Raw genomic sequence first — 57,400 nt, forward strand, 5'->3', positions numbered from 1 at the left:
CCACGGCGGGCGGATCCGCCACAAGGACCGCAAGACGCGCCGCGACATCCCGCTGGACCCGCTGTGGGAGCGCACGCTCGGCATCGCCCAGATCGCCTCGATCGTCTGGACGGTCGCCGCGGTCGCGGTGCTCATCTTCGCGTTCATCGACTCCGTCGGCGCGCAGGCCTTCGAAGGCGACTTCTCCCAGCAGCTCGGCGTCTACATCACCCAGATCCCCTACGGGCAGCTGCGCCTGGCGATCGTGCTCATGGCCGCGACGCTCTCCACGCTCGTCTTCGCCACCCGCTCCTTCATGGGCATCGGGCTCATCACCGTCCTCGGCGTGCTCTCACTCGTGCCGCTGGCCCTCATGGGCCACTCGGCTGAGGCCTACGGGCATATGCAGGCGGTCAACAGCATCGGCCTGCACCTGCTGGCCGTCGTCGCCTGGCTCGGCGGGATCCTCGTCATGGCCGTGCTCGCACCGCTGCTGACGAAGCGCGATGACCTGGCCGTGCTCGTCTCCCGGTTCTCGACGATGGCACTCATCGCCTTTGCCATCATGGTCTACTCCGGGTTCGTCAATGCGCTGCTGCGCGTGCGCACCCTCGACGACTGGCAGACCCCGTACGGGCTCGTCGTCATCGGCAAAGTCGTCCTCACCATCATCCTCGGGGTCATCGGCTACTGGCACCGCACCTTCGTCATCAACCGGCTCAAAAGCGCTGCTGCCGCCCGCAGCGAGTTCTGGCGGCTGCTCGGCATCGAAACGCTCATCTTCGGTGCGGTCATGGCGCTGGGCGTCGTGCTCTCCCGCTCCCAGCCGCCGATCCCCGATGAACCGCCGCCGGCCCCGACCCCGGCGGAGATCCTCACCTCCGAACCGCTGCCGCCGGAGCCGACCTGGCTGTCGTACTTCACCGAATGGCGCGTCGACCCGCTGTGGACGGTCATCACCGTCGGCTTCGTCGTCGGCTACCTGCTGGCCGTGCGCGAGCTGCGCCGGCGCGGCGACACCTGGTCGACCGGGCGGACCATCAGCTGGGTGATCGGCATGGCCGGGCTGTTCTACATCACCTCCGGCGGCCCGATGGTCTACGGCCAGGTGCTGTTCTCCGGGCACATGATCCAGCACATGCTTCTCGTCATGGCGGTGCCCCTGCCGATGGTCCTCGGTGCGCCCATCACCCTGCTCATGCGCGCGACGAAGCCGCGCACCGACGGCTCCCGCGGTCCGCGCGAATGGATCCTGGGCGCCGTGCACTCCCGCTACCTGCGGTTCTGGGCCCACCCGATCGTCGCAGCGGTCAACTTCGCCGGCTCCATGGTGATCTTCTACTACAGCGGCATCATGTACCCGGCCCTGGATACCCACCTCGGCCACGAGCTCATGATGGTCCACTTCCTGGCCGCCGGCTACCTCTTCGCCCAGTCGCTCATCGGCATCGACCCCGGCGTCAACCGGCTGCCCTACCCGATGCGGCTGCTCATGCTGCTGGTGACGATGACCTTCCACGCCTTCTTCGGCGTCTCGATCATCTCCTCCGAGGCGCTCATCGAACCCGACTGGTTCGGCAATATGGGCCACGGCTGGTTCCCGGCGCTGGAGGACCAGGCGCTCGGCGGTGAGATCACCTGGGGCATCGGCGAGTTCCCGACGCTGGCCCTGGCGATCATCGTCGCCGTGCAGTGGTCGCGCTCCTCCGACCGCGAGGCCAAGCGCCGCGACCGCTCCGAGGACCGCAGCGGCGATGCCGAGCTCAAGGCCTACAACGAGATGCTCGCCAACCTGCAGCGCGGCCCGCGCAGCTGAATCGGACGCGCCAGGGCGCTCGCGCGGCCGGCGCGGAGTCGACATGGTGCTTGACCAAATGTGAAGCAGATCTCATGATTGGGTGAGTCTTAACCGCAGTGACGAACAGCCCACGCTGCTGTGGCGCCGTTCCTCCTCACGCAAGGAGCACCATCATGAGTGCAGCACCACCCCAGGACACCCCGAGCGTGCGCCGCAACCTCCAGCGCGTCGTCGCCGCCTCGATGGCCGGCACGATCGTCGAATGGTACGAGTTCTTCCTCTACGCCTCAGCGGCCACCCTGGTCTTCAACGTCATCCTGTTCCCAGCCTCGGACAACCCGCTCGACGCGATCATCGCCGCGTTCGCCACGTATGCGATCGGCTTCATCTTCCGCCCGCTCGGCGGTGTCGTGTTCGGCCACTTCGGCGACAAGTACGGGCGCAAGAAGCTGCTGCAGCTCTCCATCATCCTCGTCGGCGTCTCCACCTTCCTCATGGGCTGCCTGCCGACCTTCGACCAGTGGGGCTACGCGGCCCCGATCATCCTCGTGCTGCTGCGCGCGGCCCAGGGATTCGCCGTCGGCGGCGAATGGGGTGGAGCCGTCCTCCTCGTCGCCGAGCACTCACCGAACCACTCCCGCGGCTTCTGGGCCTCCTGGCCGCAGGCCGCTGTTCCGCTGGGCAACCTGCTGGCCACTGCGGTGCTCTTCGCCCTCTCGACCGCACTCAGCGATGAGGCCTTCATCTCGTGGGGCTGGCGGGTGGCCTTCTGGCTGTCGGCCGTCATCGTCTTCATCGGCTACTACATCCGCACCCGCGTCTCCGACGCCCCGATCTTCGAAGAGGCCCAGCAGGAGGTCCATGAAGAGGACGCCGGCTACGGCGTCATCGAGGTCTTCAAGCGCTACCCGCGCGGCGTCTTCACCGCCATGGGCCTGCGCTTCATCGAGAACGTCATGTACTACGTCGTCGTGACCTTCTCGATCACCTACCTCAGCCAGCAGGTCGGCATCGAACGCGGCGAGATCCTCGGACTGCTGCTCGGCGCCCACGTCATCCACGCGATCATCGTGCCGATGATCGGCCGGCTGTGCGACATCCTCGGCCGCAAGATCCCGTATCTGCTCGGCATCCTGGCCACCGCCACCTGGGGATTCTTCGCGTTCCCGATGTTCGACACCGGAGAGGGGCTGCCGATCTTCATCGCGATCGTCGTCGGGCTCATCTTCCACGGCTTCATGTACGCCGGCCAACCGGCGCTCATGGCCGAGATGTTCCCCACCCGCATGCGCTACTCGGGTGTGTCGCTGGGCTATCAGGTGACCGCGATCGTCGCCGGCTCCTTCGCCCCGATCATCGCCACCGCCCTGCTGCGGGCCTTCGACTCCAGCATCCCGATCTCGATCTACCTCGCCATCGGAGCCGGCATCAGCCTCATCGCCTGGTTCTTCACCCGTGAGACCAACGGCATGGACCTGGCGGAGATCGACCGGATCGACAACGAGCGTCGTGCCACAGAGCGGGCCGCCCGTGCCGGCGCGGCCGGCCGGAAGTAGGCTGAGCGCATGGAACACGATCCGAAGCAGAACCCTCAGCAGGAACTCTCCGGTCGCCGCGCGCTCGTCACCGGCGGCGGCTCGGGCCTCGGCAGGGCGATCGCCGCCCGGTTCGCCCAGATGGGCGCCGAGGTGACCGTCGCCGACGTCTCAGCCGAAGCCGCCGAGTCCGTTGCCGCGGAGATCGGCGGGAAGGCCTGGGTCGTCGACCTGTCCGATACGCAGGCGCTCGACGGACAGCCGATCGACACCGACATCCTCGTCAACAACGCCGGCATCCAGCGCATCCACCCGATCGAGGAGTTCCCGCTCTCCGAATGGCAGCTCATCCAGAAGCTCATGCTCGAATCGCCCTTCGTGCTGACGAAAGCCGTGCTGCCGGGAATGTATGAGCGCGGCTGGGGCCGCATCATCAACATCTCGTCTGTCCACGGGCTGCGCGCCTCCGCATTCAAGAGCGCCTATGTCGCAGCCAAGCACGGCCTCATGGGCCTGACGAAGGCGACCGCGCTGGAGGCCGGCAGACACGGGGTGACCTGCAATGCGATCAATCCCGGCTATGTCATGACCCCGCTGGTCGAACAGCAGATCGCCGATCAGGCCGCCTCGCGCGGGATCTCCGCGGATGCCGTCCTCGACGAGGTGTTCCTCGCCCACTCGGCGCTGCCGCACCTCGCCCAGCCCGAGGACGTCGCCGCGATCGCCGCGCTGCTCGCCGGCGAGGGCGGCAAGGCGATCACCGGAGCCGCACACTCCGTCGACGGCGGCTGGTCCGCGGCCTGACCTGCACGTCCGCACCTGAGACGACACGAGAAGAAGGAGACCTCATGGCGACGATTGGATGGATCGGCCTGGGCAATATGGGCCTGCCGATGACGAAGAACCTCATCACAGCCGGGCACAGCGTGCGCGGATACGACCTGAGCGAAAGTGCCCGCAGTGCGGCCGAAGCCAACGGTGTGACCGCCTGCACCACCATCGCCGAGGCGGTGGCCGGTGCCGATGCCGTGTTCGGCATGCTGCCCAACGGGACGATCTCGAAGGAGGTGTTCTGCGGAGCCGGCGGCGTGCTCGAGTTCGCCGAACCCACCGCACTGCTCATCGACTCCTCGACGATCGACGTCGCCTCGGCCCGGGAGATCCACGAGACGGCCCAGCAGGCCGGCTTCGCTTTCGTCGACGCCCCGGTCTCCGGCGGCATCTCCGGTGCCGCGGCGGCGACACTGACCTTCATGCTCGGCGGCGACCCAGCCGACACCGCCCGGGCGAAAGAGCTCGTCGAGCCGATGGCCGGCAACATCTTCGACTGCGGTGGGCCCGGCAACGGGCAGGCGGCGAAGATCGTCAACAACATGATGCTCACCGTCAGCCTGCAGGGCGCAGCCGAAGGTGCGGTGCTCGCCGACAAGCTCGGCCTCGACGCGCAGACGTTCTGGAACGTCGCCAGTGTCTCCTCCGGGGACTCGTGGCCGCTGCGCACCTGGTACCCGGTGCCCGGCATCGTCGAGACCGCCGCGTCCAACAACGGCTTCGAGGCGACCTTCTCCGCCGCGCTCGCCCACAAGGACGCAGGCCTGGCACAGGCGGCGGCCGCCGATGTCGGCGTCACGCTGCCGGGGGCGAAGGCGGCGTTCGAGAACCTGCAGAAGCTCATGGATGACGGCTACGCCGATATGGACTGCTCGCTCATCATCCGCAACATCGATCCGCAGGCACCCGGCGTCCCGCAGGACGCTGAGGGCTCCCGGAGCTGAGGCGGGCCCGGACAGAGGCGAGCGGAACCGTCCGCGGGGCAGGGGCGATGGCAGAGGGGACCCGGCCGACGAAGCCGGTGCGCAGCGTGCGCATCCGCGTGCTCACCTCGATGCTCATGTTCATGACCGCCGGTCTCGTCATCGCCGGCAGCGTGACGTATGCGATCCAGTTCTCCGTCCTCGAAGACCGCATCGACCAGGAGCTGCTGCAGGAGGTCGAGGAGCTCAAGCAGACGGCCGAACGGCGTCAGGCCGACCTGGGCGGCGTCGACACGCTGGAGGATCTGCTGCGCGCGGCCACCGTATCGGAGGTGCCGAGCCGGCATGAGAGCGTGTTGGCGATCGTCAACGGCAAACCCCGCTTCCGGCCGGTCGAGCAGGACTTCGACATGTCCGATCCGGGCGTGCTGCGCCAGATCGAGGACAGGTTCCGGCCGGGTCGCACGATCTTCACCACCCTGAAAGTCGGTGACAAGCCGGTGCGGGCGGTCATCGCCTCTGTCACGATCGCCGGTGATGACAACGAGGGCATCTACGTCGTCGGCAATGAGATCACCACGCAGCAGCACCAGATCTGGCGGGCGGCCACGACCTACGCCGGTGTGTCGGTGGCGATGCTCGTCGGGGCCGCGCTGGTCGGATACCTCGTGAGCGGGCGGCTGATGCGGCCGCTGGCGGACCTGCGCGAGGCCACCGAGCAGATCACCGTCTACGACCTCGGCCGCCGTGTGCCGGTGCCGCACACTCGTGACGATGTGCGCTCCCTGGCGGACAACTTCAACCGGATGCTCGACCGCATCGATGAGGGCTTCACCGAGCAGAAGCGGTTCATGTCCGATGTCTCCCACGAGCTGCGCACCCCGCTGACGATCATCCGCGGCACCCTGGAGACCACCGACCCGAACGATCCCGAGGATGTGCGGGAGGGCAACGCGATCGCCCTGGACGAACTCGACCGGATGAATGGGCTCGTCGGCGACCTGTCCACCCTGGCGCACTCCTCGCGCCCGGACTTCGTCACCCTGGCACCGGTCGATTTCGGTGCGTTCGGCGGCAAGGCCCTCGCACGGATCGAACACCTCGGCGAACGCAACTGGCAGCTCGACTCGGACGTCAGCATCACGACGCTCTCAGATGAGAACCGCCTCATGCAGGCGATCGTGCAGATGGCGGCCAATGCTGTGCGCTACTCCGAGGACGGCACGACGGTGACGCTGCGGCTGCGCGAGCACAGCGAGCACATCTGCATCAGCATCGCCGATGAGGGCATCGGCATCGCCGCCGAGGATCAGCCGCGCATCTTCGAGCGCTTCAACCGCGCCGCCTCGGCAGCCGGGAAGGCCGGCTCGGGGCTGGGCCTGTCGATCGTGCGGGCGATCGCCGTCGGCCACGGCGGCGATGTCTCCGTGCGCTCGCAGCCTGGGATCGGCTCGACCTTCACCATCGTCATCCCGATCATCGCGCAGCGGCCGGAGGATCCAGCGGCCGCAGAAGCCCGCGCTGATGCCCCGTCCACCCCTGCCACTGAGTCCGGAGACACCCTATGAGGATCCTCATCGCCGAAGACGAGCCGCGCATCTCACGCTTCGTCGCCCGTGGCCTGACGGCCAACGGCTATTCCCCGACCGTTGTCGAAGACGGCATCGCCGCCCTCGACTATGCGACCAGCGGGGAGTTCGACCTGCTCGTCCTCGATGTCGGGCTGCCGCGCATGGACGGTTTCACGGTGCTGCGCACCCTGCGGTCGATGGGCCACGACATCCCGATCGTCGTCGTGACCGCACGCGACTCCCTCGACGACACGCTGCACGGGCTGGAAGGCGGGGCTGATGACTATCTGACCAAACCGTTCCGGTTCGAAGAGCTGCTGGCCCGGATCAGGCTGCGCGCCCGTGAACGCCACAGCGAACCGGCCCCCGAATCCAGCGACACCCTCACGCTGGGTGACTTCGCACTCGACCTGCGCACCCGCATCGCGACCTGCGGCAGCGGGGACGAGCGCACCGAGCTGGAGCTCTCAAGCCGCGAATTCGCGCTGGCGGTGATGTTCCTGGAGCACCCGAACCAGGTGCTCTCCCGCGAACAGCTGCTCACCCATGTGTGGGGCTACGACTATGACGGCGCCTCGAATGTCGTTGACGTCTATCTGCGCTACCTGCGCAAGAAGCTCGGTGCCGAGCGCTTCGTCACCGTCCGGGGCATCGGCTACAAGCTCGTCGACCCGGCTGCCTGATCCGGCAGTGGTGAAACGTCATCGTGCAGATGAGAGAGCTCTCATCTGCGCTTCACACCCGTCTCACATTCTTCGGTCAGACTGTGCGCATGAAACGATTCGGGACGATCGGCATTCTCGCTGCAGCCGGCCTGGCCGCAGCCTCGCTTGCGCTGCTTCCGTCATCAGCAGACATCGACCGTGACCAGCCGGGCATCAGCGTCGGCGAAACCCCTGTAGGCTCTGACCGTCCAGGCCCCGATGCGCCCCCTGAGGCCGCGAACCCCGAAGACGGCGACGCCGAGGCAGAAGGCCCAGCAGCTCTCGATCCAGCCGAGCAGGCCGCCCGCAGGGCAGCGGAGGAGAGCGGCAGTGCAGCCGTTGACGCCAAGCGCGTCCCGGCACCTGCCAGCCGCCCGCGCGGCGGAGCCGACAGCGGCACCGATTCCGGAGGCGGAGGAGGTTCCGGCTCAGGATCCGGCTCCGGTTCCGGCTCCGGCCGTGGGGTGTGCGAGTGGGATGACGACGGCTGGGAGTGCGACGGCGGTGGAGACGACGACGGCGACGACGATTGAGCTGGGCTGAGGGAAGGATCCCGCAGCCCAGCTCCTTTCATCACCGCTCCTCTCATCGCCGCGCGTCTCATCACGACGCGTCTGCCTGCTTGCCGAGCGCTCACCCCGCAGCGGTGAGGTCGACGGTGCGCGCACCCACCGCCTCGGCGACGGCAGGTGAGCCGGCGAAGAGCACCACACCGGGGTAATCAGCGAGCACAGACGTCAGCATGGCCGTCCCGGCTGCGCCGAGATCCCCGTCAAGGCCGTCGATGAGCAGCAGCGGCGGATCGGCATAGACCGCGCGGGCCAGGGCGAGGCGGGCGCGCTCACTGCGGGAGAGCGGCTGGCCGCCGGCACGCAGCATCGTGCGGGCACCCTTCGGCAGTGCATCGACGTCGAGACCGACCCGGTCGAGGGTGGCGGCGTCGAACTGTCCATCCAGATCCGGGCGGCGGTAGTGCAGGGCGCGATCCAGCCGACCGCGTTCGAACACGGTGCCCGCGCGCGCCCAGCCGACCAGCCGGCGGCGCGTGGTCGGGGACAGGGAGAGCAGATTCTGCCCGTCGGCCCAGAACGCATCAGGCTGCGCGGATTCCGCAGCTCTGCCGGCGCTGAGCGTGTGGCCGCTGGAGTCGAGACCGGCGATCCGGCGCATGAGGGCACTGGCCCGGCCGCCGTCGTCAGCGAGCCAGACCACCTCACCGGGGGCGGCGGTGAGCGGCTGCTCCAGCAGGCCCGGTGCGCTCAGCACCACCGAACCGGCAGCGGCGGCTGGCAGCGGGCAGGTGAGCTCGGCACTGGCTGCCCGCCGGGCGGCCGCCTGCTCGCTGCGCTCATCGGCGGCGGAAAGCGCGGGTCCGATGATCCTGCGGGCGGCGAGGAAGGTCTGACGGTACTCGATGATCCGGCCGAGATCGAGGATCGGGCTGGTCGCGATGCCGGTGAGGGCCATCGCCGCCATCACCGTCCCGGGGGAGGCGGCGGTGGCGATGCCGATCGCGGCGACGAGCAGACTGGCGAGCAGGCCGGCGACCGCACCGGCAGCGCGCAGCGCACCGACGGTCTCAGCCCGGGTGACAGCATGCTCGGCCAGCTGTGCGGACTGGCTGGTGATGCGCTTGAGCTCACGGTCGCGCCCGCCGTCGGCGATGATCGTCTCGGCGGCGGTGACCGTCTCAGCGATCCGGGCGGCCAGCCGGCCGCGGGTGCGTCGCAGAGTGCGGGTGCGCTCGAACATCGGCTGCTTGAACCACACGAGCAGCACCCCCAGCACGGCGACCGGGATGATGAATCCGAGTGCCAGCTGCCAGTGCAGGACGAGCAGGATGACGCTGGTCCCCAGAATCAGCGGCACGCCGACGAGGGCAGGTGCGATGCCCTGGGACACCCAGTTCTTCACCGAGGACAGGTCGTTGGTGGTGCGTGCGACCGTCACGCCCAGCGAGGTGCGCTCCCCGGGGCTCAGTGCCGAGCCGAGCAGCCGCAGGCGCAGCTGATGGACATAGTCCTGCCCGAGGCGCTCGGCGACGGTGCGCTCGTGGATCTTCAGTGTCCCGACCCCCAGTGCGGAGAGGACGAGCACGGCCACCGACAAGCCGAAGACGAGCGTGCTGGCAGCACCGGCCGACTGCATCCGGATGAGCGCCCAGGCGCCCAGCCCGCCGAGTGCGGCCTGCCCGAGGCCGATGCCCACCAGCCCGGCCAGCCAGCGGCGGCGAACCCCGGCGGCCAGCCGCGGCAGCATCCCACGGGTGGCCCTGCCAGTGCTGCCGACGCGCGCGCACACCGTATGCACCGCCAGGTGGTAGGGGCCTGGACGCTGCGCTGCAGCAGCGGCCGCAGCGGCGGACGCCTGCGCGCTCATGACCGTCCGGCCGCTGCCTTCGCGGCCGATGCCATGCCGGCACCGTCGAAGACCGACAGCGCGATCTCGGGCAGGCACAGCTCGTAGGTTCCGGTGACCGGCACATCGAGTGCGGTGCGCGCCTCGGCGGCGGCCAGCGGCGAGGCGGTGACGACGCCGGAGACGAGCGCGGGTTCGCGGTCGAGACTGCGCAGCACGCTCACCCCGCCGACTGCGCCGAGGGCGTCCCCGGCAGAGAACACGAGGTGGTCGACGACCCCGGCGAACTCCGCGTCGGCGAGCAGCTGTGCGGTCTCGCCCTGGTAGATGCCGTCGGCGATCTCGACGAGCACCACATCGGCATCGACCGTGCTGCCGGCCGGGCCGCCGGCGAGCTCGTCGACAAGGGTGAGGAACAGGTCGCGGACCTCGGTGAGGCTGAGCTGGAAGGTCGAGCAGTAGCCGAAGTCGGTGAAGTCGAGGACATGCGCCGCCCCGGCATCGGCGAACAGCCGCGCGTCGTTGCCGGCGCCGGTTCCCGTCGCCTTGCCGGCGGCGACCCGCAGGCCGGCTGCGGCCAGGCCGTTGGCCAGGCAGGCCAGCGTCGTCGACTTCCCGGAGTTCATCGAGGTGCCCAGCACTGCGATGACCGGCACGCGGTGCCCGCGCCGCTGCGTCACGGCGGTGATGCCGGTGTCGACGCTGCGGTGGGCGGCACGGGTGAGGGTGATGGCTCCCGACTGGTCGCGCAGCACGCCGATCGGCTGGATCTGCGTGGGGGCGTCGACGCTGGCGTGCTGCTCGATGACGGCAGCGGCCATGCCGCCGGCGGCGGCCAGATGGCAGTCGGAGAGCGCCGGCGGGACGACAGCGTGGAACTGATCGGGTGCATAGCGTGCGCCGTAGGCGACGACGATCTCGTCACCGGGGAACAGCAGAGCCTTGCGGGAGTCCGGGGATTCCAGCCGCTTGTGCTGGCCGATCTCCAGCACCCGGGCGAGGACGACATCGCCGGCCTGCGGTGCGTAGTCGGGGTCGGTGATGAGTTCGACGCCGGTGGAGAGCTCGACGAACTGCTTGGCGAAGCGGGTCGAGTACGCCCACTTGGCGCGCTCGAGGCGCTGCCGGAGCGGCTGGGCCGCCGGGGCGGCAGTGGGAGCGGCGGCGGCAACCGAGCGGTCCGCAGCAGCGCTGGTGGCGGGGGTCTGTGCGGGAGTCACCAGAAGCGACATGATTCTCTTCTCAACATTCTCGTCGTGCTGACGGTGGGGTCGCAGCGCCGTCTGGTCGCTGCATGCAGCAGTCAACCGGCCGGTCATGAGGCGGACGTGAAATGCCGATGAGAGGGCTCTCATCTGGAGGTTTTCGAGGCTGTCGGGCAGTTCGAGAAGCGCGAGATTCCGCGGTTCTCACGGGTTCACGCGAGAATCCTGTGACTCTCAGCACACCACTGCCGCGAGTTGGTGCTCGACTGCCGTCCCGGTCCCGAGGCGGTGGTCGCGTGGGTGGGAGGGGAGCTCGCTCAGGGCGCTGGACGCGCGCCGAAGACGCTCGAGCCGATCCGCACGACTGTCGCGCCCTCTTCGATTGCGAGGGCGAAGTCAGCGCTCATGCCCATCGACAGCTCCGTCGCGTCATGTGCCATGATCCCCTCGTCGATGAGCCGGTCGCGCAGCTGGCGCAGATCGGCGTAGCTGGGGCGGATGACCTCGTCGCTCTCTCCAGGCAGCCCGATCGTCATGAGTCCGCGGATCCGCAGCCGGTCGAAAGGTGCCAGCGATTCGATGAGCTCAGCCGCGGCCTCAGGAGCAGCGCCGAACTTCGAATCCTCACGCGAGGTGTTGACCTGGACGAGGATGTCGATCGAGCGGTCGAGGACCTCCAGGCGGTTGTGCAGCTTCTCAGCCAGCGGCAGGTTGTCGACCGACTCGACACACGTGCACGAGTCGACGCGCAGCGTGTGATTGACTTTGTTGCGCTGCAGTGGCCCGATGAGGTGCGTTTCGTGCTCCAGATCAGCTAAGCCGTCGGCCTTGCCGGTCAGCTCCTGCACGCGGTTCTCGCCGATGAGCGTGAAGCCGTGCTCGATCGCGACCCGGATCTTCTCCACCGGCTGCGTCTTCGTCGCCAGCATGATCCGCACATCGTCAGCGGTGCGGCCGGAGCGCTCTGCCGCCTCGGCGGCCTGACCGGCCACCGCATCGAGACGGTCGCGGATCTTTTGAGCATGTTCGGAGGAGAGGGGCTCGGGGCTCGTCGCGGCTGCATCGTTCATGACTCCATGATGGCACTTCTCCTCTCTTTCGTGGCCGCCGTCTCGGATGCCGCTGACACATATGACAGCCGTACGACAGGCAGGTGAGCCGCGGTGGCACAATGAGGGTATGACTGACGCTCCGCGCCTGCGCGCACCTGAACTCACTGGCCGCCGCTGGATCAACACCGGCGGCGCCGACCTCAGCCTCGCCGACCTGCGCGGCAAGGTCGTGCTGCTGGACTTCTGGACCTTCTGCTGCATCAACTGCCTGCACGTGCTCGACGAGCTGCGCCCGCTCGAGCAGAAATACGCCGATGAGCTCGTCATCATCGGCGTGCACTCCCCGAAGTTCGAGTTCGAGCGCACGGTCGAAGCCGTCGACAAGGCCGTCGAGCGCTACCAGGTCGAGCACATCGTCCTCGACGACCCGGACCTTCAGACCTGGCAGGCGTACTCCGCCCGCGCCTGGCCGACACTCGCCCTCATCGACCCCGAAGGCAACCTGGTGGCCTCGATGTCCGGTGAAGGCCACGCTGCCGGGCTCGCCTCCCTCATCGAAGACCTCATCGCAGAGCATGCGGCCAAAGGCACCCTGCGCCGCGGCAACGACCCCTACGTCCCGCCGGCTCCAGTCGAGACCGACCTGTTCTACCCCGGCAAGCTCATCCGGCTCACCACCGGCGAGCATGCCGGCAACCTGCTCGTCGCCGACTCCGGGCACCACTCACTCGTCGAATTCGACCCGACCGGCAGCACCATCCTGCGCCGCTACGGCTCCGGGGACCGCGGTCGGACTGACGGGCCGGCAGGGGCCGCCGAGCTGAGCGAACCCGGTGGCTTAGCCGAACTCCCGGCCGAGCTGGCAGCTGAGGTCGGCTATCACGTCGTCATCGCCGACACCGTCAACCACCTGCTGCGCGGCCTCAACCTCGACACCGGGCAGATCACCACGGTCGCCGGCACGGGTCAGCAGTACATGGTCGGCGCCGTCGACAATGTCACCGGCACCCACGGAGACACCGGCCGCTACGACGGCCCAGCCGATGCGATCAAGCTCTCCAGCCCCTGGGACGTCCACTACGCCGAGACAACCGGCGAGGTCATCATCGCGATGGCCGGCAATCACACCATCTGGTCGTTCAACCCGCAGACCGGCACAATCCGGCTGCTGTCAGGCACGATGAACGAAGGTCTCGTCGACGGGGACGCCGAAACCGCCTGGTACGCCCAGACCTCCGGCGTGGCAGCCGCTTCGGACGGCCGAGTGTGGCTGGCCGACTCGGAGACCTCGGCACTGCGGCTGCTCGACCCGGCCACAGGTGTTGTCGAGTCGAAGCTCGGGCAGGGCCTGTTCGACTTCGGGTTCCGCGACGGGCCCGCCGCCGAGGCGCGCCTGCAGCATCCGCTCGGTGTCACCGAACTGCCCGACGGGTCCGTGGCGATCGCCGACACCTATAACGGTGCGATCCGCCGCTACGAGCCCCGCACCGATGAGGTCACGACGTTGGCCCGCGGGCTCGACGAACCGTCTGACATCCTCGTCCTGCCCGACAGTGACGGCGAGCAGCCGAGCCTGCTCGTCGCCGAATCGGCAGCCCACCGGCTCACCCGGGTCGCCATCCCGGCTGAGGCACAGCATGTCGACGAGGGCGCCCAGCAGACCTCCCGCCCGGCCACCGAGCTCGGCACCGGCACGCTGACCCTCACCGTCGGGTTCAGCGTTCCTGCCGGGCAGAAGCTCGACGACCGGTTCGGCGACCCGACCCACCTGCAGGTCTCGTCAACTCCGCCAGAGCTCATCACCGCAGGTGCCGGCGGTAGCGAAGGTTTGGAGCGGACGATCGAGATCGCCGATGGTATCGACTCCGGTGTCCTGCACATCACCGCCCGGGCCGCGGCCTGCGACGGCCCCGAGGACGGCGAGATCCCGCTGCATGCGGCCTGCCATCTCTACCAGCAGGACTGGGGCATCCCAGTGACGCTGAGCGCTGAGGGCCCGCATGAGCTGCGCCTCGACCTGCGCGGCACCAGCTGATCAGCAGACACCAGCTGAGAACCGAGCTCCGGTCCGTCACCCGCCGAGCTCGGCTCCGCTGTTGGGCTCAACCCGCACCTCATCACCGGTGACGATCACCTCGGCGCCGAGGGTGAACGGCACCTCCTCACGGAAGTCGAACTCGAACCCGGTGACGCTGTCGCGGTAGGTGCCCGACACCTCGGCGACGGCAGGTGAGCGCACGAGCGAGAGCTGCGAACCGGAGCTGCGCAGGCTCACCTGCGGGTCCTCAAGCATCCGCCAGGACACCTCGCCGATGATCTCGTTCTCCGTCTCATAGCCGAAGGTGCAGCCGGTCGGCATGAGCGTCGTCGCCCTCACACAGCCAGCGAGGTGCTCCTCGATCTGGCGCTTCACCTCGGCGGTCAGCGCCGGGGTGGGAGTCGGCTGCAGGGCCACGCCCATATCGTCGGAGCTGCCGGTGACCATCACCTGCTTGACCTCCGAGGTCAGGTACTCGGCGTTGAAGCCGATGTTGTAACCCATCGGGAAGAGCACCGGCACCGGCCCGTCGCCGGCCGGCACGTCGACCCCGTTGACATCGGCGGTGCCTGAGCCGCTGATCTGCAGGGACAGCTGCGGCCACTCATCGAAGGCGATCGCCCAGCGCTCGAACAGCCCCCAGGTCGCAGGCCCCTGCTGCAGGGTCAGATCGGTGGTGCGGGTGGCCGAGCCGAGGTTGTAGCGCACCCGGACACGGGCGGTGTCGCCGTCGCGTTCGGTGTTGGTGATCTGCACGTGCTCGGGAACAGCCGGAGCGCCGGCGAGCACCTTATCGGTCAGGGCGTTCTGCGGGGTGCGCTCGCTGAGCGGCGGGGCGGAGAGCATACCGAGAGCCGCGGCGGCGTCCCCGTCGGCGAGTGCTGCGAAGTAGGCGTCGACGACCCGGGTGGGGGAGTAGACAGTGAGGTTGAGCAGCGGCACGGCGGCTGCGGTGAGCGCGATGATGAGCAGGCCGGCGATGAGCAGCGCGCGTGCGCGCCCGATCAGTCGCCTCATCGCCTGTTCCCTCCGCTCTGCGCCGCAGGCCCGATGAGCGGGGTGCGGCTACTCCACGTCAACAGGATAGGCGTGCATGCGAGAGGTATCGACCTCGATGTGCACCCGCGCGCCGACCCGCACGTTCGCCAGCGTCTCGGCGACAGTGGCCCCGAGCCCGGGGTGCAGGACACCCCACGGTGAGGCTTCCGTGCCCGAGGCGGTGGGCGCCTCGGCATCGGAATTCGGGGCGGATTCGGGGTTGGGGTTGCGGTGGCCCGGATCCCCCGGCGGTGAACGGAAATCGAGCACATCGGCTGTCATCGCCAGGCCCACCTCGGTGTCAGAGGGGGAGACGACGATCTGCAGGCGAGAACCGCGATCGCGGATGCCGACGATGAGCGCTTCGAAGACGGTCTCGGCGGTGAAGACGGGATCGAACTCGTCGAATGACATCGTCGTCGCATCGGTCGGGATGGTGACGAAGACCTTGCCGTCGAGTTCGGTGCGGGCTCGCACCTGTGAGTGCCCGATCGAGAGCCAGCCGCGGCGGGCCAGCCCGGAGAAGACGTTGACCCCGGCGAACGATGCCGCCAGGTTGCTGCGCGGGCTGCGCAGCATGGCCGCCAGTTCACCGGAATCGGCGACCTGGCCCTTCTCGACGACGACCGTCGTTCCCCCGGTGGTCGCGGCGTCGAGGAGGTCGTTGCTGGCCAGGATGAGCCCGAGCCCGAACTCTTCGCACACCCCGAGCAGTCTTCCTCGTACACCTGCTCGAAGGTCGCCGGGCAGGCCGGCGAAGGGGTTGTCCAGGATGGGCCATTGTGCGCCGCTGACGAGCGCTGCCGCCAGATGCAGGCGCACGCGGGTGTCGGGGCCGAGATCACCCAGGCGGGTGCGGTGCAGCCGGTCATAGGAGAGCCCGAAGGCATCCAAGGCATGATCCGGATCGACCGGTTCGGGGCCACCCCGCTGGGGTGTTCCCGAACCGGCGATCCGGCGGAGGTATGCGGTCACGCTGAGCCTGGGTGCCCCGTCAGGCGCCGGCACCACAGCGGTGCCGGGCAGCGCAGCCGCCCTCTCAAGCACATGGGAGACGTCGTCCCGGTCGCCCATGACGACCAGGCGGTCCCCGCGGTCAAGCGGAGCGGAGACGAGCGGTCGCCCGGACACCTCGACTGTGTGGACAGCGAGGTGACCGGGGTCGCGCATCGTCACAGCAGCCTGCCTTCTGAACTCTCAGCTCAGATGTCGGCAGGTCCATTGCCACCGGCGGTGCGGCGGCGGGTGATGACGACAGCGGCTGCGCCGATGACGAGCAGGCCTGCGCCCATTGCCAGTCCGGTCAGCTCAGCACCGGTGCGCGGCAGGTCCGTGCCACCGGAGGTGTCCTTCTTCGTGTCACCGGTCGTCTCATCGCCGACCGACGAGCCGTTGGTGATGACGGTGAAGCTGCCGTGCAGCGCCTGGTCACCGTCGGCTGCGGCGTCGGACGGGTGGACGGTGACGTTGTACTGGCCGAGCACCGGGGTGGTCACGGCACGCACCCGGAAGGCAGCCACGCCGTTGTCATCGGCGGTGACCTCCGTGGTGTACTGCTTGACTTTGCCCTGGGCGTGGTTGACGACCATGGTGACCTTCTGGCCGGGCTCGAAGTTCTCACCGATGATTTTGACGCCGTCCTTGCCGAAGTCGGCAGAGGCGATCTCCAGCGGGTCGATTGTGAGTTTCGGTTCAGCCTTCTTGTCATCCGATTCCGTCGGCTGGCCGGTGGGCACCGGCGACTTGCTCGGGGTCTGCGACGGAGTCTCGGACGGGGTGGCCGAAGGCTCACCGGCCGGGGTCTCCGACGGGGTTTCGGTCGGCTCACCGGACGGAGTCTCGGTCGGCGTAGCCGACGGGGTGGCGGACGGAGTCTCCGACGGAGTGGCGCTCGGCGTCTCTGATGGGGTTTCCGACGGGGTCGGGGTTGACGTCTGCGACGGGGTCGGAGACGGCGCCGCGGTGACGTTGAAGGTGGCGGTCGCCTTCTTATCGGTACCTTCGGCACCTACCTTGACGGTGTAGGTGCCCGGCTTGACGGCGATTTCGAGGGGAGCCTCAGCCTCGTCCTCCCTGGGCGTCTCCGTCTGGGCGTCGCTTTCGCCGGCCGCAGCCGTGGCCGGGCCGTGGGTGGTCGGCACGCCCTTGACGGTGAAGGTGAGCTTGCCGTCCTTGTCGGTGGTGACGTTCGCGTTGACCGTCTGGGGCTCTTCACCCTGCTCGGCCGGGGCCTCGACGGTGACGTTCGTCTTCAGCTCGGGAGAGAACCCCTCGCCCGTAAAAGCGAGTCCGTCGGAGGCGAACGCCTTCTCGTTGACGTCGGCAGCGCCGGCCTTGAGCTCACCGATCTTGACCTCAGGTGCCGCCGGAGTATCCGACGGGGTCTGGGTCGGCGTCTCGGTGGCGGTAGCCGTCGGCGTCGGAGCCGGCGCGTCGGAATCGGAGACGACCTTGAAGGACACCTCGGTCGACTCGACCTTCGAGTCGTTGCCGACGAGCTTGAGCTTGTACTCACCGAGCGGCACCTTGGCGTCACCGGTGGTGGTGAAGTAGTACGAGCCGTTGACTTCACCCTTGTCGTTGACGGTCAGCTTCTTCTCGGCCTTGTACTCGGTTCCGTCGGTTCCGGTGACGGTGACGCTCGCGGTCTTGTCACCGTCGAACCCGCTTCCGGAGAACTTGATGCCCTTGTCCTCGTCGGTGATGTCGGACTGCGTGACAGTCTCGGATTCGACAGTGGCTTCGGGTTTCTTCGTGTCGCCCTGCGCGGGCGGGCTATCGGGCGCAGTGCTGGTGGACGCGACGGCTGGTACGGCAAACATGCCGGAAACCGCTACGGCGACTGCGGGGGCAAGCACAAGACTCTTGGAAGTCTTCACAGTTCGGCCTTTCGGTTGTGGAGGCTACGTCCACGCAGAAGGCGACGAAGTGCGTCCAGGGATGACCCTGGCATTCCCGGCTTCCTTTGGTCACAAAGGGGGAAGGCACCATCGGCGCGGGCGTAATGTCACAACCCACTGTAGAGCATCTGTCCAGCTCTCGGTGAGTTTTCTGTGAACCAGCCCGCTGGAAAGTGACGAAATCGTTGCCAAATCGCGATAGATTGGCAGGGTGACTCTGCTATCTGATCGTGACATCCGCGCCGAGATCGACGCCGGGAACGTGCGTCTGGACCCCTACGACCCGGAGATGATCCAGCCGGCGAGCATCGACGTGTGCCTCGACCGCTACTTCCGGCTCTTCGACAACCACAAGTACTCCGTCATCGATCCCTCCCAGGAGCAGCCGGAGCTCACCCGCTTCGTCGAAGTCGACCCCGAAGGCCCCTTCGTCCTGCATCCCGGGGAGTTCGTCCTCGCCTCGACGCTCGAGCTCATCTCGTTGCCGGACAATATTGCCGCCCGGCTCGAAGGCAAGTCCTCCCTCGGCCGCCTCGGCCTGCTGACCCACTCGACTGCTGGATTCATCGACCCCGGCTTCTCCGGTCACGTCACTTTGGAGCTGTCGAACGTCGCGACCCTGCCGATCACTCTGTGGCCGGGCATGAAGATCGGCCAGATGTGCTTCTTCGCCCTGTCCTCCCCAGCCGAGCACCCCTACGGCTCGGATGCCGCCCGCAAGAACCGCTACCAGGGTCAGCGCGGGCCCACCGCCTCGCGCGCGTTCATGAACTTCCACCGCGCGCCCATGACCGGCAACGGCCCAGACGACTGACACCACCGCCATGAGCGCACCAGCCACTCCCGACCCGCGCAGCCCCGAAGTCCTCGCCGGTGAGCACCTGCTCATCGTCGACGCCGGCCTGGAGGCCAGCGACGTCATCGCGCTGCTGTCGAACCTCTACCCGCGGCTGCCCGAACCCGAGGCGGTGGCACCGGCGACCAGCACCGCACCTGAGGTGCTGCGCTGGCGGATGACCCGCCACTCGGCCCTCAAAGGCCCGATCTACCTGCCGGCCGAGGCCCGCACCCGGCTGGGACTGCCCGACTGGGCCGATGTCGTCTTCGCCCTGTCCTGCCCCCGCGACCGCGAGGACGCCCCACCCCCGGAGTGGTACTCCGATGCCGACGGCCTCGAACGCCACTTCCCCGACGGCCTGCCCGAACGCGAAGAGGGCCGGTCACTGGCCGCGCTCATCGCCCTCGCCCGCCGCCTCCACGTCGCCGTGAGGCTCGCAGACGAGAACGGGCGCACCAACCGGATCATCACCCCGGATCCCGAATCCCACATCGACATCTTCGTCTACTCGCCCTACTGGCTGGCCCCTGACGTGCTGCTGGCCCGGCTGCGCGAACTCGAACCGAGCGCCGACCTGCCCGGCCCGCTGACCCCGGAGCAGGAGGCCCGGGTCAGTGAGCTCATCGGCGCCGGCATCGTCGACCCCGACGAACCCGTCGTGCTCGATGGCTATGAGGTCACCGTCAGCCTCGATGAGCTGGGCCCGGCCGCCGGCAGCATCGCGGTGCGCGTCAGCGTCGAGACCGCTCTGCCGCGCATCGTCACCGAACACCTCGGCGAGACCGCCGTGTGCTACCACCTGACCTGGATCGACACCGACGACCGCCGCTACGACCGGCAGCCCGGCGCATGGCTGTCGAACCTGCGCCGCACCGCCGCCGTGAGGCTCGAGGAGATGGCCGCCTCCGTCATCTCCGGGGCTGCCGGCATCGCCGTCGACGAAAGCGGTTTCCTCGTCACCGAGAACCAGCTGCGCGGCTGACAGGAGGATCTGACGTCGATGCTGACCAGCATTGATCCCCTCGCCGCTTTTCACCGGCATCGGCGGATATGCCAGAATAGAGGCGTGGACCGCTGGGGGTGAGGTGACAGCATGGCAGTGATGACGGGAGCTTTCTTCCTGGCTGCCGTCATCGCCCCGCTGTTCATCCGGTACCTCGGCCGCACCGGCTTCGCCGCGCTCGCACTCGTCCCCGCCGCTGGTCTCGCCCTGTCGCTGTCGCTCGCCCCGCTCATGCTCACCGGCGCCGAGGTGTGGGTTGAGTCCTATCGCTGGATTCCGGCGCTCGACATGTCGCTGGTGTTCCGGATGGACATGCTCTCGTGGATCTTCTCCCTGCTCGTCACCGGTGTCGGGGCGCTTGTCTTCCTCTACTGCGCGCGCTACTTCGATGCCGATGAGCTCAGACTCGGCCGCTTCGCCGGGATCCTCATGGCGTTCGCCGGGATGATGTACGGGCTCATCGTCGCCGATGAGATGCTGCTGCTCTTCATCTTCTGGGAGGGCACGACGATCTTCAGCTACCTGCTCATCGGCCAGTACCACTCCCGGCAGCAGACGAGGCGTGCGGCGCTGCAGGCTCTCATCGTCACCACCGCCGGCGGGCTGTCGATGCTCATCGGGGTCATCCTCCTCGGCAACATCTTCGGCAGCGGCAAGCTCTCCTCGGCCGTCCAGCGCGGCTTCGAGGCCGGCTACCACGACGGTCTCGTCATCGCCGCGATCGTCCTCATCCTCGTCGGCGCCGTCTCGAAGTCCGCGCTTGTGCCCTTCCACTTCTGGCTGCCCGGCGCCATGGCCGCTCCCACCCCCGTCAGCGCTTACCTGCACGCCGCTGCGATGGTCAAGGCCGGCATCTACCTCGTCATGCGCCTGGCGCCGGGCTTCAGCACGATGCCCGGTTGGCATCTCATGCTGCTGAGCCTCGGCATCGCGACGATGTTCATCGGCGCCTGGCAGGCCCTCAAGCAGTACGACCTCAAGCTGCTGCTGGCCTACGGCACCGTCTCGCAGCTGGGCTTCCTCACCATCGTCTCGGCCTTCGGCAGTCGCGACCTCACCACCGCAGCGCTTGCCCTGCTGCTGGCCCACAGCCTGTTCAAGGCGGCGCTGTTCCTCATCGTCGGCATCATCGACCACCGTGCCGGCACTCGCGACCTGCGCAAGCTCTCCGGCTATGCGCACTGCTCACCGCTGCTGTTAGCCCTCACCCTCATCTCGGCTGCCTCGATGGCCGGGCTGCCGCCGACGCTCGGCTTCGCCGCCAAGGAAGCCGTCTTCTCCACGCTGCTGGCCGACGGCTCCAAGGAAGGCGTCATCGCACTCATCGGCGTGACCGTTGGCTCGATCCTCACGGTCGCCTACTCCGCCCGCTTCGTCTGGGGTGCCTTCTCCGTCAAGCCCGGCGTCGAACCGGTCGACCCCGGATCCGACAGCCCGCTGCTCATCAGCTCCCCGGTGCTGCTGACCGCATTGACCCTGATCGGCGGCTTTGCCGCCTCGTCCGTTGACCGGCTCATCAGCCCCTGGACCAGCCAGCTGCCGGTGACCGGCAGCGGACAGCCCTACCATCTGGCGCTGTGGCACGGGCTGGAGCCGGCACTGCTGTTCAGCCTTCTCATCATCGGCCTGGGTCTTGTGCTGTTCGCCTTCCGCACCCGGGTCAGGTCCTTCCAGGCGGCGATGCCCGACGGACTCGACTTCCACCGCGGCTACCGCTGGACCGTCAGCTGGCTTGAGTCCTTCGCTGCCGGCGTCACCGCCCGCACTCAGCGCGGTTCGATGCCGTTCTACCAGGGCGTGATCTATCTGTTCGCGATCGTCACGATCGTCATCGCCCTCATCCTCAACGACACCTGGCCCGCCGAGGTCAGCTTCACCGACTCCTGGCTCCAGCTGCTCATCGCCAGCGCCCTGATCATCGGCGCAATCGCCGCAGCGACTGCGGACAAGCGCTTCGCCGCCGTCGTCGTCGTCGGCGTCACCGGCTATGGCATGACCGTGTTCTTCGCCCACCAGGGCGCACCCGACCTGGCACTGACCCAGGCGCTCGTCGAGACCATCACGATCGTCGTCTTCGTCCTCGTGCTGCGCCGCCTGCCGGCCCGCATCGGCCGCTCAGCCGGTCGCCTCTCACCCTCACTGCGGGCGCTCATCGGCGCCGGCTTCGGCATCACCATGATGGTGGTGGCCTTCGTTGCGTTCAGCGCCCGGGCCGACGCCTCGATCGGTGACATGTTCCCGCGCCTGGCCTACGAGATCGGCCACGGAACCAACGTCGTCAACGTCACCCTCGTCGACATCCGCGCCTGGGACACCCTCGGCGAACTCTCCGTCGTCGTCGCCGCGGCCACCGGCGTCGCAAGCTTCATCTTCGTCCGCAGCCGTGAAGGCACCCTGCAGCGCATCGACGCAAACCGGCCCAGCGTCTTCTCTCGCCTCTACCGTCCCGTCGAGGACGATCTCGCTCCGGCGTGGGCGCTGGCGGATGAGAAGGAGAGCTCCGAAGAGCGCCGCAGCGCCTGGCTGCTGGCTGGACGGACCCTGTCGCCGGCCAACCGATCGATCATGCTCGAAGTCATCGTCCGGCTCATCTTCCACGCTGTTGTCGTGTTCTCCGTCTATCTGCTCTTCGCCGGACACAATCTGCCCGGCGGCGGCTTCGCCGCAGGCCTCGTCGCCGGTCTGGCGCTGGCGCTGCGCTATCTGGCCGGTGGCCGCTACGAACTGGCAGAGGCCGCTCCGGTCGACGCCGGCAAGCTGCTGGGCCTCGGTCTGGTCTTCGCCGCCGGCACAGCGGTGGGCGGGCTCCTCTGGGGCAGCACCGTCTTCGACGCGGCATGGTTCGACGTCAAGATTCCCGTCATCGGGGAGATCCACCTCGGAACCTCGCTGCTGTTCGACATCGGCGTCTACCTCATCGTCATCGGCCTCATGCTCGACATCCTCCGCAGCCTCGGCGCCGAGGTCGACCGCCACCACGAAGTCGATGAGCGGCGGCTGGCCGAATCGCTGTCCACCGAACAGGCCCGACCGGACACCCAGCAGCTGCACACGCTGCTGGGCCGGATGGACGATGTCGACGTCGACGGCGGAGCATCGGGAGGGCGACTGTGAGTCCCTCGATCGTCATGCTGCTGGCTATGGGCGTCATGTACGCCTGCGGCATCTACCTCATGCTCGACCGGTCCCTGACCCGCGTGCTGCTCGGCTTCATGCTCATGGGCAATGCGACCAACGTGCTCATCATGCTCACCGCCGGCCCACCCGGGCGCCCGCCGCTGACCGACGGGCAGAACCTCTCCGCCGCCGGCATGTCCGACCCGCTGCCGCATGCACTCATCCTCACCGCCATCGTCATCACCTTTGCGATGAGTGCGTTCCTGCTCGCGATGATCTACCGCTCCTGGCGACTGGTGCGCAATGAGAACCTCGAAGACGACATCGAGGACATCCGCATCGCCTTGGCCCAGGGCCGTGACAGCGCCGAGGAAGCCGGCACCAGCGGCGAATACGACGACACCGAATTCGGTGACGAAGCCCAGTCGCCGATCCCCGGTGCCCTCGACCTCGATGAGGAGGATGAGCGCTCATGAGTCTGGCCATGCTCATCCCTCTGCCTGTCCTGCTGCCGCTCATCGGCGCCGGCATCACCCTCATGCTCGCCGGCCGCGCGCGCGCTCAGGCGGCCATCACCATCATCACGCTGCTGGCCGTGCTCGCCATCGACGTCGTCCTGCTCATCGGCGTCGACGCCCGCGCCACCCAGGCATTGGCCGTCGGCGGCTGGGAGCTGCCCTTCGGCATCGCGCTCGTCGTCGACCGGGTCTCAGCGCTCATGCTCGTCATCTCAGCGATCGTGACCTTCGGCGTCCTCCTCTACGCCGTCGGCGAAGAGATGGCCGACACCTCAAACGAGACGCCGGTCAGCGTCTTCTATCCCGCCTACCTCATTCTGTGCGCCGGTGTGGCAGCAGCGTTCGTCACCGGCGACCTGTTCAACCTCTACGTCGGCTTCGAGATGCTGCTGGCGGCCTCGTATGTGCTGCTGACCCTCGGCTCGACCGGTGAGCGGATCCGGGCGGGCGTGACCTACATCGTCATCTCGCTGGTGTCCTCGATCATCTTCCTCTCGGCCATCGGCCTCATCTTCGCCGCGACCGGCACCGTCAACATGGCCCAGCTGTCCGAGCGGATCGGCCGGCTGCCGGAAGACGTCCAGCTGATTCTGCACATCATCCTGCTGCTGGGCTTCGGCATCAAAGCCGCGGTCTTCCCGCTGGCGTTCTGGCTGCCGGACTCCTATCCGACGGCCCCCGCCCCGGTCACCGCCGTATTCGCCGGGCTGCTGACGAAGGTCGGCATCTACGCGATCATCCGCACCGAAACCGTCATCTTCGCAGAATCCGACCTGCGCGTACCGCTGCTGGTCATCGGCGGGCTGACGATGCTCGTCGGCATCCTCGGTGCGATCGCCCAGTCGGAGATCAAGCGGATGCTGTCCTTCACGCTCATCTCCCACATCGGCTACATGATCTTCGGCGTCGCCATGGGCACCGTCGAAGGACTGACTGCTGCGATCTTCTACACCCTGCACCACATTCTGGTGCAGACCGCGCTGTTCCTGGCCATCGGGCTCATCGAGCAGCGCGCCGGCTCCACCTCGATCCGCAAGCTCGGCGGACTCGGTGTGCTCGCTCCCTGGATCAGCCTGCTGTTCTTCATTCCCGCTCTCAACCTCGCCGGCATCCCGCCCTTCTCCGGGTTCATCGGCAAGGTCGCGCTCTTCACCGCCGGCTTCGACACACGCGATTGGCTCATCTTCGTGCTCATTGGCGCGGGCACGCTCACCAGCCTGCTGACCCTCTACGTCATCGGCAAGACCTGGAACCTCGGTTTCTGGCGCGACCCCGACGACGTTGAAGAGCCCACCGAGGAACTCGTCACCGAATTCAAGGAACGCCGCGCGGCCCTGGCCGACGGCCGCCGCTGGACCTCGTCCATCACCTCGGATCCGACAATGGTCTTTGCCACCACCCTCATCGTCGCCGTCAGCGTCTCGCTCACGCTCATCGCCGGCCCCCTGTGGGACGTCTCGTCCCGGGCAGCGGAGAACCTGCGCGGACCCAACACCTACATCACCTCTGTGCTCGATCTGCGAGGTGACCGATGAGTCCCCAGCGGATCCTCTCTGCAGAGCGCAAACCCACCTTGGGCCAGCGGCTTCGCTGGTTCTTCCGCCTGCCCAGTCGGGAGCACTGGCTGCTGCTCGCCGGTCTCATCGCCCTATGGGTGATGCTGTGGGACGATGTCAGCGTGCTGACGGTCGGCACCGGGCTTATCATCGCCTGGACAGTCAGCCGCATCTTCTATCTGCCGCCGGTGGAGTTCTCCGGTCGCATGAACGTCTGGTACGTCATCGTGTTCATCGCCTGGTTCACCTGGTCGATGGTCAAAGCCTCGATCGAAGTGGCGTGGCTGTCGGTGCGCCCGGCGAAGGTGCGCGCCGGCAGTCTCGTCGCCATCGACCTGCACACCCGCTCCGACCTGCTCATCACGCTCGTCGCGCTCGTCGCCGGACTCATCCCCGGTTCCTTCGCCACGGAGATCAACCGAGCCCGGTCGACGATCTACCTGCATGTGCTCAACTGCGCAAGCGATGAGGACGTCGAAGAGGCCAGAGCCCTGGCCTACCGCATCGAATACCATCTCGTGCGCGCCATCGGCTCCGCCCACGACATCGCGATCCTCAACGACTGGCGGCAGGAGAACGGACAGCGGCCGGTGCTCGAACACCTGTCGATCTCCCAGCGGAGGAGGAAGCGCCCATGACGATCGTCGCCGTCATCGCCGGTCTGCTCTTCGCAGCCGCTTTTTACATCACCGTCACCCGCATGATCAAGGGGCCTTCGATCCTCGACCGGATGATCTCCACCGACGTGCTGCTGGCCACCATGCTGTGCGGATTCGGCGGCTTCATCGTGGTCACCGGCCGCACAGACCTGCTGCCGGTCATGCTCGCGCTCGCCTCCCTCGGCTTCGCCGGCTCGGTCGCGGTGTCCCGCTACGTCAGCCGCTCGGAGTCCCGCACCCCGGTCATCGGTGAGTCCCGCGGCACCGCCAAGGCCCACGAGCGTGCGCTGTCGGAATCGAATGTTCCCGGCCGGCACCAGGTCGGTCCGCTGTTCGCCTCCGACGCCGAGGCGGTGGTCGAGCACTCCGCCGCCGAAGCCCTTGCAGACGGCGACGTCGGCGAGGACGTCGTGGAGCTGCACGATCCGGCAGTCGATGCTGACGAGTCGAACGGAGATGAGAATGATCGCTGACATCCTCTCCGGAGCCCTCCTCATCGGCAGCGCAGCGCTGTCGCTGGCCGCATCCATCGGGCTGCTGCGCTTCCCCGATCTCATGAGCCGTCTGCACGCAGGATCCAAGCCGCAGATCCTCGGGCTCATCCTGATGATGGTCGCCATCAGCATCCAGCAGTTCCACTGGGGCGTCATCACCACCCTGCTGCTCATCGTCACCCTGCAGATGGTCACCACTCCGGTCGGCACGCACATGGTCGGCCGCGCCGGCTACCGCACCAAGCACCTGCGCCGCTCGATGCTCTATCGCGATGAGCTCTCCGATGCCGTGGCGCTGGCTGAGGAGCGCGACGCAATCGAGCACGAACGCCGGCAAGACGGCTAAAGTTCGGGATAAGAGCAAATCTGAGCCAAGCGAAGGATCTCCATGACTGCGCAGCCCGGTGTCGACAACCGTCCCGTTGTCGTCCTCGCCGACGACGAACCCGATGTGCTCGGTGCCGTCGCCCCGTTCCTGGAACGCTCCGGCCTGCGGGTCATCACCGCACCCGACGGCAAACTCGCCCTTGACGAGATCCGCCGGCACAAACCCGACGTCTGCGTCCTCGACGTGCTCATGCCCGGCGCTGACGGCCGCGAGGTGCTGCGCATCCTGCGCCGTGAGGAGAACTGGGTGCCGGTGCTGCTGCTCACCCAGGTCGGCGAAGCCGTCGAACGCGCCATGGCACTCGAAGAGGGTGCTGACGACTACCTGAACAAGCCCTTCGACCCGCACGAACTCGTCGCCCGCATCCGCGCGGTGCTGCGCCGCACCCGCCACGACGGCCCGCCGCTGGCCACCGCCCCGGTGCTCGTGTCGACCTTCGGGCTGCGCCTGGACCGCACCTCGCGGCGCGTGTGGCTCGGCGACCGCGAACTCGTCATCACGCCCAAGGGCGTGACACTGCTCGAATACCTCATGGTCCACCGCGACGAGCTCATCGAACGCCAGCGCCTGCTCGAGGTGCTGTGGGGCTTCGACGACGCCGTCGGCACCCGTGCGGTCGACTCCCGGGTCGCCGAGCTGCGCCGCGTCCTCGGCGAGGACGCCTCGAACCCGCGCTGGATCGGTACCGTGCAGGGCCGCGGTTACCGGTTCGTCGCCGAGGTCACCGGCGCTGAGAACGCGAGGCCGTGATGAACCAGTTCCTCATCTTCGAGATCCGCATCTGGCTGCTGCTCATCCTGGTGCTGCTCCTCCTCGGCCTGCTCGCAGGCGCGTTCTTCTACCTGCGCCACCTGCTGCGCAAACGCGAAGCCGCCCTGCGGGCTGAGGAGCGGGCTCGGGCCGAACACGAAGCACTGGCCAACCGCAACCGGATGCTCATCCGCCTCGACCACGAACTGAAGAACCCGCTGACGGCACTGCGCACCTCGGCGGCGACGATCCGCGAACTCGTCACCGAACCGGTTGCCTCATCCAGTGAGATCGAACCGGTCGCCCGGCAGATCGACACCTCCTCCCGCCGTGTGGCCCGCCTGCTGGCCGATCTGCGCAAGCTCGCCGACATCGAATCCCGCGAGATCCACTACCAGCGGGTGAATATGGATCAGCTCATCCACCAGGCCGTCGAAGACGCCCGCACCGCACCCGGTGCCGAGGACCGGATGATCATCGCCACCGTCGCCCGCGCCCCCTGGCGGCTGCCCGATGTGGCTGGTGAAGAGGACCTGCTGATGTCAGCGATCATGAACCTGCTCGGCAACGCCATCAAATACTCCACCGACACCGACGTCATCGAGCTGCGCGCCAATGAGCAGGTCATCAACCAGCACCGCTGGATCGTCATCGAAGTCGCCGACACCGGCATGGGCATCCCCGCAGCCGAACAGGCCACCGTCTGGGATGAGCTCAGCCGCGGCCAACAGGTCCGCGCCGTCGCCGGCTCCGGCATGGGGCTCTCGCTCGTGCGCTCGATCATCAGCCGCCACGGCGGTTCGGTCTCCCTGCTGAGCCAAGAGGGCCAGGGCACCTCGGTCCGCCTCGTGCTGCCGGTGCTCGGCGAAGCACAGCAGCCGGTGGCCCCGCAGGACTACGACGGTGCGGCAGCCGTGGCCGGCTCCCGGCCGGTCGAACCGGTCAACGCCAACAAGGCCGGCCGCGCCGACCAGTCCTTCCGCCCGCCCCGCGCCCCATCCGAGGCCGAACTCGGCCGGATGCTCGGCACCCCGCGCCGCGGATCGAAGCGCCGCCTGCAGAAGGTCGACGGCCAATGGCACGACACCGCCACCGGTGAGACGCTGGGCAACAACGGCCAGCAGCAGCCGATGCCCGGCAGCCAGCCAGGTCCCTACGGCCCGCCGCCACAGCAGGGGATGCCGCCCCAGCAGCCCGGCGGACAGCGCTCGCCGTTCGCCCCGCCGCGGCCTGCGCAGCAGCCCGTCGGATCCCAGCCGGTCGGATCCCCGCCACCGCAGGCCCACGCCCCGCAGCAGCCGCAGACCGGGCAGCAGCCGCAGACCGGTCCCGGCCCGCAGCAGCGTGGCTCGGGCCCGCAGCCGTTCGGTTCAGGCCCGCAGCCGTTCGGTTCAGGCCTCCAGCCCCAGCCGCACACCGGCCCGGGTCAGCAGCCGCAGTCCGGGCAGCAGCCCCAGCAACCGCAGACAGGCCCCGGCCCGCAGCAGCACGGCTCCGGCTCACCGCAGCCGCCCGCCCACTGACACCCGCTCGCCCCACGACACTGGAGACGCCGTGAGAACACACCGCACACCTCGGGCCCGGCACCGCCGCCCCCTGCGTGCGCTCGCCGCAGCGAGCGCAGTGGCGGTGCTGCTCTCCGGCTGCGGGCTGGTGGGCATCCGCACCTCCGATGAGCCCGGCGCGCCGCTGGGCATCGCCGTCGCCCCGACCCAGGGACCCGCACCCGAACCGACCGAGACCGGCCCGCAGATCCCCGAGGGCTGGAAGATGCACCGGGCGGATTTCGCCGGCGAGTGCGCCTCCCGGCTCGAGGTCGCGCTGCCGCCGAATGCCAAACCGGCGCCGGGCTCTGAGCGCGGCAGGTACATCTTCTACACCTTCGGGTCCCCCGATGAGCAGATGACGATGCACATCACCTGCGAGGAGAGCTTCCGGCAGTCGCCGCAGGAGGAGCTGCAGTTCAAGAAGGAATACGAGTTCGACTACGGCGACACCAACGGCAAGAAGCTCGCCGACCGCGACATCCGGGTCAAGAACGGCGCCGGCTGGGCGTACAAGTCCGAACTCGGTGCCTCAGCGATCCAGTTCATCGGCACCGACGCGGAATCAGGGTACGGGTTCACCGTCCACGCCTCGCATCAGGCTGAGGGCCGGATGGAGACCGTCAGCGTCAACACCGCAGCAGGTGACGGGAATCCGGCCTCTGTTGAGACGGCTGAGAAGATCGTCCAGCACGTCTTCCTCGAACATGAACAGCTCATCATCCCCGACTGGCAGTAACCGCCTCCGAGGATGTGGGTCTGAACTTCGGCCTGAGCCTCAGTCCCGTTCGCGGATCGCCGTCAGCCCTGCCGCCAGCGCGGCCTGGTAGGTGAAGATGTCGCCGGCGAGCGAGATGACCGAATAACCGCGTTCCAATGCTGCGGCGCTCAGCTGCTCGGAGGTGGAGAAGATCCCAGCGGCCGTGCCGGTCGCCTTCGCTGCCGCGGCGACCGTGTCGAGGGCGGCGAGGAACTCCGGGTTGGTGAAGTCCCCGGGCCTGCCGAGGTTCGTCGACAAGTCCAGTGGGCCGACGAAGAGCACATCGACACCCTCGACCGCGCCGATCTCCTCGGCAGCTTCGACCGCAGCCGGGGTCTCGATCTGCGGCAGGAACATCACCGACTCATTCGCCGCCGCCTGCTTGTCCGCCGGAGCGCCGGGGGAGTAGAGGTCGTGGGCGATGCCGAAGGCGCTGCCGCGCCGGCCGGCCGGCGGGAAGTGCATCCACGCGGCGATCTCCGCGGCCTGCTCAGCCGTGTCGACATAGGGCATCATGATCCCCTCGGCCCCGGCATCGAGCGCGGTGGAGACGAGATGCTGGCTGTGCCCGGCGACCCGGACGAAGGAGGCGATGTCTTCGCGGCGGGACACGGCGAGGGCCGGGCGGATCGCATCGAGTGACCAGCCGGTGTGCTCGAGATCGTAGAGCACCCAGTCCGCTCCGGCCCGAGCGCAGATCGCCCCGATGCCCGGGGTGGCGAATTCGAGGATGAAGGTTCCCAGCGCTGTCTTGCCCGAGGCGAGGCGCTCACGCACATGTGCGGTCGTCATGACCTCAGCGTATCCGCCGCGATCAGGGGAGCATATGCGTGTGCCACGATGTGAATTCTGAGCATTTCCCCCCACCGCACTCCCGGCCAACGCTGGTAGCGTTTCGCCCATGACTCTTTCCGACACTCCCGCATCCCCGGGCATCAGCATCGACGCGCTGCTCGACGCCCACCGCCTCAACGGCCTGGCCGCCAACCCCACCGGCGGTGCCGTCGCCCTCGTGCAGACGGTCCAGCAGGCTCCCGCCGCCGAGGCGGAGGAGACCGGCGAGACCGCAGGCCGCGACGACGCGGCTGGCGATCCGGCCGCCGGTGACTACCTCACCGCCCTCTACTCCGTCGATGAGGCGCCTGTGCGGCTGACATCGCCGCTCGCCTCGGTCGGAGCCGCCAGCGTCGACGATGACGGCAATGTGTGGTTCATCGCCAAGCGCGCCAACACCGCCGACGACGCAGCCGAAGACGCCAGCCTGTGGAAGCTGCCTGCCCGCGGCGAGGCCATCCAGATGGCCACCCGCCCCGGCGGCTTCTCCTCCGTGGCCGTGCGCGGTGCAACCGTGCTGGCTACCGGCCCGATCGTCCCCGGCGCTGAGGATGAGAAGACCCACGCCGAGCTGTACGGCAAGCGCAAGGCCCACAAGATCACCGGCATCCTGCACGACTCCTTCCCCATCCGCCGCTGGGAAACCGACCTCGGACCCGACCGCGACGGCCTGCTCATCGCCGACCTCGGCGACATCGCCGATGACGGGACGCTTTCCTTCCGGCACGGACCGGTGCCCGCTGGCCGGATCACCGGGGTCGAACTGGCCGCCGACGGCAGGCTTGCCATTCTCGACGTGCGGCATCTGGAGGCCAAGACGACCGATGCCACCGACATCTGGCTCGTCGACATCGCCTCCGGTGAGACCAGCGTGCTGCTGCGCTCAGCACACCCGACCGACTACACCGCAGAAGCGCTCAGCCCCGATAACCGGTTCGTCGTGGTGAGCGAAGAGTCCGCGTGGACCCCGGAGTCGAACCTGCAGATGCGGCCGCTGCTCGTCGAACTCGCCACCGGCACCACCCGCCGGCTGTGGCCTGAGGGCGACCAGTGGTACTCCATCACCTGGCTCGATGACACCACACTGCTGGCGACCTCGGACTACCGCGGCCGCGGAGCCGTGTGGATCGGCGGACTCGATGACGCCGAACCTCGCCTGCTGGCAGGCGGGGACGATCAGCCGTACCACTACAGCAATCTCGTCACCACGCCCGAGGGGGTGCTCGCGATCCGCTCCTCGGTCGCCGAAGCCCCGCATCTCGTGTCTATCGACACCGCGACCGGCGACGTCGCGGTGCGCACCAACCCTGCCGATGACCTGAAACCTGCCGGCCGGCTCGAAGAGGTCACCACGACCGCCGCCGACGGCACCGAGATCCGCGCCTGGCTCGCCCTGCCAGCCACCGCCTCGGGAACGGCAACCACTGCCTCGGGAACGGGGGCCAGCGCACCCTACCCGCTGGCCGTGTTCGTCCACGGCGGGCCGTGGGGGTCCTGGAACTCCTGGACCTACCGCTGGAACCCGTGGCCCTTCGTCGCAGCCGGCTATGCGGTGCTCATGCCGGACCCGGCGATCTCGACCGGATACGGGCAGGCCTTCATCGACCGCGGCCAGCAGGAGCTCGGCGGCGCCCCCTTCGACGACGTCATGGCACTGACCGACGCGACGATCGCCCGCGACGACATCGACGAGACCCGGCAGGCGCTCGCCGGCGGCTCCTACGGCGGGTATCTCGCCAACTGGGTCGCCGGTCACACCGCAGACCGGTTCCGCTGCATCGTCACCCACGCCTCCCTGTGGGACGTCACCACGATGGGTGCGACGACCGACAACGGCTCATGGGCGCTGGCGATGGCCGAGCAGGCGCAGACGTACTCGCCGCACCTGTATGTGCGCGACATCGAGGTGCCGGTGCTCGTCATCCACGGCGACAAGGACTACCGGGTGCCGATCGGGCAGGGCCAGCAGCTGTGGTTCGACCTGCTGACCTTCTCCAAGACCCCGCTCGATGCGCACGGAAACACCCAGCACCGGTTCCTGTACTACCCGAATGAGAACCACTGGATCCTCGGACGCGGCAACGCCCGCCAGTGGTACCGGGAGTTCATCGCCTTCCTCAACCAGCACGTGACCGGCGCATGCGCGCGGATTCGCAGACTGCCATGACGACCAGCCCCGCTCCCGAACCCCAGCGCACGACCCACCGCCGGCGCGCATACGCCGGCGCGTGGGCGGTGCACCTGTTCACCCTCTCCGGGTTCCTGTGGGCGCTGCTGGCGATGCTCGCCCTGCTCGACGGGCATATCGGCTGGATGTGGCTGTGGCTGGGCATCGCCGCGCTCATCGACGGTGTCGACGGGTTCCTCGCTCGCAAAGCCCGCGTCAAGGAGATCGCCCCGTGGTTCGACGGTACCGTCGTCGACATCGTCGTCGACTACCTGACGTGGACGTTCATCCCGGTGCTGTTCATGCTCATGCACCTGCCGCTGGGTCCCAAGCCGGTGGCGATCGGGCTGGCGGTGCTCATCCTCGTGTCCTCGATGTTCTGCTACGCCAATGAGAACTGGAAGTCGACCGACTACTACTTCATCGGCTTCCCGGCAGCCTGGAACGTCATCGCGGTGATGCTCTATGTGCTGGCCCTGCCGGCATCGCTCACCATCGCCGCGGTGCTCGTGTTCGTCGTGCTCACCCTCGTGCCGACGCATTACACGCACCCGTTCCGGGTCGAACGGTTCATGGCGCTCAACATCATCTCGGTGCTCGTGTGGATGGGGGCGACCGCCTGGATGGTCGCGATCTACCCTGCGCGCCCGGTGTGGCTGCTCGCAGCGTTCTGGCTCTCCGGCGGCTGGTTCGCCGCGACCTGCATCCTGCGCGATATCCGCGGCCGCAGCGCCCGCAGCACCGCCGAGGCCGTCGAGTAGCTAGAACCGTTCGGAGAGGCCCTTCCGCGTCGGCGCGCGGCCGCCGAGTCGCCATTTGACGATCCGGTTACGCTGCCAGCGGGAGGCCTCGAGCAGGCAGGTGAAGACGATGAGGCCTGCGACGATGAGGATGACGTAGAGCGGGTACTGATCGCCCTTGAGCCAGAAGTACACGTACGGGGCGGTGAAGGTGATGATGGCGACGATCGTGCCGAGCAGCCGGGTGATCCGCTGCCGCCCGGCGACCATCGCGATGACACCCCACGTGTACGGGATCGCGGTGACGAGGTCGATCGTCCACAGCACCCACAGCTGACCCTTGAACTGGGAGACGAACGACACCGGCAGCGCCCGCAGCGCTGAGTACACCAGCACCACGAAATAGGCGATGACCTTCGGGCTGCGGAAGAACCGGCGCGGCCAGGACCGTTCGATGATCGGGGCGGCGGTGCGGCGCAGCGCGGCCAGGCTGCGGCGGGTCAGGGTCAGCGCATCGGTGCCGGTGCCGGCAGCCCGGACGAACGCCTGCTGGGCAGGTGAGCCGTCCGCCCATGTGCGCACCCAGTTCTCGGGATTGAGCGCCACCGGCACGCACCCGTTGTCACCGGCCCCAGCGACATGGAGCACGTTCGCCCCGAAGGCCTCCTGCAGCCGGGCGACCTGCCCGGCGTCGATCGAAGCCAGCCACAGCAGCTGGCGGCGCTGCAGTGCCTGCCGCAGGGCAGCGGCCAGCGTGGTGGCCAGCGGGTCGTCAGCGGCGATCGCCTCGGCGGTCAGCGTGCTGGCGGAGATCTCGGACAGCTGCGGGACCTCGATCGCGTTGGCTGGGGTGAGGTCGCCGAGGCGGTCGGCACCGGAGATCTCGATGAGGGTGGCGGCGTCCATCTCGAAGCGCCGGCACAGCGGCAGGTCGGCTGCGCTGTAGGAGGCGATGAGCTGAAACCAGGGGGATCGGGTCACGTGTGGAATTCTCGCATGCGGCCGGTGGCGGGCCTTTCGGCAATTCTGCGGCCAGGGCTTCTCAGAGCCACCCGGCCCGCTTGAACAGCCAGAACAGGAACCCGGAGCCGGCGACCATGAGCCCGAGCGCGAACGGATAGCCGAAGATCCAGTGCAGTTCGGGCATCGTGTCGAAGTTCATGCCGTAGGTGCCGGCGACCAGTGACGGGAAGAAGAGGATGCCGGCCCAGCCGGAGATCTTCTTCATCTGCTCGTTCTGCTGGATCGACAGTTCGTTCATTCGCCGCATGTCCTCGTTCTGCGCCTCGGAGATGAGCGTGGAGTTGAAGGTGAACAGCTCGCGCAGGACGCTGCGCAGCCGTTCGACGCGCTCGTTGACGCTGTGGATGTGGTCGGCGACGTCGCGCAGGCCGCGCTGCAGTTCGGCCGGCACGGTGTGCACGACAAGCGAGTTGAATAGCGTGTCGATGACCCCTTCGAGCGGTTTGACCGCCCGGTCGAGCTCGATGAGCTCGCGGGAGAGGTGGTAGATGTCCTGCGACTGCGCCGGGGTGCCGGTGAAGATCCGCTCTTCGAGGTCATCGGTCTGGTCTTCGAGGATCGCCACGACCGGCAGGTAGTTGTCGACGATGCGGTCCATGACGCGGTAGAGCGCCGAGAACTGCGGGAACCCGGAGAACCGGGTGTCGGATTCGAAGACCTCGCGGACGTTCTGCGTATCGAGCAGCGTGCCGTGCCGGATGACGATGATGAACCGGGCGCCGAGGAAGATGTGGATCTCACCGACCTTGATGTCGACCGACTGGGCCTCCGCCGGCTCGCTGGCACCGGCACCGCCTGTATCCCTGGCACCCCCGGCTGCGGCACCGGTCTGCGCATCGGTCAGCCCGGCCGGGGCCTGCGGCCGGTTGCGGCGGATGACCGCCGGGCGCAGCACGACGAATTCGGTGGAGCCGTAGCGTTCGTACTTCGGCCGCTGATGGGCTTCGATCGCGTCCTCGATGGCCAGCGGGTGCAGGGAGAACGCCTCGGCCAGCTCGGTGAGGTCCTCATGGGTCGGCCGGTACATGTCGATCCACAGGAACGGCCGCTCCTCATCGGATTCCTCGGCCGCGGCCAATGCCCGGGCGGCCTCGCGGATCGAGGTCATCGAGGCGACCTCGACGTGATCGGAGTAGAGGACGAAATTGTCGTCGCGCCGGTGTCCTAGATGTTCGGAGGCGAACCGGTAGGTGTAGCGCAGATCGGCCATCGTCCCTCCTTGGTGTGCGTGCGCGGTGACTATGCTTGAAGCCATGGACGCACTCATGCTCATGAACACCGCCGGCAGCGGCGACGCCCTGTCTGAGATCTCTGCACAGCTTACCGAAGTTCTCAACCGGGCACGTGTGGCTGACGGCGTGGTCGCTTATCTGCGTGCTCCCGCGCCCGAGGCGGGGGCCGGTTCGGGTGCGGATGCAGACTCCCCGGCCGGTGGCCTCGGGCAGACCGAGGATGATCTGGCGCTCAGTTCAGAGGTCGCCGATGCCTTCGACGGCATCGACGACCTGGCAGCCGGGCTGCATGACCTGGCGATCGACCGGCTCATCATCGGAGGGATCGATGTCGACCGGTCGGTCTATCACACCGCGATGGCCGGGCTGGCGTGCAACTTCGACGTCGTCGTGCTCAAAGACGGCGTCATCGCAGCCGATGGCCAGCCGGTTGACTGGGCGGACGCGGCAGCCGGCGACGGCGCGGTGCTTTCGGATGCCGCGCAGACGTGGCTGCGGATGTGATCAGCCCTGCCGTGCCTTCAGGCGCGGGTTCTTCTTGTTGATGACATAGGTCTTGCCCTTGCGGCGCACGACCTGGGAGCCGGGCTGGTTCTTCAGGGAGCGAAGCGAATTGCGGACCTTCATGATGGTGCCTTTCTGTAGCTGATTCTTCCGTGCTGACTGTTCGGTGCTGGTGGTTCAGTGCTGGGACAGGTGGTCGGGCAGCGCCGGCTGGGAGCGCACCGCCTCAGCCAGCAGGCCCGCCCAGTCCTGGGCGTACTCGCGTGGGGCGGTGAGCGCGATGCGCGAGCACCGGTCTCCGTGGTGCGGATGCCAGTGGCACAGCGCGTCGATGACCTGCGGATCTGAGCTGTGATGGCAGGCGAGCACCGCTGATGGTGAGGAGAACGCCGGGGCGAACCACTGGCCGTCCTCCTCCATCCACACCTGTGAGCCGATCCCGCACACCCGCACGCGGGTCTCGGGCCTGGAGTCGACCCACACGGTGCCGCGGATCCGGCAGGCCCCGGCGGCCGCCTCGGGCAGCAGCCGGCAGAAGCGCTCAGCATCCAGCTGTCCGTGAGCGGACACGACCCGGGTGACGAAGTGCGTACCCTCCCCGGTCAGGCCCACCCGCATGGGGCCGGCGGCGGGGGCGGGCAGGAACTCGGCGGCAGGCCCGAAGGCCGGGCAGCCGAGGTGGATGAGCAGCTCCCGGGTGCGCTCACCCAGGACGTGCCGGGCGGTGAGCACGCTGGCGTGCTCGACGGCGACAGCGGCGAGTTCGGCGTGACCGGTGAGTGCACAGTCAGCCGACTCCTCCAGCCCGTCGGTCGACCACAGCAGGTCCTCGAGGCCATCGAGGCTGCCGTGCAGCACCGTCCGCCCGATGCGCACATCCTCGAGGTGGCTGGTCAGAGTTGAGCGCAAGCGGCCGATGTGCAGCCACCACGGGATGATGACCTCGAACACCTCGGTCGTGTGGGAGAGCCGCTCGAGCACCTCGACAAGCTCATGGGCGAGCGCGCACACCGTGCACGCACGCGGCTCGGTGCCCTCCGCCTCGTCACCGGTGAGCGCCGGACCCCAGTCGCGGGTGTCGACGACATACCCGCGGTGGCGCGGCAGCCGCACCCGCACCGGGGCATGCCCGGGCTGCGGCGGCAGCTGATGGTGAACGTTGACGAGCATGACCGACACAGTAGGCGCCGGGTGCTCATAAGCACTAATGGCAATAGGCTCATGCGTCCGCGCCGAGCCGGTGAGGTCAGCAGCGGCGGGACCGCGGGATGAGACGCGCCTGCCCCGCATCGGGCAGATGCGGGGCAGGCGTCGTATTGGTGCCGGGCGTCAGTCAGCTCAGCTGAGAACTCAGCTCAGCTTGCCGGCCTTCCAGTCCTCGGCGAAGTCCGGGTTGTCCTCGAGCCATTCGGCCACGGCCTCCTCGAGGTTCTCGCCGCCGTAGTTCTCATCGGAGAACATGACGTTCTCCAGGCTGGCGAGGTTCTCGTCATCGAGGACGAGGTTCTGCAGCAGCTGCGCGGCCTTCGGGTTGTCCTCGGCGAAGCCGTCACGGGCGAAATTGTAGATCACTTCAGCTCCGCCCATGGCTCCCTCGGGGTCTTCGAGGTCGCGGACCGGGAAGGCGTCGTAGGCCCAGTGCGGGCGCCACAGGGTCACGGCGACGTTGTCACCGGCGTCGGTGGCCTTCTTCAGCTGTGCGAGCATCGCAGGCGTTGAGGAGATCTTGAAGTCGAGGTTGTCCAGACCGTAGGTCGGGATGGCCTCGTTCTCCGTCGTGGAGGTCAGGCCGGCGCCGGGCTCGATGCCGTAGAGGGTGTTGCCGTACTCGTCGCCCATGTCCTTGAGGTCGGCGATGGACTGTGCCGGGGAGTCCTCGTTGACGGCGATGGTGAGCTTAGCGTTGTTGTACCAGCAGCCGTGGACCTCCATCTTGTCGCCGAACTCCTCGATGTAGTCCTTGTGCGTCAGCGGCATCCAGCCGTCGAGGACGACGTCGATGTCGCCGTTGGCGACACCGGTGAAGCCGGGCCCGGCCTGGAAGCTCTCGATGTCGACGGAGTAGCCGTCCTCTTCGAGAACGGCCTTCGTCAGGTGGGCTGCGGCGAAGGACTCGTCCCAGCCGTCGAACGCACCGAGGGTGATGTCGGTGTTGTCGTCTGCTTCGGTGTCGGTGACGTCCTTGGCAGTGGCACCGGGGTCGCAGTTCTCCCAGTCGCGATCCGGGTCGGCCATCTCGACTTGAGGGCCGTCGCCATTGTCTGATCCGCCGTTGGATTCGGATCCGCCCCCGCATGCGGTGAGCGCGAGAACCGATGCGGCCAGGATGCCGCCGGTTTTGGTCAGAGTCGAGAGTTTCATCGGACGATACCTCTTTCCTGTGTTCTTCTGCGGATGTGTGACAGCGGTGGGCGGTCAGCCGGTGGAGGCCGCCGCAGCCCGGGTGGCTGGGCTGCGGGCACCGAGTGCGGCGGTGACGCGGTCGAGATAGATGGCGATGATGACAACGGCGAGTCCGGCTTCGACGCCGAGCGGCACATCCAGTGAGCTGATCGAGCGCATGACCTGGCCGCCCAGCCCGCCAGCGCCGGCCATACCGGCCAGCACCACCATCGACAGGGCGAGCATGATGACCTGGTTGACACCGGCCATGATCGTCGGCATCGCCAGCGGAAGCTGGACGCGGCCGAGGATGTGTCCCTCAGAGGCGCCGAAGGCGTGACCGGCCTCGACGACCTCCCGGTCGACCTGGCGGATGGCCAGTTCGGTCAGGCGTACGCCCGGCGGCATCGCGAAGATGATCGTGGCGATGGCCCCGGGAACCTGGCCGACGCCGAACATGACGATGGCAGGAACCAGATAAGCCAGCGCCGGCATCGACTGCATGAAGTCGAGAACCGGCCGCACGACGGTGGAGACGACCTGCGACTTGGCTGCCAGGATGCCGATCGGAAGGGCCAGCAGCAGCGCGAAGATGACGGCGACGATGACGAGGGAGACCGTCGACATGGCCGTCTCCCACTGATCGAGTGCGGCCAGCAGGTAGAAGCCGAGCAAAGTGAAGATCGCCAGCTTCCACGACGCCGCCACCCAGGCGACCGCGGTGAAGATGATGATCATGATGAGGAAGTGCGGATACGTCAGCGCTGCCTCGATGTTGTCGTACAGCGCGTCGAGCAGCCATGTGACGCCGCTGATGAGCCAGCCGAACGCGTCTTCGAACCAGTCGAGGAACGCCTCCGCCCAGTCGCCCAGCGGGATGCGCGGTTCGAGAAAGTCCATGCTCAGTCCTCCTGATTCTGCTCGTCGTCGATGACTGCAGCGGCAGTCGATCCGCTCGCCGGGGATGACCCGCCGGCGGCGGCCGCGCCGGCTCCTGTCAGAGCCTCCGGCGGGGATGCCGCCGAGGTGTCGCTCGTGGCGGAGGCCATCGCATTGAGCAGCTGGATGCGCGGGATGATGCCGACCAGCCGGTTCTTGTCATCGGTCACCGCCAGCGGCGCGAGCGCCTCGGCGCTGGGGGCGAACAGGTCGGACAGCGGCGTGTCGACTGAGACGCTGAGCAGGCCCTCAGTGCGCAGCAGCCCGCTGAGGTCGCTGGTCCCTGTGCGGGCAGCAGCGACGACATCGTCATCGGTGACGATGCCGAGCAGCTGGCGGGAGCGGTCGGTGACGAACAGCGCTGAGACGTTGCGCTCCTCCATTGTGCGGGCGGCCACCCGCGGGCCGGCGGTCACCGGCACGACCGAATCGGTGGTCTTCATGACCGAACCGGCCGTGAGCACACGGGTGCGGTCGACATCCTGGATGAAGGACGCGACATAGTCATCGGCTGGGGCGGTGAGGATCTCCTCGGCTGTGCCGATCTGCACGATCCGGCCGGCCCGCATGACTGCGATCCGGTCGCCGAGGTACATCGCCTCGTTGAGGTCGTGGGTGATGAAGATGATCGTCTTGTTCAGCGACGACTGCAGCTCGACGAGCTGCTCCTGCATCTCGCGCCGGATCAGCGGGTCGAGTGCCGAGAACGCTTCGTCCATGAGGAGGATGTCTGATTCCGAGGCGAGCGCGCGGGCCAGCCCGACGCGCTGCTGCATGCCGCCGGAGAGCTGGCTGGGGTATTTGTCGCCCCACCCGTCGAGACCGACGACCTCGAGCCAGTGATCGGCGCGCTCGAGGCGCTCGGTCTTGGCGACGTCCTTGATCTCGAGGGCGTAGGCGGCGTTCTCGCGCACCGTGCGGTGCGGCATGAGCGCGAAGTGCTGGAAGACCATCGCGATGTTGTCCCGGCGCACGCGCCTCAGCTGGGCTGCCGACATCTGCGAGATGTCCTCGCCGGCCACGCGCACCGTTCCCGAGGTGGGTGACCACAGTCCGTTGATCATGCGGATGAGGGTGGACTTGCCGGAGCCGGAGAGGCCCATGACGACGAAGCTCTCGCCGCGTTCGACGGTGAAGCTGGCGTCGATGACGGCAGCGGTGCCGAGGTGGGAGAGCTCTGCGCGGTCAGCACCGGCTTCGAGGCGCTTGACGACTTCGCGCCCGCGCTTTCCGAAGACCTTGTAGACGTGTGAGGCTTCAACGACTGCCACTGCGGTCGGATACCTTTCTTTCGGCAACACAGGTGTGTGACCCAGCGCAGGAAGAGAACAGAAGGGCGCGCAGGGCTGTGGCCGGTCCCGGGCTGGCGACCGACAAGCAGGTCAGAGCGCTGCCGGGCCACAGCCACCAGTCTATGGAGCCGCACACTGCAGACCTCTTGACGGCGCAGGGCTGCCTTTCGATCTGCTCTCGCGAACTGCTCGGAATAGACAGTCTGACCTGGGTAAACACTGAAAGCCGGAACGTTATCCCATCGTTACGCCGACGGCGATGAACGACTGCTGTGCTGCGGGCACGCGGCGTACTCGGCGCACATCCGCCGCAGGCGGGGCCCGTCAGCTGTCCCGCCGCCACACCCGCGATCCCGGGGATAGCACGACAAGTTGTAGAATAAGACGGGCTCGCACCGTGGGTGCGGGCCGGCCGGGATGAGCTGAGGAGGTGGCATGAGCAGGAAGCTGCGCATCTGGCGTTCGGTGGGTGCGGCATTCATCGCCACTGGAATCGCGACGCTCTTCCATCTCGGCGCCCACGGCAGCGCCTCACTGCTGGCCGGCGTCGTGTGCTTCGTGCTCACCCTGTGGATCGGCGTGCTGCTGGCCGGCCGCCGCCTCGGGACCCTTTCGCTCAGCGCGATCGTGGCGTTCGCGCAGCTGGCGCTGCACCACCTCATGACCCTGTTCAGTCACGCCCCGCTCATCATCAGCGGCCATAGTGGCCGGGTCTACCTGCAGCTGGGCACCGGCGCCGGGTCCGGCGCGCACGCCCACCATATGACCGATGCCGAGGTCTCTGCCGCCGTCGCCGACACCGCCGCAGCTGCCGGGCAGACAGCCGCACACGCCGGCGCCGGCACCTCGATGCTCATCGCCCACCTGCTTTCGGCTGTCGTCACGATCGCGATCCTCAAATGCGGCGAAGAGTTCGTCTTCGCCCTCATCCAGGCAGCCCTCGGCCCGATTGCCACGGCCTTCACCCGCTTCGTCCCGCTCGTCATGCCCCCGCGCCTGCCCGTGCAGGTCGCTCCGGTGCTGGCTGCTGTCACACCCGCCGTGCTCGACTCCCGGTTCAGACGCGGGCCTCCTGCGGTCCTCTTCACCCGCCTGCAGGCACTCACGCCTGCCTGATCTGCACCACCGGACTCCCGCCTCGGGAGCGGTGCAGATCCTCACCCGTCTGAACCCCGTGCCCCCGGCAGGGCTCTGACAGCACCCCGCTTGCGGTGCTGCCCTGCGTGCACCAGCGTGCACGGCGCGTAAGAGCAAAGGACTCAACACAGTGAAGAAGACCATCGCATTCCGCACCGCCGCAGCCGCCTCCGCCCTCGGCCTGGCACTGACCCTGGCCGCCTGCGGCAGCAACGGCAGCACCGACGCCTCCACCGAAGCCGGCGGCACCGACGCCCAGCAGGACGAGGCGGTCACCGCCGAATCGGCACTCACGCTCGAAGACGGCTGGGTCAAGGCCGTCGACAAGGACCACGGCATGACCGCCGTGTTCGGCACCCTGAAGAACTCCTCCGACCAGGACATCCACTTCACCGGTGCCGAGTCCTCGGTCGCCGCAATGGCCGAGCTGCACGAGACCGTCGAAGACAACTCTGGCTCGACGAAGATGCAGGAGAAGGAAGGCGGCTTCGTCATCCCCGCCGGCGGTGAGTTGAAGCTGGAGCCGGGCGGCGACCACATCATGCTCATGAAGCTTAAGGAGGGCATCGAGCCCGGTGCTGAGGTCACCACGACGCTCAAGACCGACGCCGGTGACCTCGACGTCACCGTCCCGGCCAAGGAGTTCGCCGGCGCCCAGGAGGAATACGACCAGGGCGACGGCTCGGACATGGACCACGGCGACATGGACCATGGCGATATGGACCACGGCGATGACGAAGACGGACACGATCACTGATCGGCCGTGACCTGCTGCCTGGAGCCGGCCGGTGCCGCCCGGCCGGCTCGGGCAGCCGCCTACCATCGAGGAGATGATTTCTGTGGAGATCGATCGCCGGCGTCTGCTCGGCGCCTCCGCACTCGGCGTCGGGGCAGGAGCCGCCGGCGCCGGACTCGGGTTCCTGACCGGCCGGCAGCAACCGGCCGCGACAGCCCAGCCCCAGCCCGACACCTCGGGCCTCAACGGCGCCCAGATCGAGCCGTTCTATGGCGAGCACCAGTCCGGGGTCGAGACGATCCCGCAGGCCCACGCCATGTTCGTCTCACTGACCCGCAAGGACGACACCGACCTCACGCGGCTCATCCGGATGCTCAAGCTGCTGACCGATGATGCCGCGCTCATGACCCAGGGCCAGTCGCCCCTGGCCGACACCGAACCGGAGCTCAACGAGCGCCCCGCGAGACTGACCGTGACCTTCGGGTTCGCCCGCGGGCTCGTCGAGCTGGCAGGCAGCCAGCACGTCCCCGGCTGGCTGGGCCCGCTGCCGGCATTCGGCATCGACCGGCTTGAGGACCGGCTGTGCCGCGGCGATCTGCTGCTGCAGGTGTGCGGCGATGATCCGTTCACCATTGCGCATGCGGTGCGGATGCTGCTCAAGGACGCCCGCGCCTTCATGGACGTCGCCTGGTCGCGGTCGAGCTTCCGCCGCTCCTACGGGTCCGATCCGCAGGGCACGACGACCCGCAACCTCTTCGGCCAGGTCGACGGGACCGCCAACCCGGGACCCGGTTCAGAGGACTTCGCCCGGCTGGTGTGGGGCAAGAGCCTCGGGCAGGCCAGCCCGGTGTTCTCCGCCCGTGGCGAGCCGCCGCTCGACCTGGCGGCTGACTATCCGGCGTGGCTGAAAGGCGGGACCTCGCTCGTGCTGCGCGACATCGACATGAACCTCGCCACCTGGGATGAGGCCGACCGGCCGGCCCGGGAGTTCTCGATCGGCCGCGATCTGAAGAAGGGCGCACCGATGACCGGCACTGAGGAGCATGACATCCCCGATCTGGAGGCCACCGACGACAAGGGCTTCACGATCATCTCGCCGGCCAGCCACGTCGCCCGCAGCCGCAACAACGCAGCGCCTGAGCAGCAGATCTTCCGGCGCGTGTACAACTACCATTCGGTGCCCGACGCCGCCGATGCCGCCACCGGCCCGACCGGCAGCGCGATCGTCGGCAAGGCCGGTCTCATGTTCGCCTCCTACCAGGCCTCGGTCGAACGGCAGTTCCTGCCGATCCAGAAGCGCCTCGACGAGGTCGACCTGCTGAATCAGTGGACCGCACCGATCGGCTCGACCGTGTGGGCGATCCCGCCGGGCGTGCGCGAGGGCGAGTACATCGGCCAGGCGCTCTTCGAATCGTGAGTGCTCTAGGGTAGTGCCATGACATCGCTGCCGTTCGTGGCTTCAGATCAGCTGCCCGCCGTCATCGTCCCGCTCGTCGCCGGCGACCTCGACGAGCTCGGCCGGCTGGCCGCTGACTGCGCGCAGACTCCCGGGATCGACGCGCTCGAATGGCGCGTCGACGCCCTGGCCGCCGGGCTGACCGCCGAGGCAGGCGAGCTGTTCTCCGCCGGCCTGGCGGCCATCCGTGCGCACACGGGCCTGCCGGTGCTGCTGACCATCCGCACCGGTTCCGAGGGCGGGGCCGCGAACCTCGACGAGGACGCCTACACCGCTCTCATCCGGCAGGCGATCGCCGCCGGCCCGGTCGCCGTCGACATCGAGTTCGCCCGCCGGGATGCCGGTGATCTCATCACTGCCGCCGCCGAGGCGGGGGTCGCCTCGGTGGTTTCGGCGCACGACTTCACCGACACCCCGCCGTCGAAGCAGCTGCTGCGCACCCTCAAGGCCATGGCCGACCTCGGGGCTGATGTCGCGAAGGTCGCGGTGATGCCGCATGACCGCTCCGATGTGCTCGAAGCGCTCAAAGCCGCCGACCGCGGCCGGGCCCGCCTGCGGATCCCCATCATCGTCATCGCGATGGGCCGGCGCGGCAGGCTCACCCGGCTCATCGGCGGTGAGTTCGGTTCGGCGGCCACTTTCGCGACCGTCGGTGAGGGTTCAGCTCCCGGCCAGGTGTCCGCGTCCGAGGTGCTGCAGACTCTGCAGATCCTTGCCGGTGAGGACTGATGACATGGCAGGCAGCAGGACGCTTGATCGACCATCAATCGCCGGGTACGCGGCGCTGGCCGGCCTCGTCTCTCTGGTGATCTTGGCTGCTGCATCGTGGGTCATGTCCGATGGCGATCTGGGCTCCACCGACTTCCTGCTCTTCATCTTCCTGCTGCTGCCGCTGCTGCCCGGTCTGCTGCTTGCCGAGGGCCTCGCCTTCGCTGCCGAACGCAGAATCGCGAGACCGCGCGCCGGGTGGCGGCTGTATGCCGGGATCTATGCGACATACATTCTGGGTCCGATCCTGGTCGCCTATCTTCTCGGAGTGACGATCGCAGCGCTGCTCGACAGGCGAGGCGCGTACTTCTCCTTCGTTGAACTGCTCGCAGCGCATGCATCGCTGCTGTGGATTCCGGCAGTCGTCTTCGGCGTCGTCGGTCTGCTGCTGCTTCCACTGCTGAAGGCCACCACGAGACGCGGCTCCGGAGTGCGCCCGCTTCCCGCTGGCGCGTGAGACGCTTCAGCGGCAGGTCGAGTCGATCAGCTGCCGGTAGACCCGGCAGGCGCGTACGAGTTCGGCGACCTCGATCGCCTCATCGACATGGTGGGCCTGTTTGCTGATGCTGCCTGGACCGTACACGATGGTCGGGATCCCCAAGTCCCGGGCGATGTAGCCGCCGTCGCAGGCTGCCGTCCACACCGTGCATTCGGGCACCTGCCCGGTCACCGCCTCGGCTGCGGCCTCAAGCGTCGTGATCGCGGGGGAGTCACGGTCGGTGATGAAGCCCGGCATCTCCATCGTCACCGCGACGTCGAGTCCGATCCCATCACCGGTGATGCCTGCCTCGGCCGCGACAGCGCGAAGCCAGCCGGCGATGTCGGCGGCGTCCTCGTCTGGCAGGAGCCGGCGGTCGAGTGAGATCCGGCAGGCATCGGCGACCATCGAGGTGCCCTGCCCGCCGTTGATGATGCCCGGGCTCCACGACCCGGCGCCGAGCAGCGGATGAGCATGTGCGTCGAGATGTTCCTGGTTCTCCACGAGTACGTTGATGAGCCTCGCTGCGGCGATGATCGCCGAGCGGCCATCGGCCGGCCTGCCCGAATGAGCCGAGACGCCGGTCAGCTGCACCTCCAGATATGCGTCTCCGCGGCAGGCGGTGACGATGTCCAGATCCGTCGGCTCGGCGACGACGCACGCGGCGAAGCGCTGCCCGGCGTGCGGGCCGAGCCCGTCTGCCACGAGCTGCCGGATGCCGGTGCCCAGATCCTCCTCGTCGACGGTGACCGCCAGACTCACAGCAGCCGCGAGACAACCGGCGGCATGTGCGTCGGTGAGCGCGCACAAGACCGCGGCAAGCCCGCCCTTCATGTCCGCGGCCCCGCGCCCGGTGAGCCAGCCCGCGGTCAGCCGGGGTTCGAACGGATCGCCGGACCAGCCGTCTCCAGCGGGTACGACATCGGAGTGACCGAGGAACAGCAGGCCCTCTGCGGGCACGTCCGGCGCGGCGCTCGCCGCACCCTCTGCCGCTGGTGCGGTGACGACGATGTTCGGCCGGCCGCTGGCCACCTCGGCGATGTGCACGTGAAGCCCATGAGCGCGCGCGAACCCGGCGATGACGTCAACGGTCGCCTCTTCGGTCCCACCGGGGTTCTCACCTCGGGCGCGGATGAGGTCCCCGGTCAGCTCCACCAGCCGGCCTGCCAGCTCTCCGTCAGCCCCGCCCATCGCAGTCGTCATCTCCGGATGAGGTTCTGCGGGAAGTCGGTGAAGCGCTCGACGCCGGTGGCGGTGACGGCGACAGGTTCGCTGACTTCGTAGCCGATGCCATCGAGCCACATGCCGGCGATGACGTGGAACGTCATCCCGGCGGCGAGCACCTGTTCGTCCTCGCTGCGCAGGGAGATCGTCCGCTCGCCCCAGTCCGGCGGGTAGCCGATCCCGATCGAATAGCCCAGCCTCGACTCCTTGACCATCTCGTAGCGGGCGAGCACCGCATTCCACACCCGGGCGAGTTCGGCGACCGGCACGTCCGGGCGCATCGTCTCCAGCACCTCGTTGAGCGCTTCGGCGACGACATCGGCGGTGTGGGCCAGTGCGGCCGGCGGCTCGCCGAGCATGACAGTGCGGGCCAGCGGCACGTGGTAGCGGTGGTGGGCGCCGGCGAGCTCGATGACGACCGGTTCGCCGGCGGCGAGCCTGCGGTCGGTCCACGTCAGGTGCGGGGTGTCGGCGCCCTCACCGGTCGGCAGCATCGGCACGATCGCCGGGAAGTCTCCCCACACCTCGGCGGTGCCGGCCGCCTGAGCGTGGGCGATCGCGGCGGCGACGTCGTTCTGCCGGGCCCCTGGCTCAACGGCGTTGAGTGCGGCGTTCATCGCCGCGGTCGTGACCTGGGCGGCTTGTCGCATGATCGCGATCTCGGCTGGAGATTTGATCGCCCGGATCCAGTTGACGAGCTCGAAGGAGTCGACGAGAGTCCACTCTGGGATGCCGTGGACGAGTGCGCGGTGGGCGCGCGGGGAGTAGTAGTGGCTGTCCATCTCCACGCCGATGCAGCCGTGGGCTGCCGGGGCGACCTCCCAGCGTTGCCGCAGCGCGAAGGCGATCCAGTCGAAGGGGTGGATGTGCGGGCGGTGGACGTAGCGCTCGGGGTAGCCGACGATGTCCTCTTCGGGCAGCCAGCAGGTGCGCTGCGCCCCGTGGGCGTCCATCTCCCGAGCGAACAGTGTCATCGGGCCCGATGCCGGGACGTAGAGCAGCTGCGGGGTGTAGAAGGACCAGGCGTTGTATCCGGTGAGGTAGAACATGTTCGCCGGGTCGGTGACGATGAGCCCGGACAGTCCTTGATCGCGCATCCGGCGCCGGACGGCGGCCAGCCGCTGCTCGTATTCCTCAGCGGAGAACAGCAATCCGCCAGCCCCCGGTGTACCGGCGTCTCCCGGCCGCGGTTCGGGCCGGCGCTCGGCTCCGAAACCGCCGGGGCGCATGCTGTGGATGTCACCGGGTCCCGAGGTGGTGGCCGGGTCCGTGCCCGAGGTGGTGGCCCCCGGCGGGTGCAGGCCCGGATGGGGTGCACGCGGCTGTGTCATGGATCACAGTCTGAGTCGTGCTGGGCGAGTGTGTCAACAGAGCCGCGCCTCGCACATGGAAAGACCCGCAGCTCCGGCATCATGGGCCGAGGCTGCGGGTCGTCTCAGGTGCCGGGCGTCTCAGTCGACGTCGGCGCCCTTCTGCAGCTTCTTGGGCAGTGCAGTCTCACCGAAGCGGTTGCGCACGGCTGATGCAGCGTAGCGCTGCACGACGAGCTGGGCGACGGCGATGCCGACGCCGGAGATGATCGTCCAGGCCAGCGCCTCGCTCAGGCCGACCTGGTCGTCTTCGGTGTTGATCGGCACCGGCTTCGAGGTGGTTTTCTCCCACACGATGCCCAGTGCCTTGCGTGCGGCCAGCGTTGCCAGTGCGGTGCCGCCGACACCGAGGATCTGCCAAGCGATCTTGCCCATGTCTCCATCTCCCTTGTGGATCTGAGGTCAGTTACGGGACTGCTGTGTCCTAGCCTACCGCCACGGTCCGTGTCCGGGTCACGTGTCCCTAGCTTTGCAGGACGAAGGTCTCGAAGAACACGAACCCGGCGAGCAGGACGACGAGGGTGGCGAAGCCGTAGCGGACGATGTTGTTCGGCAGCTTCCGGCCGAGCTGACCGGCCACCAGCGCCGCGGTCATTGCGCACACGGTGTAGGTGATGGCCATCGGCCAGTCGATCGCGGGCAGCCGGTCGAAGTAGCCGATGGCTCCGGCGATCGAGTTGAGCGCGACGACGGCCAGGGAGGTGCCGACGGCGATGTGCATCGGCACGCGCATGAGGATCGTGAGTGCCGGGACGATGAGGAATCCGCCGCCGACGCCGAGCAGGCCGGTGAGGAACCCGACGACGGCACCGACGGCGATGCCCTTGGCGAACCGCCGGCCGGTGAACGCTCCGGTGTCGGGGTCGATGTAGGGCATCGGCATGAACATGCGGATCGCAGCGATGAGCATGAGGACGCCGAAGGCGATCATGAGGCCCTTCTCGGGGAACATGTCGTGCACCCGGGCCCCGACGATCGCGGTGAGCATGCCGGTGACGCCGATCGTGCCGGCGGTCGTCCAGTCGACCATCTTCGAGCGCAGCCGCGGCAGAACGCCGACGATCGAGGAGGAGGCGACGACGATGAGCGACGTCGGCACCGCCTTGGCCATCGGCATGCCGAGGCCGTAGACGAGCGCCGGCACGGCGACGATCGCCCCGCCGCCGCCGGTGAGTCCGATGACCGAACCGGTCAGCAGCCCGAAGAGAATCGCGCCGACCGTCATGGCATGTCTGCTTGCGGCTGACCGTCTGCGGCAGTGATGCCAGCCGTCGTGTCGGTTCCAGCCGTCGTGTCGGTTCCAGCCGCGGCATCACCTGCAGACCCGTCATCAGGGGCGCCGGTCACCCAGTCGAACATCTGCCCGGTGAGTTCGGGGTCCATCGTCACTGCCTCCCCGTCGAGGCTGCGGAACGGCACTGCAACGCGGGCCGAGGAGACCATCCACGCCCCGTCGGCGGTGAGCAGGTCATCGCGGGTGAGGTCGGCATATGAGCACAGGTAGCCGTGCTCGGCAGCGGCGGCAAAGATCGTCTGCTGGGTGGTGCCGTGCAGCAGCCCGGCCTTCGGGTCCGGGGTGAGCAGCTCGTGGCCGCGGCGGATGATGACATTCGAGGTCGGGCCTTCGAGGATGAGGCCGTCGCGGCTGATGAACAGCCCGTCATCGGCGCCGTGCTCCTGCGCCCAGCGGGTCGCTGCCATATTCGCGGCATAGGACAGGGTTTTGGCGCCGAGCAGCAGCCAGGGCGCGGTTTGCCCGGTGTAGGCCTCGAAGCCGCGGTCGAGGCTGATGAAGTCGGCCCCCTCCCGGCGCTGGGCGGGGTACGCCTCGGGCAGGGAGATCGACATGACCCAGCCGCGCGGGGCGTCGAGTCCGCGCGAGAGCGTGTAGCGGACACTGAATTCGGTGACCGCGGGGTTGGCGGCGATGACAGCGCGGGCGACGTCGTCGACAGCGGCGTCCCACACCTCGGGCACGGGCACCGGCAGCTGAAGGGCGCGGGCCGAGCCGCGGAACCGGTCGAAGTGCAGCCGCCGGGCCTTGACCGACGGTGCGCCGTCGGTGATGGTGACGAGCACGGTCTCGAAGATCCCGTCACCGCGGTGGGCCGAGAGGTCATCGACCGGCAGGTGGGCCGCCGCGAGGTCGGCCAGCTCGTGCGTGCCGGCTGCGACGTCGATGAGGGCCAGGGAATGGGTGAGGGTCATGCCCTCAATTAAATCACTTGGCGCCGGTGGGCTGGCCCGCCGTTCAGCTGCTGACATCCGCGCCCGAGGTGTCAGCTCAGCGTCGTGCCGAAGGCCAGGCCGAGCAGATAGGTCGCAGCAGCCGCGCCGAAGCCGATCGCCAGCTGGCGCAGCGCCCGGGGCAGCGGCGGGCGGCCGGAGAGCACGCCGACGGTGCCGCCGGTGCCCAGCAGCACGATGCCGACGAGGCCGGCGGCGGTGAGGATCGCCGGCATGCCGTGCATGCCGAAGATATAGGGCAGGATCGGCACGATCGCCCCCGAGGCGAAGAAGCAGAACGAGGAGGCCGCCGCACCGATGCCGGTGCCGAGCTCCTCGTGTTCGTTCTCCTTGCCGGTTGGCGCGGTGTGGGAGGGCAGGGTGCCGCCGTGGGCGCGGGCGAGGGTGCGCTGCGCCTTGGCCAGTGCCTCATCCTCGTCGTAGCCGCGGGCGCGGTAGACGAGCGCGAGCTCATTGGCGTCGAAGTCGAGTGAGGCCAGTGCTTCGGCTGGCTGGCGGACCGGCTGGGAGGCCTCGAGCAGCTCGCGCTGGCTGCGCACCGAGATGTACTCACCAGCTCCCATCGAAAGGGCTCCGGCGAGCAGACCGGAGATCCCGGTGAGCAGGATGACCGGATTCGACATGCCGGCAGCTCCCACGCCGAGGACGAGGGCGAGGTTGGAGACGAGTCCGTCGTTGGCGCCGAAGACGGCGGCGCGGAAGTTGCCTGACAGGCGGGCGCGGGACTTCGCTGCCAGGGCGCGCACGACCTCGGCGTGGACCTTCTCATCGGCGGCCATCTGGTCGCTGGCGTACTGGTCGGTGTCGTACGGGCTGGAGGTCTCCTGCTGCTGGATGAGCGCGAGGATGAAGACGGAGCCGAAGATGCTGCCGAGCAGGGACAGGATGCGGGTGCTCAGGTCCGGGGCGCGGCGGTGCTCGGCGTGCTCGCCGAGGAGGTCGATCCAGTGCTGCTGGTGGCGGCGCTCGGCATCGGCGATGGCGAGCAGGATCTCGCGCTCCTCACCCTGCTTGCGGGCGGCGAGCTTGCGGTAAACGCGCTCTTCGAGGCGCTCATTGGCCAGGTGCCGCTGCCATTGCCGGATGAGGGCAGGGCTCGGCTCAGCGGGCACGGCGGCGCGGGTGTCAGGCATACGTTCAATGATAGGCGCAAACGTTTGTATGTACAACACTTGCGCAGATGAGCAAAAGAATATTTCTGTGTGCTTTCTGAACGCCCGGATTCCGCGTGCATCCGCGGATCTCGGGGGTTTTCGTTACCGAGCCGTTACTGTCGTTATCATTCCGTTACCAGACGTGCAGAGAACTGTAATAATGTGTTGCATTGTGTGATGACTATCACGGGGTGAGGCACACCGAGGTGCAGCACCGTCAGATGGACCGAAAGGTTGTTATGTCGAATCGATTGGCACGCGCCGCAGTAGCGGTTACGGCCGCAGCGGCGCTCGGTCTGGGGATGACCTCCCCGGCAATGGCCGCTCCAGTGACAGAGCACACCGATATGGGTGTGACCGGTGACCAGGTGTTCAAGCACCTCACCGAGCTCAGCGAGATCTCCGAGGCCAACAAGGAGGATGGATACCGCGCGCTCGGCACCAAGGGCTATGAAGAGGCCTCCGAGTACGTCGAAGGCGTCATGAAGGAAGCCGGCTTCGAGGTTGAGCGTCAGGAGTTCGATCTCCCGCGGCAGACCTTCGACGAGGTCAGCCTGAGCGTCAACGGCGTGGAGCAGAAGGACTTCGGCACGATCTCGAACGCCGAAGGCACCGAGGAGCCGCTCACGGACGTTCCGATGACGCTGCCAGCTGGTGCAGCTGACAACGCCGGGCTGGGCTGCTCCGGTGAGGCCTTCGGTGAGGACAATAAGAAAACCATCGTCCTCATCCAGCGCGGCGAATGCGCCTTCGGCGACAAGATCACCAACGCGAGCAAGGCCGGAGCGGCCGGCGTCATCATCTACAACAACCAAGATGGCGCCAGCAACTTCACCGCCGGCGATCGCGTCGAGGGCAATGCCCCCGCCGGTGCGCTGAGCAAGGCCGAGGGCGATGCCCTGGTCGAGAAGATCAAGGCCGTCGACCCGAAGGGCCCGGAGACCGCGGTCACAGCTGACATGACAGTCGAGACGACCTTCGAGACTGTCAAGACCTGGAACGTCATGGCCGAGACCAAGGCCGGCGACCCGGACAACGTGCAGATGATGGGCGCTCACCTCGACGGTGTGGCTGAGGGCCCGGGCGTCAACGACAACGCCTCCGGCGTGGCCGGGCTCCTCGCTGTTGCCGAGGGCATGGCCGGGCTCGACTACGAGGTCGACAACAAGGTCCGCTTCGGATTCTGGGGCGCAGAGGAAGTCGGCCTCGTCGGCTCGACCCACTACGTCAACGACCTCGCGCAGAACACCCCTGAAGAGCTCAAGAAGATCAAGGCGTACCTCAACTACGACATGATCGGCTCGGAGAACTACGTCGTCGGCACGCTTGACTCCGATGGTTCGGACGTGAAGATCCCGCCGGGTGTCAACGTTCCGGAGGGCTCGGCTGAGCTGGAGCAGATCTTCACCGACTTCTTCGATGCGAACGACCAGCCGCACATCGGCACCGAGTTCTCGGGCCGTTCGGACTACCAGGCCTTCATCGACAACGGCGTCCCGGTCTCCGGTCTGTTCTCCGGTGCCGACGGCATCAAGACCGAGGCTGACGTCGAGAAGTTCGGCGGCACCGCCGGCGTCAAGCGCGACCGCCACTACCACACGCCGGAAGACAACCTGGAGAACGTCAGCAAGGAATCGCTCGGCATCTTCGCACCGGCGATGGGCTTCGCAGCCCACACGCTCGCCTACAACCTCGAAGAGGAAGACGACGACAACGGCGATGACGACGGCGGCAAGGACGATGATGCTCCGGCTGAGCGCGGCCTGACCGTCAAGCCTGAGCAGATCTCCCCGGCTGACTTCGTCAACGAGGACAAGGGCGTCACCATCATGGCGGCCGGCTGCACCCCGGGCACCGAAGCCAAGCTGACCGTTGAGGCCCGCGGCATCGACGTCCTCAAGCACGAGGACACCGCCACCGCAGATGAGGACGGCAACGTCACCTTCGCCGTCCACGGCGTCAACGCCGATCGCCCGAACAGCTACGTCGGCACCTACGACGTCCGCGTTGCCTGCGACGGCGGCGACGACCTCACCGGCACCTTCACCGTCGGCGACGTCAAGGACGATGACGGCAAGGGCGGCGACGACAAGGGCAAGGACGACAAGGGCAAGCTGCCGCGCACCGGCAGCGAAGCCAGACCGCTCGTCTGGGGCGCTGCTACACTGCTGATCGCAGGCATCGGCATCACCGCTGCAACCCTGCGCCGGAAGTCCAGCCTCTGATCGGACACATGATGATCAGCTGAGATCCCTCAGCTGAGAGCACAGGGCCGGTGGCACACGCCACCGGCCCTGTTGCGTATTCACTCAGACTGCTTCGGCACAATAGTCGGGTGACTCCCAAGAAGCTCTTCACCACGTTCGCGATCGCCGAGGCCATCACCTGGACCCTGCTCATCGCCGGCATGATCCTCAAATACGTCACCCACACCACTGAACTCGGTGTGCGCATCGGCGGTGGCATCCACGGATTCGTGTTCCTCACCTACTGCGTCGTCACGGTGCTCATCGGCACCTCACAGCGGTGGAAGGCCGGGCAGATCGCCACCGGACTGCTCTCGGCGATCATCCCGTATGCCACGATCCCCTTCGAGATCCACGCCCGCCGGGTCGGCCTGCTTGACGGAACCTGGGAGCTGGGCGCCGGCACGCGCCAGCCGCGGAACTTCTTCGAAGGATGGTGCGACTGGGCGATCCGCCGCCCGTTCGCTGCTCTCGTCGTCGGCTTCCTCGGCGTCGCCTGTCTCTTCGGGGTGCTGCTGTTCCTCGGCCCGCCGATCCCCAAGGGCTGAGCGCCCCTCACTGCACACGAATGCGGCCGGCCACCGGGGAGGATCCCGGTGGCCGGCCGCTGTGTATGTCAGTCGGGCGTGATGGTGTATTCGGCGACGCGGAACTTCTCCAGCTGGCCCGGGTCGATCGTCACACCGAAACCGGGGCCTCTCGGCACATCGACGACACCGTCGTGCATGACGATCTCCTCGGTGATGTCCTCGTGGAAGAACCGCTTCGAACCGGACACATCACCCGGCAGCGTGAAGCCAGGTAGCGACGCCATCGCAGCATTCGCGGCGCGCCCCAGTCCGGTTTCGACCATGCCGCCGTGCCAGACGGCCACGCCGTGCGCGCGGCACAGATCGTGGATGCGCTTGGCTTCGATGTAGCCGCCCACCCGGCCGGGCTTGATGTTGATGACCGAGGTGGCGCCCAGGCTGATGGCATCGGCAGCCGCTTCTGCGGAGACGATCGACTCATCGAGGCACATCGGGGTGTCCATGAGCTTGGCCAGCTGGGCGTGCTGGCGGATGTCGGCCTCGCCGAGGGGCTGTTCGATGAGCAGCAGACCGTAGTCGTCGAGCTGCTTGAGGTGGTTGGCGGCGACGAGCGTGTAGGCGGCGTTCGCGTCGACCTGGAAGAGGAAGTCATCACCGAACTCGCGGCGCACCGCTGCTACCGGTTCGATGTCGGCACCGGGCTTGATCTTGAGCTTGATGCGCGCATACCCCTCATCGAGGTAGCCGCCGATCGCCTCGAGCAGTTCGGGGATCGAATCCTGGATGCCGACCGAGACGCCGGAGGGGATCTCGTTGACGACGCCGCCGAGGTAGTCCTTGAAGGACAGGTTCTGCACCTTCAGCTGCGCTTCGATGACGGCCATCTCCAACGCCGACTTGGCCATCGGGTGGCCGATGATGTGGCGCAGGTGCCAGCCGACGGTCTCAGCGGTGAGGTTCTCGACACGGAACAGCGCCGGTGCCAGCCAGTCGCGGGTGACGGCGATGCCGCCTGCGGTGTACTCATCGGAGTACAGCGGCCCGACCATCGCGACCGACTCACCCCAGCCGGTGACCTCGCCGCTGCCGGTGTCGAAGCGCGCCTCGACGAGGTAGCAGTCCTTCTCCGTCTCCTTCATGAACGAGGTGGTGAAGGGGCTGACGAGCGGCAGCCGGATCTGGTGGAGGGTCAGCGAGGTCAGTTTCATGGCAGGCTCCCGTGCGGCGTGGCGGCAGATGGTACGGCCACCATAGCAATGGAGTGTGATGCCGGTCGCAGGCCGGTCCCGAGGTGGTGGTTCAGTCGGCGAGCTGGTCGGCGATGAGGGCTGCCAGCAGTGCCGTGCGCGGCGGGATCTCGGAGATGATCGCATGCTCGTGCTCGGCATGCGCGCCATCGCCGACGGCCCCGAGGCCGTCGAGGGTGGGGATGCCGTCTCCGGCGGTGAAGTTGCCGTCCGAGGCCCCGCCGACAGCGGTGCCGGTCGGCTCGGCGATGCCGATCTCACCGGCCAGCGCCACGGCCCGGTCGAAGAGGTGGGCTGCGGCGTCGCGTTCGAAGGGCGGCCGGTTGATCCCACCGGTGACCTCCACCTCGGCGCCGGGCATCTCAGCCTTCAAGGCCCGCATCTCCGAATCGATGCGCTCCTGCTCCGAGGTCAGCCGGGCGCGCACATCGACGTGGACCGTTGCCTTGGCTGGCACGGTGTTCGGAGTGGTGCCGGCGGTGATCGTCGTCGGCACGACGGTCGTGCCCTTCTCGTCATCGGCCATCTCGGCGATGAGCGGCATGAGGCGGGCGAGTTCGAGACCGGCGTTGACGCCCTTCTCCGGTTCCAATCCGGCGTGGGCGGCCTTGCCGTGGACGGTGACCTCGTAGTCCGAGGTGCCCTTGCGGGCGAGCTTGAGGGAGCCTGCGGCCGAGGCCTCCATGACGTAGACGGCCCGCGCGCCGGCGGCCTCGTCGCGGATGAGCTGGGAGGATGTCGTCGAGCCGAGCTCCTCGTCACCGGTGATGAGGATCGTGAGTCCATCGAGTGCTGAACTGTCTCCGGCCTGTTCGAGCAGCATCGCGGTGGCGTGGATGCTCATGATCGTGCCGGTGAGCATGTCGAAGCTGCCCGGCCCGCGCAGGATCCCGTCAGCGACGGAGAACGGCAGCCGCTCCAGCGTGCCGTGCGGCCACACGGTGTCCTGGTGATTCAGCAGCACCACCTTGACCGGCCCGGAACCGAACCGCAGGCGCAGGTGCGTCACCCCATCGATCTCCAGCACCTCGGGCGCGGTGCTCACCCGCTCCTCGATGAGCGCGGCGAGGTCACGGGCGCCGGCGGCGACCGCGGCGTGGTCCTCCGAGGGAGTCTCCAGGGTGATGACCCGCTCCAGATCGGTCAGCATCTGCGGCAGCCGCGCCTGGGCGACATCGGGCAGAGCGGCAAAGTCGACGGAGCGGTCAGTCATCAGGTCCTCAATTCCACACAGCGGCGTATCAGTCGGGACCATTGTATGCCGCAGGCCTGCCCAGGCGGGGATCCGGCACGTATCATTGGGTCATGGGAGATGACGTTTCGAGGCAGCGCTACTCGCCGGAGCAGCGGACGACGTACCGCGAGCAGCTCAACGCCGACTTGGAGACCTTCGACTCGTACCTGCAGGAGGCCGAGTTCTCCAGCCAGGGCACGATCGGGCTCGAACTCGAGCTCAACCTCGTCGATGCCGACATGCAGCCGGCGAAGGTGAACCACAAGGTGCTCGAATCGATCGACCACCCGGACTTCCAGTCCGAGATCGGCGCCTACAACATCGAGCTCAACCATCCCGTCCTCACCGTCCAGGGCGATGGGCTCAAGCAGCTGCAGGACGGTGTGCAGTCCCGCCTCGACATGGCCCATGCCGCAGCCGCGGAGCACGGCGCGAAGGTCGCGATGATCGGCACCCTGCCGACGCTAACGACTGAGTTCCTCGAAGACCCCAGCTGGGTCACCGATGAGAACCGGTACCGGGCGCTGAGCAATGCCGTCATCGACATGCGCGGTGAGCTTGTGCGCATCGAGATCCACGACCGCGAGTACTACCGGCACGACTTCACCGATGTCGCCCCCGAATCGAGCTGCACCTCGATGCAGCTGCACCTGCAGGTCCCGCCCAACCGGTTCGCCACCGCCTGGAACGCCTCGCAGGCGATGGCCGCAGCCCAGGTGGCGCTGAGCGCCAACGCCCCGCTGTTCGCCGGCTACAAGCTGTGGCATGAGAACCGCATCCCAGTCTTCACCCAGTCGATCGACACCCGCACCCCGGAGCTTGTCACCCAGGGGGTGCGCCCGCGGGTGTGGTTCGGCGAACGGTGGATCACCAGCGTGTTCGACCTGTTCGAGGAGAACGT

General features: G+C 67.9%; 52 protein-coding genes (1 of these 52 only partly in view). 30 read left to right on the plus strand and 22 right to left on the minus strand.

Annotation, left to right across the window (positions count from 1 at the left end; genetic code table 11):
• The 7 genes from B4E96_RS10665 to B4E96_RS10695 all read left to right on the plus strand — a co-directional run.
• Window positions 1–1,795, plus strand: a 1,795-nt coding sequence (locus tag B4E96_RS10665; protein WP_286957506.1) for a cytochrome c oxidase assembly protein, incomplete at its 5' end; no start/stop codon positions are given.
• Between the two features lie 155 nt (window positions 1,796–1,950).
• A complete protein-coding gene (locus B4E96_RS10670; RefSeq protein WP_102162440.1) occupies window positions 1,951–3,333 on the plus strand; it encodes an MFS transporter in 1,383 nt (460 codons plus the stop codon).
• A gap of 9 nt (window positions 3,334–3,342) precedes the next feature.
• Window positions 3,343–4,116: a 3-hydroxybutyrate dehydrogenase gene (locus B4E96_RS10675; RefSeq protein ID WP_286957508.1), complete on the plus strand. Its 774-nt coding sequence runs from the start codon at window positions 3,343–3,345 to the stop codon at window positions 4,114–4,116.
• 44 nt (window positions 4,117–4,160) lie between these two features.
• Window positions 4,161–5,087, plus strand: coding sequence for a 3-hydroxyisobutyrate dehydrogenase (gene mmsB, locus B4E96_RS10680; protein ID WP_259854792.1), 927 nt, complete (start codon window positions 4,161–4,163; stop codon window positions 5,085–5,087).
• Between the two features lie 47 nt (window positions 5,088–5,134).
• A complete protein-coding gene (locus B4E96_RS10685; RefSeq protein ID WP_286957509.1) occupies window positions 5,135–6,634 on the plus strand; it encodes a sensor histidine kinase in 1,500 nt (499 codons plus the stop codon).
• Entirely contained in the window at window positions 6,631–7,320 is a 690-nt protein-coding gene (locus tag B4E96_RS10690; protein WP_259854788.1) for a response regulator transcription factor, read from the plus strand. Before B4E96_RS10685 ends, B4E96_RS10690 begins: the two co-directional genes overlap by 4 nt.
• A gap of 89 nt (window positions 7,321–7,409) precedes the next feature.
• Complete coding sequence (locus B4E96_RS10695) at window positions 7,410–7,874, plus strand: hypothetical protein (protein ID WP_286957510.1); 465 nt, start codon at window positions 7,410–7,412, stop codon at window positions 7,872–7,874.
• Window positions 7,875–7,974: 100 nt separating this feature from the next.
• On the opposite strand, the gene B4E96_RS10700 is transcribed toward B4E96_RS10695, so the two are convergent.
• The 3 genes from B4E96_RS10700 to B4E96_RS10710 all read right to left on the minus strand — a co-directional run bounded on the left by B4E96_RS10700 (window position 7,975) and on the right by B4E96_RS10710 (window position 11,974).
• Window positions 7,975–9,720, minus strand: a complete 1,746-nt coding sequence (locus B4E96_RS10700; protein ID WP_259877791.1) for an ABC transporter transmembrane domain-containing protein — start codon at window positions 9,718–9,720, stop codon at window positions 7,975–7,977.
• Window positions 9,717–10,919 (minus strand): DUF1611 domain-containing protein, encoded by a 1,203-nt coding sequence (locus B4E96_RS10705; RefSeq protein ID WP_286957511.1) that lies wholly within the window; start codon window positions 10,917–10,919, stop codon window positions 9,717–9,719. The genes B4E96_RS10700 and B4E96_RS10705 overlap by 4 nt, the downstream gene beginning before the upstream one ends.
• Before the next feature lie 302 nt (window positions 10,920–11,221).
• Entirely contained in the window at window positions 11,222–11,974 is a 753-nt protein-coding gene (locus B4E96_RS10710; RefSeq protein WP_286957512.1) for a YggS family pyridoxal phosphate-dependent enzyme, read from the minus strand.
• Window positions 11,975–12,083: 109 nt separating this feature from the next.
• Between B4E96_RS10710 and B4E96_RS10715 the strand changes: the two genes are divergently transcribed.
• A complete protein-coding gene (locus B4E96_RS10715; protein WP_286957513.1) occupies window positions 12,084–13,991 on the plus strand; it encodes an NHL domain-containing thioredoxin family protein in 1,908 nt (635 codons plus the stop codon).
• Between the two features lie 36 nt (window positions 13,992–14,027).
• On the opposite strand, the gene B4E96_RS10720 is transcribed toward B4E96_RS10715, so the two are convergent.
• From B4E96_RS10720 to B4E96_RS10730, 3 genes are read right to left on the minus strand one after another with little or no spacing between them, the layout of a single operon-like run.
• Complete coding sequence (locus B4E96_RS10720; RefSeq protein ID WP_286957515.1) at window positions 14,028–15,011, minus strand: hypothetical protein; 984 nt, start codon at window positions 15,009–15,011, stop codon at window positions 14,028–14,030.
• Window positions 15,012–15,059: 48 nt separating this feature from the next.
• Complete coding sequence (locus B4E96_RS10725; RefSeq protein WP_286957516.1) at window positions 15,060–16,208, minus strand: ABC transporter; 1,149 nt, start codon at window positions 16,206–16,208, stop codon at window positions 15,060–15,062.
• A gap of 26 nt (window positions 16,209–16,234) precedes the next feature.
• Complete coding sequence (locus B4E96_RS10730; RefSeq protein WP_286957517.1) at window positions 16,235–17,854, minus strand: LPXTG cell wall anchor domain-containing protein; 1,620 nt, start codon at window positions 17,852–17,854, stop codon at window positions 16,235–16,237.
• 289 nt (window positions 17,855–18,143) lie between these two features.
• Here B4E96_RS10730 and dcd point away from each other — a divergent pair, with 289 nt between their 5' ends.
• From dcd to B4E96_RS10785, 11 genes are all read left to right on the plus strand, one after another.
• The gene (gene dcd, locus B4E96_RS10735) at window positions 18,144–18,746 is read left to right on the plus strand and encodes a dCTP deaminase (protein WP_165883951.1); all 603 of its coding nucleotides are present in this window, start codon (window positions 18,144–18,146) and stop codon (window positions 18,744–18,746) included.
• 10 nt (window positions 18,747–18,756) lie between these two features.
• Complete coding sequence (locus tag B4E96_RS10740) at window positions 18,757–19,752, plus strand: hypothetical protein (protein WP_286957518.1); 996 nt, start codon at window positions 18,757–18,759, stop codon at window positions 19,750–19,752.
• Between the two features lie 111 nt (window positions 19,753–19,863).
• The gene (locus B4E96_RS10745; RefSeq protein ID WP_286957519.1) at window positions 19,864–22,887 is read left to right on the plus strand and encodes a Na+/H+ antiporter subunit A; all 3,024 of its coding nucleotides are present in this window, start codon (window positions 19,864–19,866) and stop codon (window positions 22,885–22,887) included.
• Window positions 22,884–23,366: a Na(+)/H(+) antiporter subunit C gene (locus B4E96_RS10750; RefSeq protein ID WP_170273760.1), complete on the plus strand. Its 483-nt coding sequence runs from the start codon at window positions 22,884–22,886 to the stop codon at window positions 23,364–23,366. The genes B4E96_RS10745 and B4E96_RS10750 overlap by 4 nt, the downstream gene beginning before the upstream one ends.
• Window positions 23,363–24,943 (plus strand): Na+/H+ antiporter subunit D, encoded by a 1,581-nt coding sequence (locus B4E96_RS10755; protein ID WP_286957520.1) that lies wholly within the window; start codon window positions 23,363–23,365, stop codon window positions 24,941–24,943. Before B4E96_RS10750 ends, B4E96_RS10755 begins: the two co-directional genes overlap by 4 nt.
• The gene (locus B4E96_RS10760) at window positions 24,940–25,602 is read left to right on the plus strand and encodes a Na+/H+ antiporter subunit E (protein ID WP_170273759.1); all 663 of its coding nucleotides are present in this window, start codon (window positions 24,940–24,942) and stop codon (window positions 25,600–25,602) included. The genes B4E96_RS10755 and B4E96_RS10760 overlap by 4 nt, the downstream gene beginning before the upstream one ends.
• Window positions 25,599–26,096: a monovalent cation/H+ antiporter complex subunit F gene (locus tag B4E96_RS10765; RefSeq protein ID WP_170273758.1), complete on the plus strand. Its 498-nt coding sequence runs from the start codon at window positions 25,599–25,601 to the stop codon at window positions 26,094–26,096. The genes B4E96_RS10760 and B4E96_RS10765 overlap by 4 nt, the downstream gene beginning before the upstream one ends.
• Window positions 26,086–26,463, plus strand: coding sequence for a monovalent cation/H(+) antiporter subunit G (gene mnhG, locus B4E96_RS10770; protein ID WP_170273757.1), 378 nt, complete (start codon window positions 26,086–26,088; stop codon window positions 26,461–26,463). Before B4E96_RS10765 ends, mnhG begins: the two co-directional genes overlap by 11 nt.
• Before the next feature lie 42 nt (window positions 26,464–26,505).
• Window positions 26,506–27,255: a response regulator transcription factor gene (locus B4E96_RS10775; protein ID WP_286957522.1), complete on the plus strand. Its 750-nt coding sequence runs from the start codon at window positions 26,506–26,508 to the stop codon at window positions 27,253–27,255.
• Window positions 27,255–28,778 (plus strand): sensor histidine kinase, encoded by a 1,524-nt coding sequence (locus B4E96_RS10780; protein ID WP_286957523.1) that lies wholly within the window; start codon window positions 27,255–27,257, stop codon window positions 28,776–28,778. Before B4E96_RS10775 ends, B4E96_RS10780 begins: the two co-directional genes overlap by 1 nt.
• A gap of 31 nt (window positions 28,779–28,809) precedes the next feature.
• A complete protein-coding gene (locus tag B4E96_RS10785) occupies window positions 28,810–29,538 on the plus strand; it encodes a hypothetical protein (RefSeq protein WP_286957524.1) in 729 nt (242 codons plus the stop codon).
• A 39-nt stretch (window positions 29,539–29,577) separates the two neighbouring features.
• On the opposite strand, the gene B4E96_RS10790 is transcribed toward B4E96_RS10785, so the two are convergent.
• Window positions 29,578–30,351 carry an HpcH/HpaI aldolase family protein gene (locus B4E96_RS10790; RefSeq protein WP_259795135.1) on the minus strand — a complete coding sequence of 258 codons (774 nt, stop codon included), beginning with the start codon at window positions 30,349–30,351 and terminating at the stop codon, window positions 29,578–29,580.
• Between the two features lie 109 nt (window positions 30,352–30,460).
• Between B4E96_RS10790 and B4E96_RS10795 the strand changes: the two genes are divergently transcribed.
• The gene (locus B4E96_RS10795) at window positions 30,461–32,560 is read left to right on the plus strand and encodes a S9 family peptidase (RefSeq protein WP_286957525.1); all 2,100 of its coding nucleotides are present in this window, start codon (window positions 30,461–30,463) and stop codon (window positions 32,558–32,560) included.
• Complete coding sequence (locus B4E96_RS10800; protein ID WP_170273753.1) at window positions 32,557–33,321, plus strand: CDP-alcohol phosphatidyltransferase family protein; 765 nt, start codon at window positions 32,557–32,559, stop codon at window positions 33,319–33,321. The genes B4E96_RS10795 and B4E96_RS10800 overlap by 4 nt, the downstream gene beginning before the upstream one ends.
• On the opposite strand, the gene B4E96_RS10805 is transcribed toward B4E96_RS10800, so the two are convergent.
• Both B4E96_RS10805 and B4E96_RS10810 read right to left on the minus strand, forming a co-directional pair.
• Window positions 33,322–34,281, minus strand: coding sequence for a hypothetical protein (locus B4E96_RS10805; RefSeq protein WP_170273752.1), 960 nt, complete (start codon window positions 34,279–34,281; stop codon window positions 33,322–33,324).
• 61 nt (window positions 34,282–34,342) lie between these two features.
• The gene (locus tag B4E96_RS10810) at window positions 34,343–35,533 is read right to left on the minus strand and encodes a magnesium and cobalt transport protein CorA (RefSeq protein ID WP_286957527.1); all 1,191 of its coding nucleotides are present in this window, start codon (window positions 35,531–35,533) and stop codon (window positions 34,343–34,345) included.
• A gap of 43 nt (window positions 35,534–35,576) precedes the next feature.
• Here B4E96_RS10810 and B4E96_RS10815 point away from each other — a divergent pair, with 43 nt between their 5' ends.
• A complete protein-coding gene (locus B4E96_RS10815) occupies window positions 35,577–36,059 on the plus strand; it encodes an isochorismatase family protein (protein WP_170273750.1) in 483 nt (160 codons plus the stop codon).
• On the opposite strand, the gene ykgO is transcribed toward B4E96_RS10815, so the two are convergent.
• The 5 genes from ykgO to B4E96_RS10840 all read right to left on the minus strand — a co-directional run bounded on the left by ykgO (window position 36,060) and on the right by B4E96_RS10840 (window position 40,651).
• Window positions 36,060–36,182: a type B 50S ribosomal protein L36 gene (gene ykgO / locus B4E96_RS10820; protein ID WP_102162416.1), complete on the minus strand. Its 123-nt coding sequence runs from the start codon at window positions 36,180–36,182 to the stop codon at window positions 36,060–36,062.
• A 54-nt stretch (window positions 36,183–36,236) separates the two neighbouring features.
• A complete protein-coding gene (locus tag B4E96_RS10825) occupies window positions 36,237–37,229 on the minus strand; it encodes a GTP-binding protein (protein ID WP_286957528.1) in 993 nt (330 codons plus the stop codon).
• A gap of 180 nt (window positions 37,230–37,409) precedes the next feature.
• Window positions 37,410–38,420, minus strand: coding sequence for a glycine betaine ABC transporter substrate-binding protein (locus B4E96_RS10830; RefSeq protein ID WP_286957530.1), 1,011 nt, complete (start codon window positions 38,418–38,420; stop codon window positions 37,410–37,412).
• Window positions 38,421–38,474: 54 nt separating this feature from the next.
• The gene (locus B4E96_RS10835) at window positions 38,475–39,341 is read right to left on the minus strand and encodes an ABC transporter permease (protein WP_286957531.1); all 867 of its coding nucleotides are present in this window, start codon (window positions 39,339–39,341) and stop codon (window positions 38,475–38,477) included.
• A gap of 2 nt (window positions 39,342–39,343) precedes the next feature.
• Complete coding sequence (locus B4E96_RS10840; RefSeq protein WP_286957532.1) at window positions 39,344–40,651, minus strand: quaternary amine ABC transporter ATP-binding protein; 1,308 nt, start codon at window positions 40,649–40,651, stop codon at window positions 39,344–39,346.
• A gap of 456 nt (window positions 40,652–41,107) precedes the next feature.
• Between B4E96_RS10840 and B4E96_RS10845 the strand changes: the two genes are divergently transcribed.
• The 5 genes from B4E96_RS10845 to B4E96_RS10865 all read left to right on the plus strand — a co-directional run bounded on the left by B4E96_RS10845 (window position 41,108) and on the right by B4E96_RS10865 (window position 45,226).
• A complete protein-coding gene (locus B4E96_RS10845; protein ID WP_286957533.1) occupies window positions 41,108–41,788 on the plus strand; it encodes a hypothetical protein in 681 nt (226 codons plus the stop codon).
• A 151-nt stretch (window positions 41,789–41,939) separates the two neighbouring features.
• Complete coding sequence (locus tag B4E96_RS10850; RefSeq protein WP_286957535.1) at window positions 41,940–42,566, plus strand: copper chaperone PCu(A)C; 627 nt, start codon at window positions 41,940–41,942, stop codon at window positions 42,564–42,566.
• A gap of 73 nt (window positions 42,567–42,639) precedes the next feature.
• Window positions 42,640–43,962: a Dyp-type peroxidase gene (locus tag B4E96_RS10855; protein WP_286957536.1), complete on the plus strand. Its 1,323-nt coding sequence runs from the start codon at window positions 42,640–42,642 to the stop codon at window positions 43,960–43,962.
• 18 nt (window positions 43,963–43,980) lie between these two features.
• A complete protein-coding gene (gene aroD / locus B4E96_RS10860) occupies window positions 43,981–44,730 on the plus strand; it encodes a type I 3-dehydroquinate dehydratase (protein ID WP_286957537.1) in 750 nt (249 codons plus the stop codon).
• Between the two features lie 4 nt (window positions 44,731–44,734).
• Window positions 44,735–45,226 carry a hypothetical protein gene (locus tag B4E96_RS10865; RefSeq protein ID WP_286957538.1) on the plus strand — a complete coding sequence of 164 codons (492 nt, stop codon included), beginning with the start codon at window positions 44,735–44,737 and terminating at the stop codon, window positions 45,224–45,226.
• Window positions 45,227–45,232: 6 nt separating this feature from the next.
• Here B4E96_RS10865 and B4E96_RS10870 read toward each other — a convergent pair whose 3' ends face one another.
• The 6 genes from B4E96_RS10870 to B4E96_RS10895 all read right to left on the minus strand — a co-directional run bounded on the left by B4E96_RS10870 (window position 45,233) and on the right by B4E96_RS10895 (window position 51,221).
• Window positions 45,233–46,450: a M20 family metallopeptidase gene (locus B4E96_RS10870; RefSeq protein ID WP_286957539.1), complete on the minus strand. Its 1,218-nt coding sequence runs from the start codon at window positions 46,448–46,450 to the stop codon at window positions 45,233–45,235.
• Complete coding sequence (locus B4E96_RS10875) at window positions 46,447–47,802, minus strand: M24 family metallopeptidase (RefSeq protein ID WP_286957540.1); 1,356 nt, start codon at window positions 47,800–47,802, stop codon at window positions 46,447–46,449. The genes B4E96_RS10870 and B4E96_RS10875 overlap by 4 nt, the downstream gene beginning before the upstream one ends.
• A 120-nt stretch (window positions 47,803–47,922) precedes the next feature.
• Window positions 47,923–48,216 (minus strand): DUF4235 domain-containing protein, encoded by a 294-nt coding sequence (locus B4E96_RS10880; RefSeq protein ID WP_102162405.1) that lies wholly within the window; start codon window positions 48,214–48,216, stop codon window positions 47,923–47,925.
• Between the two features lie 88 nt (window positions 48,217–48,304).
• On the minus strand, window positions 48,305–49,066 hold the full coding sequence (locus B4E96_RS10885; RefSeq protein ID WP_170273741.1) for a sulfite exporter TauE/SafE family protein: 762 nt from the start codon (window positions 49,064–49,066) through the stop codon (window positions 48,305–48,307).
• Window positions 49,063–50,049 carry an aminotransferase class IV gene (locus tag B4E96_RS10890; RefSeq protein ID WP_286957541.1) on the minus strand — a complete coding sequence of 329 codons (987 nt, stop codon included), beginning with the start codon at window positions 50,047–50,049 and terminating at the stop codon, window positions 49,063–49,065. Before B4E96_RS10890 ends, B4E96_RS10885 begins: the two co-directional genes overlap by 4 nt.
• A gap of 71 nt (window positions 50,050–50,120) precedes the next feature.
• On the minus strand, window positions 50,121–51,221 hold the full coding sequence (locus B4E96_RS10895) for a VIT1/CCC1 transporter family protein (RefSeq protein WP_259846760.1): 1,101 nt from the start codon (window positions 51,219–51,221) through the stop codon (window positions 50,121–50,123).
• Between the two features lie 350 nt (window positions 51,222–51,571).
• Between B4E96_RS10895 and B4E96_RS10900 the strand changes: the two genes are divergently transcribed.
• Window positions 51,572–53,467: a M20/M25/M40 family metallo-hydrolase gene (locus B4E96_RS10900; protein ID WP_286957543.1), complete on the plus strand. Its 1,896-nt coding sequence runs from the start codon at window positions 51,572–51,574 to the stop codon at window positions 53,465–53,467.
• A 110-nt stretch (window positions 53,468–53,577) separates the two neighbouring features.
• A complete protein-coding gene (locus B4E96_RS10905) occupies window positions 53,578–54,036 on the plus strand; it encodes a DUF3817 domain-containing protein (RefSeq protein ID WP_259846839.1) in 459 nt (152 codons plus the stop codon).
• A 68-nt stretch (window positions 54,037–54,104) separates the two neighbouring features.
• Here B4E96_RS10905 and menC read toward each other — a convergent pair whose 3' ends face one another.
• Entirely contained in the window at window positions 54,105–55,226 is a 1,122-nt protein-coding gene (menC, locus tag B4E96_RS10910) for an o-succinylbenzoate synthase (RefSeq protein ID WP_286957544.1), read from the minus strand.
• Between the two features lie 91 nt (window positions 55,227–55,317).
• Complete coding sequence (locus B4E96_RS10915; RefSeq protein ID WP_286957545.1) at window positions 55,318–56,478, minus strand: M20 family metallopeptidase; 1,161 nt, start codon at window positions 56,476–56,478, stop codon at window positions 55,318–55,320.
• A 92-nt stretch (window positions 56,479–56,570) separates the two neighbouring features.
• On the opposite strand from B4E96_RS10915, the gene B4E96_RS10920 reads away from it, so the two are divergent.
• Window positions 56,571–57,400, plus strand: the 5' portion of a protein-coding gene (locus tag B4E96_RS10920; protein WP_102162398.1) for a glutamate--cysteine ligase. The gene runs 664 nt beyond the window's last position; 830 of the gene's 1,494 nt are visible here — the first part of the coding sequence; the start codon lies at window positions 56,571–56,573; its stop codon lies beyond the right edge, outside the window.

The sequence above is a fragment of the Brevibacterium sp. UBA7493 genome (genome assembly GCF_002479565.1).
Taxonomy (GTDB): domain Bacteria; phylum Actinomycetota; class Actinomycetes; order Actinomycetales; family Brevibacteriaceae; genus Brevibacterium; species Brevibacterium luteolum.

Bases quoted from the DNA above. Each gene is read 5' to 3' on its own strand.
- B4E96_RS10670 (WP_102162440.1), top strand. From the start codon at position 1,951: ATGAGTGCAGCACCACCCCAGGACACCCCGAGCGTGCGCCGCAACCTC.
- B4E96_RS10675 (WP_286957508.1), top strand. From the start codon at position 3,343: ATGGAACACGATCCGAAGCAGAACCCTCAGCAGGAACTCTCCGGTCGC.
- mmsB (WP_259854792.1), top strand. From the start codon at position 4,161: ATGGCGACGATTGGATGGATCGGCCTGGGCAATATGGGCCTGCCGATG.
- B4E96_RS10685 (WP_286957509.1), top strand. From the start codon at position 5,135: ATGGCAGAGGGGACCCGGCCGACGAAGCCGGTGCGCAGCGTGCGCATC.
- B4E96_RS10690 (WP_259854788.1), top strand. From the start codon at position 6,631: ATGAGGATCCTCATCGCCGAAGACGAGCCGCGCATCTCACGCTTCGTC.
- B4E96_RS10695 (WP_286957510.1), top strand. From the start codon at position 7,410: ATGAAACGATTCGGGACGATCGGCATTCTCGCTGCAGCCGGCCTGGCC.
- B4E96_RS10700 (WP_259877791.1), bottom strand. From the start codon at position 9,720: ATGAGCGCGCAGGCGTCCGCCGCTGCGGCCGCTGCTGCAGCGCAGCGT.
- B4E96_RS10710 (WP_286957512.1), bottom strand. From the start codon at position 11,974: ATGAACGATGCAGCCGCGACGAGCCCCGAGCCCCTCTCCTCCGAACAT.
- B4E96_RS10715 (WP_286957513.1), top strand. From the start codon at position 12,084: ATGACTGACGCTCCGCGCCTGCGCGCACCTGAACTCACTGGCCGCCGC.
- B4E96_RS10720 (WP_286957515.1), bottom strand. From the start codon at position 15,011: ATGAGGCGACTGATCGGGCGCGCACGCGCGCTGCTCATCGCCGGCCTG.
- B4E96_RS10730 (WP_286957517.1), bottom strand. From the start codon at position 17,854: ATGTTTGCCGTACCAGCCGTCGCGTCCACCAGCACTGCGCCCGATAGC.
- B4E96_RS10740 (WP_286957518.1), top strand. From the start codon at position 18,757: ATGAGCGCACCAGCCACTCCCGACCCGCGCAGCCCCGAAGTCCTCGCC.
- B4E96_RS10745 (WP_286957519.1), top strand. From the start codon at position 19,864: ATGGCAGTGATGACGGGAGCTTTCTTCCTGGCTGCCGTCATCGCCCCG.
- B4E96_RS10755 (WP_286957520.1), top strand. From the start codon at position 23,363: ATGAGTCTGGCCATGCTCATCCCTCTGCCTGTCCTGCTGCCGCTCATC.
- B4E96_RS10760 (WP_170273759.1), top strand. From the start codon at position 24,940: ATGAGTCCCCAGCGGATCCTCTCTGCAGAGCGCAAACCCACCTTGGGC.
- B4E96_RS10765 (WP_170273758.1), top strand. From the start codon at position 25,599: ATGACGATCGTCGCCGTCATCGCCGGTCTGCTCTTCGCAGCCGCTTTT.
- mnhG (WP_170273757.1), top strand. From the start codon at position 26,086: ATGATCGCTGACATCCTCTCCGGAGCCCTCCTCATCGGCAGCGCAGCG.
- B4E96_RS10775 (WP_286957522.1), top strand. From the start codon at position 26,506: ATGACTGCGCAGCCCGGTGTCGACAACCGTCCCGTTGTCGTCCTCGCC.
- B4E96_RS10780 (WP_286957523.1), top strand. From the start codon at position 27,255: ATGAACCAGTTCCTCATCTTCGAGATCCGCATCTGGCTGCTGCTCATC.
- B4E96_RS10790 (WP_259795135.1), bottom strand. From the start codon at position 30,351: ATGACGACCGCACATGTGCGTGAGCGCCTCGCCTCGGGCAAGACAGCG.
- B4E96_RS10795 (WP_286957525.1), top strand. From the start codon at position 30,461: ATGACTCTTTCCGACACTCCCGCATCCCCGGGCATCAGCATCGACGCG.
- B4E96_RS10800 (WP_170273753.1), top strand. From the start codon at position 32,557: ATGACGACCAGCCCCGCTCCCGAACCCCAGCGCACGACCCACCGCCGG.
- B4E96_RS10810 (WP_286957527.1), bottom strand. From the start codon at position 35,533: ATGGCCGATCTGCGCTACACCTACCGGTTCGCCTCCGAACATCTAGGA.
- B4E96_RS10815 (WP_170273750.1), top strand. From the start codon at position 35,577: ATGGACGCACTCATGCTCATGAACACCGCCGGCAGCGGCGACGCCCTG.
- ykgO (WP_102162416.1), bottom strand. From the start codon at position 36,182: ATGAAGGTCCGCAATTCGCTTCGCTCCCTGAAGAACCAGCCCGGCTCC.
- B4E96_RS10825 (WP_286957528.1), bottom strand. From the start codon at position 37,229: ATGCTCGTCAACGTTCACCATCAGCTGCCGCCGCAGCCCGGGCATGCC.
- B4E96_RS10830 (WP_286957530.1), bottom strand. From the start codon at position 38,420: ATGAAACTCTCGACTCTGACCAAAACCGGCGGCATCCTGGCCGCATCG.
- B4E96_RS10835 (WP_286957531.1), bottom strand. From the start codon at position 39,341: ATGGACTTTCTCGAACCGCGCATCCCGCTGGGCGACTGGGCGGAGGCG.
- B4E96_RS10845 (WP_286957533.1), top strand. From the start codon at position 41,108: ATGAGCAGGAAGCTGCGCATCTGGCGTTCGGTGGGTGCGGCATTCATC.
- B4E96_RS10855 (WP_286957536.1), top strand. From the start codon at position 42,640: ATGATTTCTGTGGAGATCGATCGCCGGCGTCTGCTCGGCGCCTCCGCA.
- aroD (WP_286957537.1), top strand. From the start codon at position 43,981: ATGACATCGCTGCCGTTCGTGGCTTCAGATCAGCTGCCCGCCGTCATC.
- B4E96_RS10865 (WP_286957538.1), top strand. From the start codon at position 44,735: ATGGCAGGCAGCAGGACGCTTGATCGACCATCAATCGCCGGGTACGCG.
- B4E96_RS10870 (WP_286957539.1), bottom strand. From the start codon at position 46,450: ATGACGACTGCGATGGGCGGGGCTGACGGAGAGCTGGCAGGCCGGCTG.
- B4E96_RS10875 (WP_286957540.1), bottom strand. From the start codon at position 47,802: ATGACACAGCCGCGTGCACCCCATCCGGGCCTGCACCCGCCGGGGGCC.
- B4E96_RS10880 (WP_102162405.1), bottom strand. From the start codon at position 48,216: ATGGGCAAGATCGCTTGGCAGATCCTCGGTGTCGGCGGCACCGCACTG.
- B4E96_RS10885 (WP_170273741.1), bottom strand. From the start codon at position 49,066: ATGACGGTCGGCGCGATTCTCTTCGGGCTGCTGACCGGTTCGGTCATC.
- B4E96_RS10890 (WP_286957541.1), bottom strand. From the start codon at position 50,049: ATGACCCTCACCCATTCCCTGGCCCTCATCGACGTCGCAGCCGGCACG.
- B4E96_RS10895 (WP_259846760.1), bottom strand. From the start codon at position 51,221: ATGCCTGACACCCGCGCCGCCGTGCCCGCTGAGCCGAGCCCTGCCCTC.
- menC (WP_286957544.1), bottom strand. From the start codon at position 55,226: ATGAAACTGACCTCGCTGACCCTCCACCAGATCCGGCTGCCGCTCGTC.
- B4E96_RS10915 (WP_286957545.1), bottom strand. From the start codon at position 56,478: ATGACTGACCGCTCCGTCGACTTTGCCGCTCTGCCCGATGTCGCCCAG.